Annotated in this window: 53 protein-coding genes (2 of these 53 running past the window's edge); 15 read left to right on the plus strand and 38 right to left on the minus strand. The window is 67.1% G+C overall.

Annotated elements, in window-relative coordinates; translation table 11 throughout:
* Together IB227_RS07715 and IB227_RS07720 are read right to left on the minus strand one after the other, a co-directional pair.
* A protein-coding gene (locus tag IB227_RS07715; RefSeq protein WP_225591617.1) for a DUF3772 domain-containing protein crosses the window boundary here: on the minus strand, nt 1–2216 show its 5' portion. It extends 217 nt beyond the left edge of the window; only the first 2216 of its 2433 coding nucleotides appear in the window; it begins with the start codon at nt 2214–2216; its stop codon lies off the left edge, out of view.
* A 100-nt stretch (nt 2217–2316) separates the two neighbouring features.
* Nucleotides 2317–2565, minus strand: coding sequence for a hypothetical protein (locus tag IB227_RS07720; RefSeq protein ID WP_192286864.1), 249 nt, complete (start codon nt 2563–2565; stop codon nt 2317–2319).
* Nucleotides 2566–2754: 189 nt separating this feature from the next.
* On the opposite strand from IB227_RS07720, the gene IB227_RS07725 reads away from it, so the two are divergent.
* The 3 genes from IB227_RS07725 (at nt 2755) to IB227_RS07735 (ending at nt 5025) form a co-directional block, all read left to right on the plus strand.
* Entirely contained in the window at nt 2755–3249 is a 495-nt protein-coding gene (locus tag IB227_RS07725) for a lipocalin family protein (RefSeq protein WP_192286865.1), read from the plus strand.
* Between the two features lie 16 nt (nt 3250–3265).
* Nucleotides 3266–4492: an FAD-dependent oxidoreductase gene (locus tag IB227_RS07730; protein WP_192286866.1), complete on the plus strand. Its 1227-nt coding sequence runs from the start codon at nt 3266–3268 to the stop codon at nt 4490–4492.
* Nucleotides 4493–4587: 95 nt separating this feature from the next.
* Nucleotides 4588–5025 (plus strand): hypothetical protein, encoded by a 438-nt coding sequence (locus IB227_RS07735; RefSeq protein ID WP_132863222.1) that lies wholly within the window; start codon nt 4588–4590, stop codon nt 5023–5025.
* 4 nt (nt 5026–5029) lie between these two features.
* Here IB227_RS07735 and IB227_RS07740 read toward each other — a convergent pair whose 3' ends face one another.
* Both IB227_RS07740 and IB227_RS07745 read right to left on the minus strand, forming a co-directional pair.
* Nucleotides 5030–5353, minus strand: a complete 324-nt coding sequence (locus IB227_RS07740; RefSeq protein ID WP_132863221.1) for a DUF6122 family protein — start codon at nt 5351–5353, stop codon at nt 5030–5032.
* A 16-nt stretch (nt 5354–5369) separates the two neighbouring features.
* Entirely contained in the window at nt 5370–6425 is a 1056-nt protein-coding gene (locus IB227_RS07745) for an NAD(P)-dependent alcohol dehydrogenase (protein WP_192286867.1), read from the minus strand.
* 108 nt (nt 6426–6533) lie between these two features.
* Here IB227_RS07745 and IB227_RS07750 point away from each other — a divergent pair, with 108 nt between their 5' ends.
* On the plus strand, nt 6534–7001 hold the full coding sequence (locus IB227_RS07750) for a DUF1456 family protein (RefSeq protein WP_132863219.1): 468 nt from the start codon (nt 6534–6536) through the stop codon (nt 6999–7001).
* Between the two features lie 82 nt (nt 7002–7083).
* On the opposite strand, the gene IB227_RS07755 is transcribed toward IB227_RS07750, so the two are convergent.
* The 4 genes from IB227_RS07755 to IB227_RS07770 all read right to left on the minus strand — a co-directional run bounded on the left by IB227_RS07755 (nt 7084) and on the right by IB227_RS07770 (nt 11568).
* A complete protein-coding gene (locus IB227_RS07755) occupies nt 7084–7542 on the minus strand; it encodes a hypothetical protein (protein WP_192286868.1) in 459 nt (152 codons plus the stop codon).
* Nucleotides 7543–7814: 272 nt separating this feature from the next.
* Nucleotides 7815–8396 (minus strand): Ax21 family protein, encoded by a 582-nt coding sequence (locus IB227_RS07760; protein WP_132863217.1) that lies wholly within the window; start codon nt 8394–8396, stop codon nt 7815–7817.
* Nucleotides 8397–8614: 218 nt separating this feature from the next.
* Nucleotides 8615–9067 (minus strand): Cu(I)-responsive transcriptional regulator, encoded by a 453-nt coding sequence (gene cueR, locus IB227_RS07765; RefSeq protein WP_192286869.1) that lies wholly within the window; start codon nt 9065–9067, stop codon nt 8615–8617.
* A 23-nt stretch (nt 9068–9090) separates the two neighbouring features.
* Nucleotides 9091–11568, minus strand: a complete 2478-nt coding sequence (locus IB227_RS07770) for a heavy metal translocating P-type ATPase (RefSeq protein WP_225591618.1) — start codon at nt 11566–11568, stop codon at nt 9091–9093.
* Nucleotides 11569–11731: 163 nt separating this feature from the next.
* Between IB227_RS07770 and IB227_RS07775 the strand changes: the two genes are divergently transcribed.
* The gene (locus IB227_RS07775) at nt 11732–11929 is read left to right on the plus strand and encodes a heavy-metal-associated domain-containing protein (RefSeq protein ID WP_192286870.1); all 198 of its coding nucleotides are present in this window, start codon (nt 11732–11734) and stop codon (nt 11927–11929) included.
* Between the two features lie 112 nt (nt 11930–12041).
* On the opposite strand, the gene IB227_RS07780 is transcribed toward IB227_RS07775, so the two are convergent.
* A complete protein-coding gene (locus IB227_RS07780; protein WP_132863213.1) occupies nt 12042–12458 on the minus strand; it encodes a hypothetical protein in 417 nt (138 codons plus the stop codon).
* 131 nt (nt 12459–12589) lie between these two features.
* Between IB227_RS07780 and IB227_RS07785 the strand changes: the two genes are divergently transcribed.
* Entirely contained in the window at nt 12590–12979 is a 390-nt protein-coding gene (locus IB227_RS07785) for a DUF6165 family protein (RefSeq protein ID WP_192287311.1), read from the plus strand.
* A 63-nt stretch (nt 12980–13042) separates the two neighbouring features.
* On the opposite strand, the gene IB227_RS07790 is transcribed toward IB227_RS07785, so the two are convergent.
* Entirely contained in the window at nt 13043–14053 is a 1011-nt protein-coding gene (locus IB227_RS07790) for an OprO/OprP family phosphate-selective porin (protein ID WP_225591620.1), read from the minus strand.
* A 308-nt stretch (nt 14054–14361) separates the two neighbouring features.
* Here IB227_RS07790 and IB227_RS07795 point away from each other — a divergent pair, with 308 nt between their 5' ends.
* Nucleotides 14362–14721 carry a DUF1428 domain-containing protein gene (locus IB227_RS07795; protein ID WP_132863211.1) on the plus strand — a complete coding sequence of 120 codons (360 nt, stop codon included), beginning with the start codon at nt 14362–14364 and terminating at the stop codon, nt 14719–14721.
* 68 nt (nt 14722–14789) lie between these two features.
* Here the strand turns inward: IB227_RS07795 and IB227_RS18555 are convergent, their stop codons facing one another.
* The 3 genes from IB227_RS18555 to IB227_RS07805 all read right to left on the minus strand — a co-directional run bounded on the left by IB227_RS18555 (nt 14790) and on the right by IB227_RS07805 (nt 17312).
* Complete coding sequence (locus tag IB227_RS18555) at nt 14790–14915, minus strand: hypothetical protein (RefSeq protein WP_263863694.1); 126 nt, start codon at nt 14913–14915, stop codon at nt 14790–14792.
* A gap of 115 nt (nt 14916–15030) precedes the next feature.
* Nucleotides 15031–16239, minus strand: a complete 1209-nt coding sequence (locus IB227_RS07800; protein WP_192286871.1) for a zinc ribbon domain-containing protein — start codon at nt 16237–16239, stop codon at nt 15031–15033.
* On the minus strand, nt 16239–17312 hold the full coding sequence (locus tag IB227_RS07805; protein WP_192286872.1) for an SPFH and helix-turn-helix domain-containing protein: 1074 nt from the start codon (nt 17310–17312) through the stop codon (nt 16239–16241). Before IB227_RS07805 ends, IB227_RS07800 begins: the two co-directional genes overlap by 1 nt.
* Before the next feature lie 119 nt (nt 17313–17431).
* On the opposite strand from IB227_RS07805, the gene IB227_RS07810 reads away from it, so the two are divergent.
* Nucleotides 17432–19771: a membrane-bound PQQ-dependent dehydrogenase, glucose/quinate/shikimate family gene (locus tag IB227_RS07810; protein ID WP_192286873.1), complete on the plus strand. Its 2340-nt coding sequence runs from the start codon at nt 17432–17434 to the stop codon at nt 19769–19771.
* Nucleotides 19772–19819: 48 nt separating this feature from the next.
* On the opposite strand, the gene bioD is transcribed toward IB227_RS07810, so the two are convergent.
* Genes bioD through IB227_RS07825 form a run of 3 tightly spaced genes read right to left on the minus strand, consistent with a single transcriptional unit; the run spans nt 19820 to nt 22351 of the window.
* Nucleotides 19820–20470: a dethiobiotin synthase gene (gene bioD / locus IB227_RS07815; protein WP_192286874.1), complete on the minus strand. Its 651-nt coding sequence runs from the start codon at nt 20468–20470 to the stop codon at nt 19820–19822.
* On the minus strand, nt 20467–21759 hold the full coding sequence (gene bioA / locus IB227_RS07820) for an adenosylmethionine--8-amino-7-oxononanoate transaminase (RefSeq protein ID WP_192286875.1): 1293 nt from the start codon (nt 21757–21759) through the stop codon (nt 20467–20469). The genes bioD and bioA overlap by 4 nt, the downstream gene beginning before the upstream one ends.
* Before the next feature lie 46 nt (nt 21760–21805).
* Nucleotides 21806–22351, minus strand: a complete 546-nt coding sequence (locus IB227_RS07825; protein WP_225591621.1) for a M23 family metallopeptidase — start codon at nt 22349–22351, stop codon at nt 21806–21808.
* A 199-nt stretch (nt 22352–22550) separates the two neighbouring features.
* On the opposite strand from IB227_RS07825, the gene IB227_RS07830 reads away from it, so the two are divergent.
* Nucleotides 22551–22841 carry a hypothetical protein gene (locus IB227_RS07830; RefSeq protein ID WP_192286877.1) on the plus strand — a complete coding sequence of 97 codons (291 nt, stop codon included), beginning with the start codon at nt 22551–22553 and terminating at the stop codon, nt 22839–22841.
* Between the two features lie 16 nt (nt 22842–22857).
* Here IB227_RS07830 and IB227_RS07835 read toward each other — a convergent pair whose 3' ends face one another.
* The 5 genes from IB227_RS07835 to IB227_RS07855 all read right to left on the minus strand — a co-directional run bounded on the left by IB227_RS07835 (nt 22858) and on the right by IB227_RS07855 (nt 27951).
* Complete coding sequence (locus IB227_RS07835) at nt 22858–23841, minus strand: aldo/keto reductase (RefSeq protein ID WP_192286878.1); 984 nt, start codon at nt 23839–23841, stop codon at nt 22858–22860.
* Between the two features lie 16 nt (nt 23842–23857).
* A complete protein-coding gene (locus IB227_RS07840) occupies nt 23858–24904 on the minus strand; it encodes an NAD(P)-dependent alcohol dehydrogenase (protein WP_192286879.1) in 1047 nt (348 codons plus the stop codon).
* A 238-nt stretch (nt 24905–25142) separates the two neighbouring features.
* Entirely contained in the window at nt 25143–26039 is an 897-nt protein-coding gene (locus IB227_RS07845) for a LysR family transcriptional regulator (RefSeq protein ID WP_192286880.1), read from the minus strand.
* 300 nt (nt 26040–26339) lie between these two features.
* The gene (locus IB227_RS07850; RefSeq protein ID WP_192286881.1) at nt 26340–27035 is read right to left on the minus strand and encodes a TorF family putative porin; all 696 of its coding nucleotides are present in this window, start codon (nt 27033–27035) and stop codon (nt 26340–26342) included.
* A 115-nt stretch (nt 27036–27150) separates the two neighbouring features.
* Nucleotides 27151–27951 (minus strand): hypothetical protein, encoded by an 801-nt coding sequence (locus IB227_RS07855; RefSeq protein WP_192286882.1) that lies wholly within the window; start codon nt 27949–27951, stop codon nt 27151–27153.
* A 197-nt stretch (nt 27952–28148) separates the two neighbouring features.
* Here IB227_RS07855 and IB227_RS07860 point away from each other — a divergent pair, with 197 nt between their 5' ends.
* Entirely contained in the window at nt 28149–29114 is a 966-nt protein-coding gene (locus tag IB227_RS07860) for an HPP family protein (RefSeq protein WP_313253059.1), read from the plus strand.
* 107 nt (nt 29115–29221) lie between these two features.
* On the opposite strand, the gene IB227_RS07865 is transcribed toward IB227_RS07860, so the two are convergent.
* From IB227_RS07865 to IB227_RS07875, 3 genes are all read right to left on the minus strand, one after another.
* Complete coding sequence (locus IB227_RS07865) at nt 29222–29728, minus strand: hypothetical protein (protein WP_225591622.1); 507 nt, start codon at nt 29726–29728, stop codon at nt 29222–29224.
* Between the two features lie 146 nt (nt 29729–29874).
* Nucleotides 29875–30534: a glutathione S-transferase family protein gene (locus tag IB227_RS07870; protein WP_192286884.1), complete on the minus strand. Its 660-nt coding sequence runs from the start codon at nt 30532–30534 to the stop codon at nt 29875–29877.
* Between the two features lie 106 nt (nt 30535–30640).
* Complete coding sequence (locus IB227_RS07875) at nt 30641–31876, minus strand: MFS transporter (RefSeq protein ID WP_192286885.1); 1236 nt, start codon at nt 31874–31876, stop codon at nt 30641–30643.
* Nucleotides 31877–31978: 102 nt separating this feature from the next.
* Here IB227_RS07875 and IB227_RS07880 point away from each other — a divergent pair, with 102 nt between their 5' ends.
* Nucleotides 31979–32416 carry a helix-turn-helix domain-containing protein gene (locus tag IB227_RS07880; RefSeq protein WP_192286886.1) on the plus strand — a complete coding sequence of 146 codons (438 nt, stop codon included), beginning with the start codon at nt 31979–31981 and terminating at the stop codon, nt 32414–32416.
* Nucleotides 32417–32431: 15 nt separating this feature from the next.
* Here the strand turns inward: IB227_RS07880 and IB227_RS07885 are convergent, their stop codons facing one another.
* From IB227_RS07885 to IB227_RS07890, 3 genes are all read right to left on the minus strand, one after another.
* Nucleotides 32432–33019, minus strand: coding sequence for a TetR/AcrR family transcriptional regulator (locus IB227_RS07885; protein WP_192286887.1), 588 nt, complete (start codon nt 33017–33019; stop codon nt 32432–32434).
* A 38-nt stretch (nt 33020–33057) separates the two neighbouring features.
* Entirely contained in the window at nt 33058–33183 is a 126-nt protein-coding gene (locus IB227_RS18560; protein WP_263863695.1) for a hypothetical protein, read from the minus strand.
* A 75-nt stretch (nt 33184–33258) separates the two neighbouring features.
* Nucleotides 33259–34260: a hypothetical protein gene (locus tag IB227_RS07890; protein WP_192286888.1), complete on the minus strand. Its 1002-nt coding sequence runs from the start codon at nt 34258–34260 to the stop codon at nt 33259–33261.
* 79 nt (nt 34261–34339) lie between these two features.
* Here IB227_RS07890 and IB227_RS07895 point away from each other — a divergent pair, with 79 nt between their 5' ends.
* The gene (locus IB227_RS07895) at nt 34340–34882 is read left to right on the plus strand and encodes an AAA family ATPase (RefSeq protein ID WP_192286889.1); all 543 of its coding nucleotides are present in this window, start codon (nt 34340–34342) and stop codon (nt 34880–34882) included.
* Nucleotides 34883–34963: 81 nt separating this feature from the next.
* On the opposite strand, the gene IB227_RS07900 is transcribed toward IB227_RS07895, so the two are convergent.
* Nucleotides 34964–35629 (minus strand): hypothetical protein, encoded by a 666-nt coding sequence (locus tag IB227_RS07900; RefSeq protein WP_192286890.1) that lies wholly within the window; start codon nt 35627–35629, stop codon nt 34964–34966.
* A gap of 202 nt (nt 35630–35831) precedes the next feature.
* Here IB227_RS07900 and IB227_RS07905 point away from each other — a divergent pair, with 202 nt between their 5' ends.
* Nucleotides 35832–36233, plus strand: coding sequence for a hypothetical protein (locus tag IB227_RS07905; protein ID WP_132863191.1), 402 nt, complete (start codon nt 35832–35834; stop codon nt 36231–36233).
* 43 nt (nt 36234–36276) lie between these two features.
* Here the strand turns inward: IB227_RS07905 and IB227_RS07910 are convergent, their stop codons facing one another.
* Both IB227_RS07910 and IB227_RS07915 read right to left on the minus strand, forming a co-directional pair.
* On the minus strand, nt 36277–39963 hold the full coding sequence (locus IB227_RS07910) for a hypothetical protein (RefSeq protein WP_192286891.1): 3687 nt from the start codon (nt 39961–39963) through the stop codon (nt 36277–36279).
* Nucleotides 39960–46898 carry a CshA/CshB family fibrillar adhesin-related protein gene (locus tag IB227_RS07915; protein ID WP_225591623.1) on the minus strand — a complete coding sequence of 2313 codons (6939 nt, stop codon included), beginning with the start codon at nt 46896–46898 and terminating at the stop codon, nt 39960–39962. Before IB227_RS07915 ends, IB227_RS07910 begins: the two co-directional genes overlap by 4 nt.
* Nucleotides 46899–47759: 861 nt before the next feature.
* On the opposite strand from IB227_RS07915, the gene IB227_RS18675 reads away from it, so the two are divergent.
* Together IB227_RS18675 and IB227_RS07920 are read left to right on the plus strand one after the other, a co-directional pair.
* Nucleotides 47760–47915, plus strand: coding sequence for a hypothetical protein (locus IB227_RS18675; RefSeq protein WP_343237553.1), 156 nt, complete (start codon nt 47760–47762; stop codon nt 47913–47915).
* 52 nt (nt 47916–47967) lie between these two features.
* Complete coding sequence (locus tag IB227_RS07920; RefSeq protein ID WP_192286892.1) at nt 47968–48912, plus strand: hypothetical protein; 945 nt, start codon at nt 47968–47970, stop codon at nt 48910–48912.
* A gap of 283 nt (nt 48913–49195) precedes the next feature.
* On the opposite strand, the gene IB227_RS07925 is transcribed toward IB227_RS07920, so the two are convergent.
* The 8 genes from IB227_RS07925 to IB227_RS07960 all read right to left on the minus strand — a co-directional run.
* A complete protein-coding gene (locus IB227_RS07925; protein WP_225591624.1) occupies nt 49196–50272 on the minus strand; it encodes a serine hydrolase domain-containing protein in 1077 nt (358 codons plus the stop codon).
* A gap of 1079 nt (nt 50273–51351) precedes the next feature.
* Nucleotides 51352–51903 carry a hypothetical protein gene (locus tag IB227_RS07930; RefSeq protein ID WP_192286893.1) on the minus strand — a complete coding sequence of 184 codons (552 nt, stop codon included), beginning with the start codon at nt 51901–51903 and terminating at the stop codon, nt 51352–51354.
* 138 nt (nt 51904–52041) lie between these two features.
* Complete coding sequence (locus IB227_RS07935; protein ID WP_192286894.1) at nt 52042–52413, minus strand: hypothetical protein; 372 nt, start codon at nt 52411–52413, stop codon at nt 52042–52044.
* A gap of 268 nt (nt 52414–52681) precedes the next feature.
* On the minus strand, nt 52682–53359 hold the full coding sequence (locus tag IB227_RS07940; RefSeq protein ID WP_192286895.1) for a hypothetical protein: 678 nt from the start codon (nt 53357–53359) through the stop codon (nt 52682–52684).
* Nucleotides 53360–53514: 155 nt separating this feature from the next.
* Nucleotides 53515–54315, minus strand: coding sequence for a hypothetical protein (locus tag IB227_RS07945; RefSeq protein WP_192286896.1), 801 nt, complete (start codon nt 54313–54315; stop codon nt 53515–53517).
* An 82-nt stretch (nt 54316–54397) separates the two neighbouring features.
* Nucleotides 54398–55210 (minus strand): NrdJb, encoded by an 813-nt coding sequence (locus IB227_RS07950; RefSeq protein ID WP_192286897.1) that lies wholly within the window; start codon nt 55208–55210, stop codon nt 54398–54400.
* 81 nt (nt 55211–55291) lie between these two features.
* Nucleotides 55292–56032, minus strand: coding sequence for a hypothetical protein (locus IB227_RS07955; protein ID WP_192286898.1), 741 nt, complete (start codon nt 56030–56032; stop codon nt 55292–55294).
* A gap of 144 nt (nt 56033–56176) precedes the next feature.
* Nucleotides 56177–56248 carry the end of an adenosylcobalamin-dependent ribonucleoside-diphosphate reductase gene (locus tag IB227_RS07960; protein ID WP_192286899.1) on the minus strand. It continues 2079 nt past the right edge of the window, so the window shows 72 of its 2151 coding nt (coding positions 2080–2151); its start codon lies beyond the right edge, outside the window — the gene reads right to left on this strand; its stop codon occupies nt 56177–56179.

Below are 56248 nucleotides of genomic sequence, written 5' to 3' on the forward strand. Positions count from 1 at the left end.
TTGGCCGCGTAGATGTCCAGCATCAGGCCGCGCAGCTTGCCCACGTCGGTACCCAGCGGCACCGAGAACTGGATCTGGATCCGCCCCAGCGCATTGGCCATGGTCATGTTGCGGATGGTCTTGGTGATCAGTTCGGAGTTCGGCACGATCAGCGTGGACTTGTCACCCACCTGGATCTCGGTCGAACGCACCGAGATGCGACGGATGTCGCCCTCCTGGTCGCCGATCTTCACCCAGTCGCCGATCTTGACCGGGCGCTCGGCCAACAGGATCAGGCCGGACACGAAGTTCTGGGTGATCGCCTGCAAGCCGAAGCCGATGCCCACCGACAGGGCGCTGGCCAGCAGCGCCAGCTTCTCGAAGCCGATGCCCAGCGTCGCCAGTGCCCACAAGGCCGCCAGCACGATGCCGGTGTAATGGGCCACGGTGCTGATCGAGTTGCGCGCGCCGGTGTCCAGGTCGGTCTTGGGCAGGTAGGTCTCGGTCAGCCAGCGCTGCACCACGCGCATCAGCGCCAGCCCGCACAGCAGCACCACGATCGCCCAGAACACCGACGACGGCCGCAGCACGCTGCCGCCGATCCGGACCCCACCCGCCAGCGCCTGCACCCAGTCGTACAGCACGCTGACATTGCCGAACGGCGCCACCACGGCGGTGATGCCGACGATCACCAGCACCACCCGCAGCGTCGCCGACACCAGCACCCCGCCCTGCTCCAGCCGTCCCGGCGGCAGGCCGGTGGACAGCCGCAGCGTGCGCCCGATGGCGCTCTCCGGCGCCAGCAGCCACAGCGCGAAGTCATCGGCGAACTTCATCAGCAACTGCGTGGCCAGCACCACCACGGTCACCCACACCATCTGCTGCGCGGTGAACATGGCGAAGTTCAGGTAACCCAGCAAGGTGGCGATCAACGCGCCGAACACGGCCAGGTGGCCACCCAGCCGCGCCACCACCAGCCAGCCGCTGCGCGACCCGCGCGTGGCGTGCGGCTTGCCCGCCGCCTCGGCCTCCTGCTCGGCCTGCGCGGCTTCGGCCGACCGGCGCCGGTGCAGGGCGGCAAGCGTGGCCAGCATGCTCATGATCAGGCCGACGTAGGTCAGCGCGATCAGCCCGTCCAGGGTGATCGTGCCCACATTCGAAGTCAGCGCCGCGCGGCTGACCGCGCGCATCAGCATGGTCAACCAGGTCAGCCAGGCCGCGCCCCAGGCGAAGCGGCGCAGGCGCACCGCCGCCAGGTCATCGATGTCCAGCAACCGCCACGACGGTCGGGTCGGCACCAGCAGGCACGCGGCCAGCGCGGCGATGAAGGCGGCGATGAAGGTGGCCACCACGAAGGTATCGGCCACCGACACCAGCCGTGGCGCGATCGCCGAGATCGCATCCAGACTGCCGACCAGCAGCTTGGCCGCCAGTCCCGGCAGCAGCGTGCCGACCAGCAGCAGCCACACCGCCAGACCTGTGCGACGCACCCGCCCTGCCGGCGCACGCTCGGATGCGGCGTAGCGCCGCCCCAGGTGGCGCAGCCACAAGCGCAGCGGGAACACCATCAACAGGGCCATCGCCGCACCGGCCAGCGGCACGGTCCACCCGTGTTTCGCGGTTGCCCTGGACAGGCCGTCGCGCGCCTGCTGGCCCAGCGACTGCAGCCGCGACAGGTCATCGGGCAGGTGCTGGGCGAACTCGCGCCACAGCGTCGGCGACAACGGCGATGCCACCTTGCGGCCCAACTGCTCGCCCAACAGCTGGGCGCGCATCTTCTCGATCGATTCGCTCTGCTGGCGTGCGTCCTCGGCCAGCAGCTTGCCACGCGCGATGTCGCTGTTGAGGTCGCTGCGCTGCTTGTCCAGCGCCTTGCGCTGGCGGGCGATGTCCTGGTCCTCGCCGCCTTCGGGCACCGGCCCGAGCAGCGCGATGCGCGCGTCCAGCGCCTCCAGGTCCGGCTGCAGCGCCTGCACGCTGGCCTCGGCGTCACGCTGGGCCTGGCTGGCCTGGTCGACGAGGGTCTTCAGCGTTTCCTGTGCATCGGCGTCATTGACCGCACGCTTGACCGCATCCAGTGCACGCGAGGCCTTCTCGATGCGGGCCTGCGGCGTCAGCGTGACGGCGCTGCCCGCATCGGGCGCGGCCCAGGCAATGCCGGCCGGTACGCCGGCGCCGATCAGGACAGTGGCAAGCAGGGCCGCACGCAACGGCTGCAACAGGCAGGACAGGAACAAGGGCACGCACCGGAACGCGCGGACCACCGCGCATGGCGCGACTATAGAACAGGCCACGTCCAGATCATGCGAACCATCCGCTGCTTCGCGCCGGCACGCCTCAGTACATCGCGCGCAGCTCGGCGATATGCGGCGCGTTGAGCGCGTAGATCTCCTGGAATTCCTCCTCGGTCAACTCGTCCGGCGCGTACACCGCCACCGGGTCGAACTCCGGTCCATCGGACGGGGGTTGGTGTGGCCCGGCGCGCAGCGAGAAGCCGTGCCCTTCGTACTCCACCCGCGCCGGCAGCGATTCCCAGCGCTCGCGCGCGAAACGGTTCTGGCCCTTGAGCAGTATCACTGCGTACATGGATTTCTCCCGCTGACGGATGGCACCAGCCTAAGCCCGCCAGGTTCAAGCCCGGGTTAACGGCGCCACGCACCGGCATGGCCGCTGCGCACGACACGCCAAGCTTGCCGAAAAGGGGTATGCCGGCCACAACCCCTTCACCGCTGCTGGCCTATAGCTGGACTCCCGACGCCCGACCGCCGTTGCACCATGCGCAAGCTTCCGCCCCTGCCCACCGTGTCGTCGCTGGAGCTCCAGCGCTACCTGGGCACGTGGTACGAAATCGACCGGTTGCCGCTGCAGCACGAACCCCGGGATGCCACCGACGTCAGCGCCTTCTACTCGCTCAACGACGACGGCAGCCTGCGCGTGCAGAACCGCTGCCTGCACCATGGCGAGCTGGAGGAAGCGATCGGCCAGGCGTGGCCGGTGAATGGCAACAACAGCAGGCTGGAAGTGAGCTTCCCCACCCACGACGCACGCGCGGCACCCTGGGGCGTGGGCGACTACTGGGTGATCCAGCTGGACCGCAGCTATTCCACCGCGCTGGTCGGCAGCCCCGACCGGCACTCGCTGTGGCTGCTGGCGCGCCAGCCGGAGATGGACGAGACCACCCGCCGCCACTACATCGCCTACGCCCGCCAGAACGGCTTCGACGTGGACGAACTGATCCACACCCCGCACACCGGGCACCGCACGGCATGAACCGGCACCGGCGGCCATGGACCTGAAAAGCGGCTATCCGTTCTGGGCGATCCGCAATGGCCTGATGCAGGCGTTCCCGCGGCTGGAGCGCGACCTGCACTGCGAGGTGGTGGTCATCGGCGGCGGCATCACCGGCGCGTTGATCGGCGAGCGGCTGGGCCGCCACGGCCATGAGGTCGTGGTGGTGGAACAACGCGACATCGGCTGGGGCTCCACCGCGGCCAGCACCGCCCTGCTGCAGTACGAGATCGACACGCCGATGTCCGAACTGGCCCGCCGCTTCGGGCTGGAGGCCGCGCTGCAGGCGTACCGGGCCTGCGCCGAGGCCGTCGGCGAGCTGGGCGAACTCGCCGGGCAGGTCCGCAACGTGGATTTCCAGCGCGCCGGCAGCCTGTACTACGCCAGCCGGCGCAGGGACCTGGGCCCCCTGATCGACGAGTTCGAACTGCGCCAACGACACGGCCTGGCCGTGCACTGGCTGGATGCGGCGGGCGTGCGGGAGCGCTTCGGCTTCACGGCCCCCGGGGCCATCCTCAGCGACGTGGCCGCGCGCATCGACCCCTACCGCATGACCTATCGGCTGCTGCGGCGGCTGCAACGCGCCGGCGGGCGGGTGCATGACCGCACCCGCATCGACAGCATCCAGGTACACCCGCGCAGCGTCCTGCTCCGTACCAGCGACGGCGTCAGCGTACGTTGCCGGCAGGTGGTCGTTGCCGCCGGCTACGCCAGCCAGCACTGGCTGACGCAGAAGGTGGCCAGCAACCGCAGCAGCTATGCCTACGTCACCGACCCGTTGCCACGGGACATGCTTGGCCCGCTCGCCTCCACCCTGGTGTGGGAAACCGCGCGCCCGTACCTGTACCTGCGCAGCACCGCGGACCAGCGCCTGCTGGTCGGCGGCGACGACGACGCGGTCGACATCCCGGCCCGGCGCGATGCCCGCGTCGATCGCAAGGCACGCGGCCTGGCCGGCAAGGTCGCCGCGTTGTTCCCGCACCTGCAGGCGCCCCCTGCCTTCGCTTGGGCCGGCACCTTCGCCGAAACCGACGACGGCCTGCCCTTCTTCGGACCGCACCCGCAATGGGGCCCGCGGGTCCATTTCGCGATGGCCTACGGCGGCAACGGCATCACCTACTCGATGACCGGCGCGGCCATCGTGCAGGCCGCCATCGAGCGCCGGAAGCATCCACTGGCGGCGCTGTACGCGTTCCAGCGGCGCGAACGTGGCCGGGGTGGCTGAACCTGGCAGGGGATGACAGGCATCATTCAAGCCGATTCTGGTAGCGTTCGGATGGCCCGTCATCCGCGGCGCGGCCTGCACCTGGAGTGATTCCCGTGATCCGATCCCCGCTGCTCCTCGCCCTGCTGCTGGCCCCGGTCGTGGCCCTGGCCAACGACCCGACCCCCGAATCACTGGACCTGAGCGTGCCGCAGGCGCCGATGCGCTACCTGGGCGACCCGTCCTACCAGCGCGATGCCCCTGGTACCTACTACGGCGACCACAGCGGGCGCGGCCTGCCGCGCAAGGCGGACCCGGATGCCCCCACCGTGGTGGACGACACGCTGCAGGTGCACGGCGCGGTAAGTACCGGCATCGGCTATTCCAAGGCCTACGGCAACAGCCACTGGAGCGCGGTGGACCTGAACCTGGGCAAGAACTACACCAACGACGACGGCAAGACCCGGCGCATGGACGTGAACATCCACCTCAGCAAGGGCGAGGGCGGCGGTCCGTTCGGTTACTACGGCCCCGGCCCCTGGGGCGGCTGGTAAGCACTCAGCTGCTGCAGCGCATCCACACGCAGTCGATGGCATCCAGCGCGATGTGCACCAGCAACCCGATGCCGAACAGCCGGGTGCGCCGCGGCACCGTCAGGCCCGCGTAGACGGCCACCGCCGGCGCGGTATGCAGCGGGTGGAAGCCCACGCTGCAGCGGTCCGGCGCGTAGATCGGGTCGGCCAGCAGGTGGTCCAGGTCGATCACCCAGCCCAGCAACAGCAACAGCCACGCCTTGCCGAACTGCGGGCGCCAGAACAGCCACGCCAGCAGGGCCGGCACCGCCACGTGCAGGCACAGGTGGATGATCGCGCGCAGGCTCATCGCAAGCGGACCGGCCTCAGCCGGCCGTCTCCTGCAGGCTGCGCATGTCGATGACGAAGCGGTACTTCACGTCGGCGCGCTCCATGCGTTCGAAGGCCGCATCGATGTCCTGCATCCGGATCTGCTCGCAGTCGGGGTAGATGCCGTTCTCGGCGCAGAAGGCGAGCAGCTCGGCGGTCTCGGCGATGCCACCGATCAGCGAACCACCCACCTGCTTGCGTCCGCGCACCAGCAAGCCGGCATCCAGGGGCGGCATCTCTTCCAGCGCACCGACGATCACCAGCCGTCCGCCCACGTCCAGCAACTTCACGTAGGGCTTGAGGTCATGCGACACCGGCACCGTGTCCAGGATCAGGTCCATCGACGCGGTGGCGGCCTTCATCGCCTCGGCATCGCGCGATACCAGCACCTGGTGGGCGCCAAGCGCGCGCGCATCCTCGGCCTTGCCGGCGCTGCCGGTGACCAGGGTGACCTCGCAGCCCAGCGCCACGCCCAGCTTGACCGCCATGTGGCCCAACCCGCCCAGGCCGATCACGCCCAGCCGGGTGCCCGGGCCGGCGCCATGGCGACGCAGCGGCGACCAGCTGGTGATGCCGGCACACAGCAGCGGCGCGGCGCGGGCCAGGTCCAGCGCCGGCGGCAACGCGATGGCGAAGGCCTCGCGCACCACCATCGCCCGCGAATAGCCGCCCTGGGTGATCTCCCCGCTGACGCGGTCGCGGCCGTTGTAGGTCATGGTCACGCCGTGCCGGCAGAACTGTTCCTCGCCGTGGTGGCACTGGTCGCAGTCCTGGCAACTGTCGACCATGCAGCCCACGCCGACCGCATCGCCGACCTTGAGTCCCTTCACCGCCGGGCCGACCGCGCTGACGCGGCCGATGATCTCGTGCCCGGGCACCATCGGGTAGCGCGCCGAGCCCCAGTCATTGCGGGCCTGGTGCAGGTCGGAGTGGCACACCCCGCAGTACAGGATGTCGATGGCCACGTCGTCGGCGCGCAACGCGCGGCGGTCGATCGCCAGCGGTTGCAGGGGCGTGCCGGCGGAAAGGGCGGCGTAGGCAAGCGTGCGCATGGGGCGGTATTCCAGCTGAATCGCCGGCAATTGTAGACGGCCCGGCCGGGGCCCGGCGTTACACTATGCAGCCGCCGGACGGTCCCGCGCGGCCGTTCCGGAGTGGCAATGATCAACAACGACGTACTGCGCAGCATCCGCTACATGCTCGACCTGAGCGATGCCATGGTGGTGGACACCATCCTGCTGGCCGACCCCGGTTTCGCGGTGGACCAGGCCCAGGTGCATGACTTCCTGCGCAAGGATGACGAGCCCCTGTTCGAGACCTGCCCGGACGCGGTGCTGGCGCGCTTCCTCGATGGCCTGATCTACCACTACCGTGGCCGCGACGAATCGCAGCCGCAACGTCCGCCGGAAAAGCGCGTCACCAACAACATCGTGCTGAAGAAGCTGCGCGTGGCCTTCGAGCTGAAGGACGTGGACATGCATGCGATCTTCGAAGCCGCCGGCTTCCCGATGTCCAAGCCGGAACTGTCGGCGCTGTTCCGCCAGCCGGACCACAAGAACTACCGCGAATGCGGCGACCAGGCCCTGCGCAACTTCCTCAAGGGCCTGACCCAGCGGGTACGCCCGTAGGAGCGGCCTTGGCCGCGAAGCACGTGATGCCCCAACGATGCCGGCCTGGCCACTGGAGTCGCGCCTGCCGGCGGTGCCGGGTTCAACGGATGCGGTAGACGCGCGCCTTGGGCAGGTCCTCGTCGACCTGCAGGAACCAGCGGCCGGCGATGCCCGGCACCACCTGGATCTCCGGCGACTGCAGGGTCTGGCGCAGGCGCATCTGGCCCTTGAGCACCCGCCACTGCTGGCCGTTGTCCAGCGTGAACACCGTGCCCGGCTCCCAGCCTTCCACCGCGCCCTGCACCCTGGCCTGCACCGGGCCTTCTTCCAGGCCGATCTGCATCGGTGCCGGCACCGGCAGCGCCGTCGTTGCCGCCGGCGCCGCGGCGTCGGCCTCGCCCAGCATGCGGTTGAGCAACAACAGTTGCTGCTCGCTCAGCCCGACCTCACGCAGCTGCTCGGCACTGAGCCGCTGTTCCAGCGGGACGTAGTCGCGCTGGGCCCAGGCCAGCGGCGTGGTCAGCAACAGCAAGGCGGCAAGCAGCAGGCGGGTCTTCATGGCAGCGATTGTTTGGGATCGCCGTGCACGATGCTGCAGTTTGGTTACCGTTGGATTACAGGGGCGGATTACCCTCACCCCAACCCCTCTCCCGCCGGCGGGAGAGGGGCTTCAAACCCCGCAATCGCCCAGCCACGCCTCAACGTGCGCTGTGCTGAGCCCCTCTCCCGCCAGCGGGAGAGGGGTTGGGGTGAGGGCCGCCCTTCAATCAAGCAAGAAAAAGAAAGGCCCGGCAATGCCGGGCCTTTCTCTGTGCAACAGGTACGAACGTCTTACCAGCTGAAGCGCGGGCCGACGGTCCATTCCTTGTCGCCGTGGCGGTTCATCTTGATGTCGCCGTTGATGCCCCAGTTCTGGTTCAACTTCACCTGGCCACCCAGGCGGCCGTAGAACTGGCCACCGTCCAGCGGCTCCACGCCGTGCTTCTTGTCGAAGTCTTCGTAGCCAGCCAGTGCATAGACTTCGGCGTGCTGGCCGAACGCGGTGCGGATGCCGGCTTCAGCGCTGTAGCCGTTGAAGTCCAGGTCGGCGTAACGCAGGTCCAGCTTCTGGTAAGCCGCGCGCGCAACGAAGTCGGTGCTGTTGGCGATTTCCTTGTTGAAGCCAACGCCGACGCGCCACTGGTTGAAGCGGGCGTTGGTGTGGTCGATTTCCTGACGGTCGAAATCACCGAACACGTGGAAGTTCTGGTGGAACGCCCAGGAGCCCTTCACGCCCCAACCATCGGCCTTGCCGCCATCGATGTCGGTCTTGGCGTAGTCCGCTTCAGCGTAGTTGTAGGACAGGCCTTCGGCGGCCGAAGCAGCGAACGGGAGAGCGGCTGCCAGGGCCAGAGCGATCAACGAAGTCTTCATGGGTACACCTTATTCGTAGGGGGATTACAGACTTGATGGCACGCAGCGATGAGGGCTGCTGCGTACGTCCGGATGTAATTTTTCCGTTAGTCACCCCAACCCATCCTGAAACCATGGGCCACGAAGAACACGTTTTTTAGGCTTCCATTCAGGCGTTTTCTGCCACGCGCGCAGCGCGCGCCGCATTTCATTCAGCCATGCATCCGCTGCATGAAGAATCAATGCCCGTGCGCGCCACCGACTTTGCCGAATGTGGTGGGAAGCGGTGTTTCCAGCAATGGCACGCCGGTCTCGATGTCACGCAGGATCGGGCAGTCGGGGCGCTCGTCGCCTGCGCAGCAGTCGGCCAGCGCCTGCACGGTGCGCACCATCTCCTGCAATTCGGTGATGCGCTGCTGCAGTACCTGCACGTGCTCCAGCGCCATGCGCTTGACGTCGGCGCTGTGGCGCGAGCGGTCCTGCCACAGCTGCAGCAGCTCGGCGATGCGTTCGACGCTGAAGCCCATGTCACGCGAACGCTTGATGAAGCCCAGCGTGTGGATGTCGCGCGGGCTATACATGCGGTAGCCCGACTCGGTGCGGGCCACCGGCCCGATCAGGCCGGTGTCCTCGTAGTAGCGGATCATCTTGGCGGAGATGCCGCTGGCCTTGGCCGCCTGGCCGATGTTCATGCTTGCTTCCATCCTCGTCTCCCTCAACCCTTGGCCGGCTGGAAGCGCTTGAGCCGCAGCGCATTGCCCAGCACGAACACCGAGGACAACGCCATCGCGCCGGCGGCGAACACCGGCGAGAGCAGGACGCCCCAGTGCGGATACAACGCGCCCGCGGCCACCGGGATCAGCGCGGTGTTGTAGGCGAACGCCCAGAACAGGTTCTGGCCGATGTTGCCCATTGTCGCCTTGCTCAGCGCGATGGCGTTGGGCACGCCCTGCAGGCTGCCGGACATCAGCACCACGTCGGCGGCCTCGATGGCCACGTCGGTACCGGTGCCGATCGCCATGCCGACATCGGCCTCGGCCAGCGCCGGCGCGTCGTTGATGCCATCGCCCACGTAGGCCAGGCGGCCATGCGCGGCCTTGAGCCGGCGCACCGCCTCGACCTTGCCGTCCGGCAGCACCTCGGCCACCACTTCGTCGATGCCCAGCTGGCGTGCGATGGCTTCGGCGGTGCGGCGGTTGTCGCCGGTGATCATCGCCACCTTCAGGCCCAGCGCATGCAGGCTGGCGATGGCGGTGCGGGTGTCGTGCTTGATCGGGTCGGAGACGGCGATGATCGCCGCCAGGCGGCCATCGATGGCGGCGTACAGCGGGCTCTTGCCCTCCTCGCCCAGGCGCTTGGCGTCCTGGCCGAACACCGCCACGTCCAGCCCCAGGGTCTGCATGAAGCGGTCCGCGCCCACTTCCACGCGCATGCCGCCGGCCTGGGCGCGCACGCCGTAGCCGGTGACCGATTCGAACGCCTCCACCGCCGGCAACTGCAGCCCTTCCTGCTGGGCCGCACTGACGATGGCACGGGCGATGGGGTGTTCAGAGCGCTCTTCCACCGCGGCGACGCGGGCCAGCACGTCGGCGCGTGCAAAGCCGTCGGCCAGCTGCAGGTCGGTCAGCACCGGACGGCCTTCGGTCAGCGTGCCGGTCTTGTCCACCGCCACCACCTGCGCTTCCTTCAACAGCTGCAGCGCTTCACCCTTGCGGAACAGCACGCCCAGCTCCGCGCCACGGCCGGTGCCGACCATGATCGAGGTCGGCGTGGCCAGGCCCATCGCACACGGGCAGGCGATGATCAGCACCGCCACCGCGTTGACCAGGCCGAAGGTCAGCGCCGGCTGCGGGCCGAACAGCAACCACACCACGAAGGTGAGCAGCGCCAGGCCCATCACCGCCGGCACGAACCACAGCGTGATGCGGTCCACCAGCGTCTGGATCGGCAACTTGGCGGTCTGCGCCTGCTCGACCATGCGGATGATCTGCGCCAGCACCGTGGCACCGCCCACGGCAGTAGCACGCACGCCGAGCGTGCCGGTCTGGTTGACGGTGCCGCCGATGACGGTGCCGCCCGGTGCTTTCTGCACCGGCACCGGCTCGCCGCTGATCATCGATTCGTCGATGTAGCTCTCGCCGTCGATCACCTCGCCATCCACCGCGATGCGTTCGCCCGGGCGCACATCGATGACGTCACCGCTGGCGATCTGTTCCAGCGGCAGCTCGACCACGCTGCCGTCGCGGCGTACGCGGGCGGTCTTGGCCTGCAGCGTCAGCAGACGCTTGATGGCCTCGGAGGTACGTCCCTTGGCCTTGGCCTCGAGCATGCGGCCGAGCAGGATCAGGGTGACGATCACCGCCGCTGCTTCGTAGTAGACGTTGACCGTGCCGGCCGGCAACAGGCGCGGCGCGAACGTGGCCACCAGCGAGAACCCATAGGCTGCCAGCGTGCCCACCGCGACCAGCGAGTTCATGTCCGGGGCGGCGCGCAGCAGCGCCGGGATGCCCTTCTGGTAGAAGCGACGGCCCGGCAGCACCAGCACCAGCGTGGTCAGCACGAACTGCAGCAACCAGCTGTTCTGCGTGCCCAGCGTGCCGGCGATGAAGTGGTGGAAGGCCGGCACCAGGTGCCCGCCCATTTCCAACGCGAACACCGGCAGGGTCAGCACCGCGGCCAGCAGCAGGTCGCGCTTGAGCACGCGCAGTTCATCGGCATGCCGCTGTGCCTGGGCATCCTCGCTGGCACCGGCCGGGTCGACGCGGCTGGCGGTGTAGCCGGCCCTGGCGACGGCGGCGATCAGCGCACCGGCGTCCAGCGCCGCATCACCCTGCACGCTGGCGCGTTCGGTGGCCAGGTTGACGCTGGCCGACTGCACGCCCGGCACCGCCTTCAGCGCGCGCTCCACGCGGCCCACGCACGAGGCGCAGGTCATGCCTTCGATCACCAGTTCCACCGGCGCCGGCGCGCTGACCTCGTAGCCCACCTTGCGCACCGCCTGCACCAGCACCTGGCGGTCGACGTTGCCGTCGGTCTGCACGCTGGCGCGTTCGGTTGCCAGGTTGACGCTGGCCTGCCGCACGCCGGGCACCGCCTTGAGCGCGCGCTCTACCCGGCCCACGCAGGAAGCGCAGGTCATGCCTTCGATCATCAGGTCCTGGTGGCCGGGCTGGCCGGCATTTGCCGTGGTCATCGGCGTGTCTCCATGGGTGGTCGGCTGCACCTTAAAGGTTCCCATGATGGGAAGGTCAAGCAGCCTGAAGGCCGGGCCAACCGCCGCCATTCATGGGCCGATGGCGCTTGACCTTGCCACCGTGGCAAGGCGCATCCTTGCCGCCCATCCACAGGAGCTCCCCATGAAACTGCATATCGAAAGCATGACCTGCGGCGGCTGCGCGCGCAGCGTGACCGCCACGGTGAAGGACATCGATCCGGCCGCGACGGTGGACATCGACCTGCCCAGCAAGACCGTGCAGATCCAGTCGGCGCAGCCGCTGGCGCGTTTCACCCAGGCCCTGGATGAAGCAGGTTTCCCGCCGCAGGTAGAGGGCTGACCCCCGAACGCACCGCCCTGCCCCCTTCCTTTGCGCAGCAAGGGGAGGGTTGGGGAGGGGTGCTGTTTTGCGTTTGCTTCGAGCGCTGCCGGTTTCCCCGCCGAGGCCGCGCCTACGGCTGTGCGGGGGCGCGCTTCCAGACTTCGCGCTCGACCCGGCGCTGCCCTTCCCAGCGTTCCAGCGTCCACACGTCGCCTTCCAGCGTGTAGCGGAAGGTGTAGGTACCTCCATTCTCCAGCGGGTAGGACGCCATCAGCGGGGTTTCCACGTACTGGCCCGCCTCGGCCTGCCAACGGCCCGAGCCGCCCGCCCAGAACGTGCCGGCGCGGGTCGTGGTGAAGGCGAAGCGGCCATCGGCCAGCAGCTTGGTGCCGGCCAGCTTCAGGCTGGCGTAGTCGACCACCGCGCCTTCGGCATTGATGGACTCACCGGACTGCAACTCCCACGCGCCATCCAGGCGGGCGTCGTTGGCCGAAGCCGCCCACGCCACCAGCAGCAGTGGCACTGCAAGACAGGAACGCAACGGCATCGGTCACTCCGGTGGATGAACAGGCCCGCATTGTGCGCAACCCGATGCGCTCCAGGCCAACACCGGTGCATCGGTAACCGTTGTCCCCGGGCGGTATCATGGGCGCATCCCTGAAAATGGCGAATGTCCACGTGCAGACCCTGCTGACCCCGGTATCGATCGGCGAACTGATCGACAAGATCACCATCCTGGAGATCAAGGCCGAGCGCATCACCGAGGCCGGCAAGCTGGCCAACGTGCGCACCGAACTGGATGGCCTGTGGCCGCTGTGGCTGGAACAGCAGGCCGCGCGCCCGGCGCTGGCGGCATTGAAGGACCAGCTCAAGGCCATCAACGAGCGCATGTGGGATATCCAGGACGCCCTGCGCGCCAAGGAATCGCAGCAGGATTTCGGCGCCGAGTTCATCACCCTGGCGCGTGGCGTCTACGGCACCAACGGCGAGCGCATCGTGGTCAAGAACGAGATCAACCGCGTCGCCGGCTCGGCGCTGGTGGAAGAAAAGCAGTACCAGGGCGATTAAGCCCCCGCCACGCGGGCATGCCCTTCCCCGCCCCTGCGCCGACGGCACAGGGGCGCGGTTCGGCTAGAACGCCAGCTGTGCCCACAGGCCGGCTTCGTGGCTTTCCTGCGTGCGGCCGGTGGTGCGCTGCTCCACGCGCTTGCCGACCATCGCCAGGCGCAGGTGGCCGTTGGGCTTCCACTCCACGCCCAACTGGTCATAGCGCTCGCGCGTGCGCGGGTCGATGTCCAGGCTCATGCGGGTTTGCTCGTGGCGGGCGAACAGCGCGTAGGCGGGCGTCAACCGGTAGCTCGCCCAGGCCGACCAGCCACGCTGGTCGTCGCTGCCGGGCCGGGTGATCCGGTTCCAGTCCTGTGCATGGAAATACTGCGCGCCAACGCGGCCGCACTCGCCCACCCAACTGGCCATCGCGTTCCAGCGCTGCGCGGTATGTTCGCGCGGCCGGTTGCCGGCATCCTGCGCACGGGTGCCACGGTACCCGCCTGCCGCCAGCTCGACGCCCTTGGCCGGCATCCATCCGACCCGTGCCTCGACATCCGCGCGCCGGCCCAGGCGCGGCTTCTGGTAACCGCCGCCGGTCACCACCGAGGCGGCGTACACCAGGTCACCGCGGCTGTACTGGCCGTGCACGCCGTAATCGGCCGTGCTCCCCATCCGGGTCCGCGCGATCAGGCCGGCGTCGACGTAGCGAAACCCCTCGCGCGCGGACTCCTGCTGGATCCACGGCAACGGCGCATTGCCCAGCCGCAGCCAGCTGCCCTTGCCGAAACTGCGCTGCAGGTAGGCGTGGCGCAGCCACAGGTCGCTGGCCTGGCTGTTGCGCAGCCACTGCAGGTCGGTGGTGACCTGCATGGACCAACGCTCGTTGAAACGGTGGTCCACGTTGATGAAGGTGCGCTTGAGGTCGACGGCCAGGCCTTCGTCCTCGCGGGTGACGCCATCACGGTCGAGCTGGCTGGCGTTGACGAAGATCTGGGTGGAAACGCGGGTGGCCGGGGCGGTGTCCTGTGCCTGTGCGGCCAATGGCATGCACAGGGCGGCCAGGGCCAGCGCGGCGCGTTGGGGGAGGTGCATCGTCGTTCCTTGCGGGAGCGCGCGCCATGCGGGCCGGGCGCCGGGTCGGGTTGGGGGCATCCGGCGGCGGTGGGCGACCGGGCCGGACAGGGCATCCCCCCCATAGCGGCAGGCGTGGACGTTCATTGAGCGGACCCGCCCGCCCCCGGGGGGACGGGTGAATTGTCCGCAGCCGCTGCGCCGGCCAGGCTGACAAAGATCAACCCCGTGCCGATCCGGCCGCGGCAGGCCCGCCCCGTTTGCGCGGGCGCAACATCCGCCGGCGCATACTCGGGCCACCGTCCGATGTCCCCCGCAGGAGGTGCCCCATGTCCTACGTCGATGGTTTCCTGGCCGCCGTGCCGCAGGCCAACAAGGACCGCTTCATCGCCCATGCCAAGCTCGCCGATGCGTTGTTCATCGAGTACGGCGCGCTGCGCGTGACCGAGTGCTGGGCCGACGACGTGCCGCATGGCCAGCTCACCGATTTCCACCGCGCCGTGCAGGCCGGCGCGGATGAGGCCGTGGTGTTCTCGTGGATCGAATGGCCGGACAAGGAGACCCGTGATGCCGGCATGCGCAGGATGATGGAGGACCCGCGCATGGATCCGGCCAACAACCCGATGCCGTTCGATGGCAAGCGCGTGGTGTACGGCGGGTTCCTGCCGGTGCTGCACATGGGCCAGTGACGGCCACCGGGCAGCGCCCATGAAAAAGGCCAGGCGTCAGCCTGGCCTTGGACCTCGTGGCGGGCGGGTCAGGCCCCGGCGTTGGCGCGGGACTGCTGGCTGGCCTGCAGTGCTACGGTCTTGATCGAAAGGCACTCCGGGCAGACCCGTTCCAGCACCTTGATCACCGGCGCGTACACCGCCTTGCACTTCATGCACTGGACCCTTCCAGTCGTGTTGGCTTCCATGAGCCTCCCTCTTTCTCGTTTCAACTGACCCGATATGGGGGATGCGGCGCGGGATTTCAAGCCCCCGCGCCATCGCTGGCCGTCATTGCTGCATGCCGAGCACGTAGACCACCACCAGCAACACCGCCAGCGCCGCCACCACCGCGAAGAAGATCTTCCATGCGCTGTAGGGGCGTTCACCGGCGATCTGCCCGGTATAGCCATTGCCCAGCACCTGGAAGCTGCGCGAGCCGTAGGTGTAGCTGACCAGCCACACCGGCACCAGGATGTGCTTGAAGGTGCGGTTGCTGTAGTCGGCGCGCACCTGCAGGTTGCGGTGGGTATCGCCGGGCACCTGTTCGGCGCACAACGCGCGGGTCTGCTCCTGCATCTGTGCCTGCCCGCGCTGCGCGGCCTGGCGCAGGTCCACCTGGTAACGCTCCACCGTCCAGCCGCGCACGAACTCCGGCGTGTACGGCTTCAGGTCGGTGGTGGTCGGGAACTGGCCGATCTTCTGCAGCAACGCCGGGTGCACGCCCACGGTGCCGGGCACCAGTTCGTCGTCGAAGAAATGCTGCAGCGAACCGGCGGCCGGCTCCCAGCGGGTGCGTTGCTCCTGGCGGGTCTGGGTGTTGCCCTGCGAGTCGCGGTAGCTGACGGTCACGTAGTAGTGGTAGCCGGCCTCGGCCGTCCACTGCGCGGCCACGTGTGCATCGAAGGTCCAGTACGGCAGGTACATGCCCTTGAGCGTATCGGTCAGCGCGGCGGTCTTGAGCCGGTTGGGCGCGAACCAGCGCGTGCCGTACCACGCGCGGATCGCATCACGCACCTGGCCGTCGCTGATGCGGAACGGCAGCACGCTCTGCGGGGTGATCGCATCGCCGAGCGTTTCGTGGGCGATGATCTGCGGCGAGCCGCAGAACTCGCAGCGGTCGGCGACCTTGCCATCAACGAACACCGAGATCGCATGGCAACTCTGGCATTGCACCTCGCGCGGCTGCGTACCGTAACCACGCTGCGCCGGTGGCGTGGCGGCCATGCTCTGCAGCATGCCGAGCACGCCCCCCGGGCCCTTGCCGTCCTGCGGCAGCGGTGGCGGCTGCGTGGCGGCATCGGCCTGCATCCGCGCCAGGGCCTGGAGCAGGTCCAGCTCGACCACGCCGGCGCTGCCATCGCCATCACCCTGCGCGGCCTCGGACAGCGGCACGACGGTGCCACAGTACGGGCAGACCAGCGCCTGCTTGGCGGCATTCCATTGCAGATCCCCGCCGCATTCCGGGCAGGGATGTTTGCCCACCGTTGCGTTGTTCATCAGCCGCGCAGGAACTCTTCCAGTGCCGAACGGGCGATGCGGGTGGCGTTGCCGATCCTGCGCGCCTTCAGGTCACCGGCGGCGATGGCGGCCATCACGTCCTCCACCGATACCGACAACGCCTGTGCGGCCTGTTCCGGGGTCAGCACGTCCAGCGCCGGGGCACCGGCATCGGCAGCCGGCAACGGCGGCGGTACCGCGGCGCCCGCCGCGGGCGCGGCCGGCGACTGCATGCCGCGCATCATTTCCTGCGCGATGCCGAAGCCCACCGCCATCTGCGCCGGCACCGCGGCCGAGGCGTCGCCGCCGGACCCCATCGCGCTGCCCATCTGGAACTTGACGTAATCGTTGAGGTTGCCGACCACGCCCATGCTCGAGCGCGCATCGATGGCCTTCTCCACTTCCGGCGGCACCGACACGTTCTCCAGCACGAAGCTGGTGATCTCGATGCCGTACTTGCCGGTCATGGCCGGGTTGATGATCGGCAGCAGCGCGTCGCCCAGCTCGCTGTAGCGCGAGGCCACGTCCAGCGCCGGCACCTTGGCCGTGGCCAGTGCCTCGGTGAACACGCTGACGATGCGCGAACGCATGGTGTCAGCGAACTCGTCCAGGCGGAAATTCTGGTCGGTGCCGGCCACTTCCTTGAGGAACTTTGGCGGGTCGACGATGCGGAAGTCGTAGGTGCCGAACGCGCGCAGGCGCACCACGCCGAAGTCGGCGTCGCGCATCATCACCGGGTTGGCGGTGCCCCACTTGTTGCCGGTGAACAGGCGCGTGTTGAGGTAGTAGACATCGCACTTGAACGGCGACTCGAAGCCGTACTTCCAGCCCAGGATGGTGGACAGCACCGGGATGTTCTGGGTGCTCAGGGTGTGCTTGCCGGGGCCGAACAGGTCGGCGTACTGGCCGGCGGCCACGAACTGCACCATCTGCGATTCGCGCACGATCAGCTGCGCGCCGTTCTTGATCTGGCGGTCGTCATCGGGCCAGCGGTAGGACAGCGTGTCACGCGAGTCATCGGTCCATTCGATGATCTCGATCAGTTCCTTCTTGATGAAGTCCAGAATGCTCATGGCGGTTCCCCGGTCGACGAAGGCTCGATTCTACGGCCAGCACGGACAAACCAACATGACGCCATGCAGACATCCCGCGGCGCACCATGGCACCACTCTCCCGGCCGCCGGAACCTGCCATGCGGATCCTCACGCTGTTGCTGACCACCCTGTTCGGACTGGCACTGGCCATCGGCGGTGCCTGGCTGCTGTCCCTGCGCGGCAGCCCGTTCTACCTGTTCAGTGGCTTGGTGCTGCTGGGCGTGGCCTGGGGCCTGTGGCGGCACCGCCGCTGGGCGAGCTGGCTGTACGCCGGTTGGCTGCTGATGCTGCTGGCCTGGTCGCTGTGGGAGGCCGGGCTGTACTGGTGGCCGTTGGCCACCCGGCTCGGCGTGCCGGCCCTGCTCGGGCTGCTGATCGCGCTGCCGGCGACCCGCCGGTCCAGCCCGCACGGCTATACCGGGCCGTCCGGCGCGCCGGTGCTGCTGGCGGCGTTGCTGGTGGCCGCGGTCGCCTTCGCCGGCATCCCCCGTCACCTGCACGAGACACGCGGCACGCTGCCGATGGCCATCGTCAACGCGGACGCCGCGCTCGGCGATGCCCCGCAACCGGACGGTGAGTGGCAGGCCTACGGGCGCAGCGGCTACGGCCAGCGGTTCTCGCCGCTGACGCAGATCACCCCGGCAAACGTCGGCCAGCTGCAACTGGCCTGGCAGATGCGCACCGGCGACCTCCGCGGCCCCGACGACGTGGGTGAAACCACGTATGAAGTCACGCCGCTGAAGATCGGTGACACGCTGTACCTGTGCACGCCGCACAGCCTGGCCATCGCACTGGACGCCGATACCGGCAAGGAACGCTGGCGCTTCGATCCGGGGGCAGGCATGGAACCACAGCGCCAGCACCAGACCTGCCGCGGCCTGTCCTACTTCGTCGACCCGCCCGCGCCCGGCGCCACCGCGGCCACCGCCTGCGCCGCGCGCGTGTTCCTGCCCAGCGCCGATGCCAAGCTGCATGCCCTCGATGCCCGCACCGGCCAGCACTGCAGCGACTTCGCCGACAACGGCGTGCTCGACCTTACCCACAACATGCCGTTCAAGCAGGCCGGCTATTACTACTCGACCTCGCCACCGTTGATTGCCGGCGGCAAGGTGATCGTCGCCGGCGCGGTCAACGACGACTACGCGGTGAACTCGCCTTCCGGCGTGATCCGCGCCTACGACGTGCACAGCGGCCAGCTGCAATGGAACTGGGACTCCGGCAACCCGGAGCAGACCGCCCCGCTCGACCCCAACGATCCCGCACAGGTCTACCGTCCCAGCTCGCCGAACAGCTGGGCGGTGGCCAGCGCCGACGAGGCACTGGGGCTGGCCTATTTCCCGATGGGCAACCGCACGCCCGACCAGTTGGGCATGTACCGCACCCCGGCCGAGGAGAAGTACGCCTCCTCGGTGGTGGCGCTGGACATCGCCACCGGCCAGGCGCGCTGGGTGCACCAGTTCGTGCACCACGACCTGTGGGACATGGATACCCCGGCACAACCGGTGCTGCTGGACCTGGACCTGCCACAGGGGCGCACGCCGGCGCTGGTGCAGCCGACCAAGCAGGGTGACGTATACGTGCTGGACCGCCGCGACGGCAGCGCGCTGCTGCCGGTCGGACAGCGCCCGGCATCGCGCCACGTGGACATCCCCGGGCAGACCACCGCGCCGACCCAGCCCTACTCCAGCCTGAGCTTCGAGCCGCCGGCGCTGCGCGAAGCGGACATGTGGGGCGCCAGCCTGATCGACCAGATGCTGTGCCGCATCCAGTTCCGCTCGTTGCGCTACGACGGCCGCTACACCCCGCCGACGCTGCAGGGCAGCCTGATCTACCCGGGCAACTTCGGCACCTTCAACTGGGGCAGCGTGGCGGTGGACCCGCGCCGCCAGGTGATGTTCGGCATGCCGACCTACCTGGCCTTCGTCTCGCGGCTGGTGCCCAAGCATGAAACCAGCGGCCGCCAGATGAACAAGGGCGAGCACGGGCTCAACGAGAACAAGGGTGCCGACTACGCGGTGGAGATGACGCCCTTCATGTCGCCGATCGGCGTGCCCTGCCAGGTGCCGCCGTGGGGCACGGTGGCCGCGGCCGACCTGCGCACCGGCACGATCGCCTACCAGTACCGCAACGGCACCATCCAGGACCTGTCACCGGTCCCGCTGCCGGTCCGTATCGGCGTGCCCGGCATCGGCGGACCGATGCTGACCGCCACCGGCGTGGCCTTCCTCAGCGCGGCCACGGACGACAACTTCCGTGCCTATGACCTGGCCACCGGCAAGGTGCTGTGGAACGTGCGCATCCCCGCCGGCGGGCAGGCGACCCCGATGACCTACCTGGACAGCCAGGGCGAACAGGTGGTGCTGCTGGTGGCCGGCGGACACGGTTCCACCGGCACCAAGGCCGGTGACTACGTGCTGGCCTACAAGCTGAAGAAATAGCCCCGGGCGCATGTCCTCTCCCGACTGCGGGAGAGGGACCGGGCAGCGTCAGCCCAGGTCGATCCGCGGCACGTCATACCAGGCCGCGTCCGGGAAGCGCGCCTGCACCCACTGACGGATGAAGTTGCGACTGTCGGCCGCGATCACCTCGTCGGTGCTGTCATCACGACTGTTCCAGGCCACGCCGTGCAGCGCGATGCCGCGTGCGGCCAGCGCTTCCAGCGACAGCAGCGTGTGGTTGATGCTGCCCAGCCGGCCCGAGGTCACCAGCAACACCGGCCAGCCCTTCTCCGCCACGTAGTCGATGGTCAGCAACTGCTCGGTGAGCGGCACCATCAGCCCCCCGGCACCCTCCAGCAGCACCGTGCCGTAGCGCGTGGCCAACGTCGCGGTGGCGCGCTCGATGGCGTCCAGGTCCAGCGTCCGCTGCTCCAGCCGCGCGGCCAGGTGCGGCGAGGCCGGGTAGGCGAACAGCACCGGCATGGTGGTGCCGTCGCGGTCCTCCTCGAACAACCCGGTGCCCATGATGCGCCGGTGCAGCAGGATGTCATCGGAGGCCCCCACGCAGCCGGTCTGCACCAGCTTCTGGGTGATCACGTCCTCGCCCTGCTCGGCCCATTGCCGGGCCAGCCAGCCGGTGACCACGGTCTTGCCGATCTCGGTGTCGATGCCGCTGACGAATACCACCTTGCCGCTCATGCGCGCAGGTCCTCCGCGTCCAGTCCCGCCACCAGCGCGACCATGCCGTCGCACAGCTGTTGCAGCTGGGCGTCGCTGATCACGTACGGCGGCATCACGTACACCAGCCGCCCGAACGGACGGATCCAGATGCCCTGCTCCAGCATGCGCTGCTGGATGCGCTCCAGCCGCACCGCGGCCTTCAGTTCGATCACGCCGATCGCGCCCAGCACGCGCACGTCGGCCACCTGCGGCAGCGCGCGCGCCGGTGCCAGCCGATCGCGCAGGGTGGCCTCGATCGCGCCCACCCGGCCCTGCCAGTCCTGCGACAGCAGCAACTGCGTGGAGGCCAGCGCCACCGCGCAGGCCAGCGGGTTGGCCATGAACGTCGGGCCGTGCATGAACACGCCCGGATCACCGGCGGCGATCACGTCGGCGATCTCGCGCCGGGTCAGCGTGGCGGCCATCGTCATGTAACCGCCGGTCAGCGCCTTGCCGATGCACAGGATGTCCGGGGTGATGCCGGCATGCTCGCAGCCGAACAGGCGGCCGCTACGTCCGAAGCCGGTGGCGATCTCGTCGCAGATCAACAGTACGTCGTATTCACGGCACAGCCGCGCCAGCTCGCGCAGGTACTGCGGGTGATAGAAGCGCATGCCGCCAGCGCCCTGCACCACCGGCTCGATGATGAAGGCGGCCAACTCGTCGGCACGTTCGGCGAACAGCGCGGCAACCGGCGCGATGTCGGCCGGGTCCCAGGTGCCATCGAATGGTGTCTGCGGCGCCGGCACGAAGCAGCGCGACGGCAACGAACTGCCAAACAACCCGTGCATGCCGGTGACCGGGTCGCACACCGACATCGCGTTCCAGGTGTCGCCGTGGTAACCCGAGCGCGTGGTGGCGATGTTGCTCTTGCCCGGACGCCCGCGCGCGGCCTGGTACTGGATGGCCATCTTCAACGCCACTTCCACCGACACCGAGCCGGAGTCGGCGTAGAAGATCGCATCCAGCTGCTGCGGCACAATCTGCAGCAGCAGCTTGCCCAGCGCGATCGCCGGCGCGTGGGTGAGCCCGCCGAACATCACGTGCGACATCCGCCCCAGCTGCTCGACCGCGGCCGCGTTCAGCACCGGATGGTTGTAGCCGTGGATGGCGCACCACCATGAGGCCATGCCGTCGATCAGCTGCGGGCCGTCTTCCAGCTGCAGCAGCACGCCATCGGCGCGCGCCACCTTGAGCACCGGCACCGGGCTGCCTAGCGAACTGTAGGGGTGCCACAGGTGGTCCCGGTCGAATTGGTCAATCACCATCGTTGCGACTCATGCCGCGCGGGGGGCGGCTTGCAGGGGGCGTACCTTACCGCTTGGCGGGGTTGGCTGCATGCATCAACGGCAGCGGATCCAGCGCGCCGTCCGGCCCGTAGATGCCGTAGTGCAGGTGCGGCGGCGTGCCCTTGGCGTTGCCGGTGTCGCCGACGATGCCCAGCACCTGGCCGGTCCCGATCACGTCACCGGCCACCAACCCCAGTGCCCAGCCGTCCAGGTGTGCGTAGTAATGGCGCTGCCCGGCCGGGCCCAGCAACCAGACCTGTTTGCCGCCCAGGCCGCGGTCGCGCACGCTGAGCACCACGCCTTCGGTGGCGGCCCGCACCGGGGTTCCCCGTGCGGCGAAGATGTCCACGCCCTGGTGCGTGCGGTCACGCCCGCGCGGCGCGCCAAACGTGGCAGCGATCTGCCGCGCACCGATGCCCTGCACCGGGACGGCGATGGCGTGCGGTGCCGGCAGCCGTGACAACCGCCAGCCTTCGCGCGCGATGATCGCGAACGGCTGCTTCCACAGCCACGCGCCGCCGCCGAGCAGCAGCGCGCACGCCAGCAATCCCCACCCCCATGAACGCTTCATGCCCATCCCTGCGATTGATCGAAGGGCCACAACGCTAGCAGCATGCAGGCAGCCACGGCCAACGTTTCGCGCAGGGTTTGAAGTGGTTTCGTGACGCAGTGGCGCCACTTCTCTTCCACTTCACCTTCGCCCCATGCAGCGCTCACGCAACGACCGGATTCTGGGTGCGCGGCATCACGCCGCGTCACTGCCGTCGGCCATGCCCGCACCGTACGAACTGCTGTCCAGCACATGGGTGTTGTCGAGCGCCGGCTACTTCGTGGTACTGGTGGTGGCCGGCGCGGTGTCCCGGCTGGCGTTCGATTTCATCGCCGTGATGTGCTTCATGGCGTTGCTGGGGGCATGGCTGGCCAGCAGCGGGCTGGATGCCGTCAAGGTGCTGGTGATGCTGGCCGCGCATGGCATGGCAACGGCGGGCGCGGACCGCCAGGTCAAACGCCTGGCGCGTGCCCGCCGCCCCCGGCCCGGCGTGGAGGGAGGCGTTCAATGACGCCCCCGCTGCGATCTCAGCGTCCGGTCACGCGCTGCAACTGCTGCGGATAGCGCTCGCCGACCACGGTGATCGCGTCCAGCGCGCGGGTGATGTCCGCCATCTCGGCCGCGTCCAGCGCCACCGTCGTGGCGGCGATGTTCTCTTCCAGGCGGTGCCGCTTGGTCGTACCCGGGATCGGCACGATCCACGGCCTGCGCGCCAGCAGCCAGGCCAACGCGATCTGCGCCGGGGTGATGCCCTTTGCCGCGGCCAGGCGGACGATCACCTCCAGCAGGCCGGCGTTGGCGCGCCGGCTCTCCTCCGAGAAGCGTGGCAGGCGGCTGCGGAAGTCGCTCGCCTCGAAGGAGGTGCTCGCATCCATCGCGCCCGTCAAGAAGCCCCGGCCCAACGGACTGAACGGCACGAAGCCGATGCCCAGTTCCTCCAGCAGCGGCAGGATCTCCTGCTCCGGCTCGCGCCACCACAACGAGTACTCGCTCTGCAGCGCGGCCACCGGTTGCACCGCATGCGCGCGGCGGATCGAATCCGCGCCGGCTTCGGACAGCCCGAAGTGCTTCACCTTGCCCTCGGCGATCAACTCGCGCACGGTGCCGGCCACGTCCTCCATCGGCACCGCCGGGTCGACGCGGTGCTGGTAGAACAGGTCGATGCGGTCGGTGCGCAGGCGCTTGAGCGAGGCCTCGGCGACGGCACGGATGGTCTGCGGTCGGCTGTCCACGCCCTTGTTGCCGTCGGCATCGCGGAAGCCGAACTTGGTGGCGATCACCACCTGTTCGCGGATCGGCGCCAGGGCCTGCCCGAGCAGGTCCTCGTTGGTAAACGGGCCGTAGACCTCGGCGGTATCGAAGAAGGTCACGCCACGCTCGAAGGCCGCGCGGATCAAGGCGATGCCGTCGGCGGTGCGCACCGGCTGGCCGTAGGCATGGGTCAGCCCCATGCAGCCCAGGCCCAGCGCGGAGACTTCCAGCCCGCTGTTTCCAAGTACACGCGTGCGCATGCGGTTCTCCCTGCGATCAGGCGGCCAGCGAGGCCATGTCGATCACGAAGCGGTAGCGGACATCGGACTTCTCCATGCGCTCGAAGGCATGGTTGATCTCGTCCATGCGGATCATCTCGCAGTCCGGCAGGATGTTCTTCTTCGCGCAGAAATCCAGCAGTTCCTGGGTCTCGCGGATGCCACCGATCGGCGAGCCGGCGATGCGACGGCGGCCCAGCAGCAGCGGCACCGTGCTGGTTTCATCCATCGGCCCGATCTGGCCGACGATCACCAGCGTGCCGTCCACGTCCAGCAGCGGCAGGTACGGGTCCAGCGCATGCTTGACCGGCACGGTATCGATGATCAGGTCGAACGCGGACGCCGCCTGCGCCATGGCCTCGGCGTCCTCGGACACCAGCAGGCGGTCGGCGCCCAGCGCCAGCGCGTCGGCACGCTTGCCTGGGCTGCGGCTGAGCACGGTGACGTCCGCACCCAGGCCGACGGCCAGCTTCACCGCCATGTGGCCCAGGCCACCCAGGCCGATCACGCCGACGCGGCTGCCGGGACCGATGTTCCAGTGGCGCAGCGGCGACCAGGTGGTGATGCCGGCGCACAGCAGCGGCGCGGCGCGCGACAGGTCCAGCCCGTCGGGCATGCGCAGACAGAACTCCTCGCGCACCACCAGATGCTTGGCGTAGCCGCCCTGGGTCGGTTCCCCACTGATGCGGTCGGCCCCGGCATAGGTGCCCACCATGCCCTGGCGGCACAGCTGCTCCTCGCCACGGCGGCACTGGTCGCATTCCATGCAGCTGTCGACCATGCAGCCCACCGCCACGTGGTCGCCGACCTTGTAGCGGCTGACATCGGGGCCGACCTCGATCACCCGGCCGACGATCTCGTGGCCCGGCACGATCGGGTAGTAGCTCCAGCCCCAGTCGTTGCGCGCGGTGTGCAGGTCCGAGTGGCAGACGCCGCAGTAGATGATTTCCATCGCCACGTCATTGCCGCGCAGCGTGCGGCGCTCGAAGGCGTAGGGGGCCAACGGCGAGGTGGTGTCGTAGGCGGCGTAGCCGAAGGTCTTCATGCGGGCATCCTGTAGCGGGGAACGAAGCAAGGCCGACAGTCTAGGCAGCCGACCGTGACGGATTAAGTCACGACGGCGGGATGCGGTAATGAGCACCGCTCATCAATCCCGGCAGGAGCGGCCTTGGCCGCGAAGCCGGGGTACGACCCGTGGCGGGGTTCATGCGATCACGGATGGGATGAGGGGCTGCGCGCGCGTGTTGATTGGCGATGCAGCGTGCTGCGCGGCCACGGCGCGCCTACCCGGCGGGGTGGCGCAGGGCCTCGATCACGACCTGCAGGGCCCGCGAGGCCTGGCGACGGCTGGGGTAGTACGCGTAGTAGCCGTCGTAGGGCTCGCACCAATCCTCCAGCACCCGTTGCAGGCGACCGGTGGCCAGGTGCTCGTGCATCAGGTCTTCGGGCAGGTAGGCCAGGCCCACGCCGGCCAGCGCCGCGCGCAGTGCCGGGGCACTGCCGTTGAAGATCCACTGCCCTTCCACGCGTGACTTGTACTGCACGCCATCGCGGTCGAACTCCCAGGGCAGCAGGCCGCCATGGGTGGGCAGGCGCATGCCGATGCAGTTGTGCGTGACCAGCTCCTGCGGTGTACGCGGGATGCCGTGCGTGGCGAAGTACGCCGGCGTGGCCACCACCGCGATGCGCTGTGGCGGGCTGACCGGCACCGCGATCATGTCGCGCGCCAGGTGTTCACCGAGGCGGATGCCGATGTCGAAGCGCTGCGCGACGATGTCGGTGAGGCCATAGTCCACCGCCACTTCCACCTTCAGCTGCGGGTACTGCGGCAGCATCGACGACAACCGCGGCCAGACGTACAGGTCGGCGGCATGGCCCGTGGTATTGATGCGCACCGTGCCGACCGGCGTATCGCGGAACTGGCCCATCATCGCCAGCTCGGCCTGGATGTCCTCCAGCCGCGGTGCCACCGATTCGTACAGATGCTCGCCGGCCTCGGTCATCGACACGCTGCGGGTGGTGCGGGTCAGCAGGCGGATGCCCAGCCGTGCCTCCAGCTCGCGCATGGTGTGGCTGAGCGCCGACTGCGACACGCCGAGCTGTGCCGCCGCACGGGTGAAGCTGCCTTCCCGGGCAATGGTGACGAAGGCCAGCAGGTCGTTGAGGTTGTCGCGGGACATGGGGGCACCGGAAACGTGGTGCCCCATCTTGGGCGCGGTACGCGGCGCCTGCAATGCGGAGCACGGGCAGGGAGCAGAAGCGAAGCAACAGCAAAGCACCCCTCCCCAGCCCTCCCCTTGCTGTCGCAAAGGGAGGGGGTGGTTGTGCATGGTCTGAGAGCATGCAGCGCAGCCCCGCTGTTGCCCCCTCCCTTGCACCGGAGGTGCAGGGGAGGGTTGGGGAGGGGTGCTTCGCTGTTGCCCCCTCCCTTTGCGACAGCAAGGGGAGGGTTGGGGAGGGGTCGCTCCACCGCGCCTCGATCAGAACGCTCCCTGCAACGCCATTTCCCAACGCGTGCCGGCGAGATCATCCCCGAACAGCGCACGTGCATGGCGATCGGTGCCATGCACGCTCAGCCGCACCTCCAGCGGCGTCACCACGCTCCAGATCGCGTTGAGCTGCCCATGCGCATAACCACCGCCGCGTGCGTCCTGCAAGATGTAGTAGCCGGCCATGGCTTCAAGCCGCAGCCGCTCGTTCACCGGCCAGCGCGCGCCCAGCTGGCTGTACAGGCCATCCTGCCGGGTCCCCAACGCCTGCGGTGACCAGCCCAGTGAGAGCCAGTAGTCGCGCCGCCAGGTCACCGTCGTGTTGAGCTCGGTCCAGTTCAGGTCCACGGTCGTGGCCGGATAGCGGTAATGCAGCAGGTTGGCATCGATGCTCCACTCCGGGGACAGTGCGCCCGCCCAGCCCACGCTGAAATCCAGCTCGCTGCTGGCGTGCACCTGCGGGGCAAACTCGACGTTGGAGCCGGACACCGCGGCGTACAGCCCCTCCGCTGCGGCAACACGGAAGCCCGCCTGTACGGCCGCATCGCCCTGGGTCTGGGAGGAACCGCGCCACACGTAATCGCTGGTCAGCGTCGCATTGCCGCTGATGGTGGCGCCGAAGGCCTCCGGGTTGCAGCCGAAGGTGGCTGCCACGAGGATCGGCAGCGGGAGGGTCGAAGGTTTCATGGGGTTTTCCGGGAAGGACCGCGCACCCTGCGCGGCGACCCGGAAAGTGTGGTTTTCCCTCGCGTAAACCCGCGATGGCGATGACCGTCCGCCGCCATCAAATCCGCATAAAACCTCAGCGCGCCGCACCCGCTTCAAGGAACACCGGGTCCTGCGCGCCCCTCGGCCCCGGTGCCTGGAAGGCAGGCAGCATCCGGATCGGATCCTCCGGCGGCCCACAGCGCAGCAACTGCCACTGGCTGGGCTTGAAACGCGCCTGTGCGCCGTCCGGCTCGCCGACGGCGAACTCGGCCACGATGTCATAGTCGATCAAGGGCACGTTGAACCACGCATCGTCACCGGCCTTGCAGTCCAGGTGCGGTACATCGGGGTCAAGCACGTAATCACCGCTGTCGCCGTCGAAGCGGTACACCGGGCCGATGCGCTGGTCACCGGCCAGGGTCACGCGGGTGGCCGAGGTTTCCAGTTGGGTGGCCCACGCGCCTGCCACCTGCACGGGCTGCGGAAAGCGCAGCCGGTCCAGCCCGCGCAGCTCCACCGGCCGTTGCGGCTCACCGTTGTCGAACGGGTCATAGCGATTGACCAGGGTGCCGCGTGGCACCTGCAACTCGCCGTACTGGAAGTCCCGGTCAAGCAGGAAGCTGCGGCGGCGCTGCTTGTACCAGTCCTGGAGCGCGATCTGCCGGTCGATCTGGTGCAGCTTCACCACCACGACGACCGCCCAGCCGCACAGAACCACCGCCAGCACGCTCCACAGCCGCACCTTCCAACTGAAGAACGCCGCGATGCTGCCCCTCCTGGCCAGGAAGTACCACCCCGCATAACCCGCCAAGGCCACCGCCAACCCGAGCCCCAGCGTCGGCAGCACGAACATCAACAGCAGCATCTGCCACGAAATCAGGGGTCCGGGAATCATCGCCCACCACGATCCAGCATCATTTCCATGCCCCATCGTAGCCGCTACGCGCCGGCTTATCCGCTGGACGCATATCGCTACAACCAATCCACATCAGCGCGATGTCGATCCGGCCCGGTTCGGCATCACCCTGCGGGGCGGCTTCGGTGCAGAATTGCGCGCCCGCCCCCTGCCCCGCCGTGATGAAATCCTTCCCCGTGCCCCTGCATTCCCTGCGCAGCTGGTTGAGCATCGAGCGCAACCAGACCGGGCATGGCGAGAAGTGGATCTCCGCGCTGGGCGCACTGCTCGGCATCCTGGTGGTCTACCAGCTCACCCATTGGTGTTTCCCGCACGGTTTCCGCGGCAATGCCGGCGGTGCCATCCTGCTCGCCTCGATGGGTGCCTCGGCGGTGCTGGTGTTCGCGGTCCCGCACGGTGCCCTGTCGCAACCGTGGCCGGTATTGGCCGGACATCTGTTCTCGGCCTTCATCGGCGTCACCTGCCAGATGCTGGCACCGGACCATGCCTGGACCGGTGCGGTGGCCGTGGGCCTGGCGGTCGGCGCGATGCATTACCTGCGCTGCATCCATCCCCCCGGGGGTGCCACCGCGTTGGCCGCGGTGATCGGTGGCAGCGATGTGCACGCGCTGGGCTACCAGTACCTGCTCACGCCCGTGGCGATCAACGTGGCGGCCATCCTGCTCGCCGCGGTGGCGTTCAATGCCTGCTTCGCCTGGCGGCGCTACCCGGTGCACCTGCATCGCCGGCAACCGCGCGCGGCGGCGGTCGTCCCGCTGCAGCGCCGGGTGGACCTGACCCAGGAGGATTTCCACGCAGCGATCGGCCAACTCAACTCCTTCGTCGACATCACCGACGAGAACCTCACCGAGCTGCTGGAGCTGGCCAAGCAGCACGCCGAGCGCGACACCCTGCATCCGGCCGCGATCACGCCGGGCCGCTACTACAGCAATGGCCGGCTGGGCCGCGCCTGGAGCGTGCGCCGCATCGCGGTGACGCCGGCGCTGGACGGCCCGTCCTCCGACCGGCTGGTGTACGCGGTGGTGGCCGGTGACGGCATCGGCAGCATCGGCCACGCCAGTGCCGCGGAACTGCGCCAATGGGCGCGCTTCGAGGTGGCGCCCGACGATGGCGGGCGCTGGAGCAAGGCGCGGGAAGACTGAGCGCCCGCGCGTAACCGGTCAACCGGCGCCGTAGCGACGCCACGCCGGTCGTGCCGTCCCTGTTTCAACACCGCAGGTGACCACGGCGTGGTCCCTGCCGGCAGGCGTCAACCGCCGGACCACCGGCCGCCGCCCTGGGCGCAGCTGTCCGGCAGCACCGCCAGGTCTTCGGCGGAGCGCTCGTAGTAGTAGCCATCGAATGGGTGGCCGAACAGCTGCTTGCAGCTGCCCTGCGATGGCGACGGGCAGGCGTCCATGTAGGTGATCTGGCCGGCCTTGCCTCCCATCTGCGCCGAGGTCTGCGCCAATCCCTCGCACATGCGCTTGAGTTCGGCTTCGCTGGACGCACCGGTGGTCTGCACGCAGTCGCGCGAGCGGATGGTCTTCCCCAGCACGTTGAACTCGCCGGCGATCATGCAGGCGTGGCCCTGCGGCGCCTGGCCCGGCGCCTCATGGACCACCGTTGCATTGGGCGCGGGCTCGGTGCCGGCTTCCGGTGCCGGCGCAGGTGCTTCAGGCGTGGCCGGCGCGGCAGGTGCTGCCGGTTGCGTGCATGCGGCCAGGCCGATCACGCAGACCAGCCCAAGTGCATATCGGTGGATCGTCATTGCCATGCGGTGCTCCTTGCGATTGATTGCAGGGACCGATCCTGCCGCATGCGTGGCCGATACACCACCCGTCCGGTCGGCCGGTGTCGCCTCCAGCGTGTCGCCGGCGTGGGTGACACCGCGCATCGTCGGCAGCCACCGCCGTCGCCGGATCAGTCGCGGTCCGGCGCACCCAACGGGAACAGATGCCGGTACATCCGTGCTTCCTCCACCGCACGCGCGAACGAGGGGCGCGCCAGCAGGCCGGCGCGGTAGGCCTGCAACGCGGGATAGCGGTCAGCGATGCGCGTGGTCCAGTCGGCGTAGAACAGCGCGGGCGCAGCGGCGCAGTCGGCCAGGCTGAACGCGCTGCCGCAGGCCCATGCGCCGTCCTGCAGCCGGCCCTCGACCCAGCCGTAGGCCCGTTCCAGCTTCTGCGCGGCATCGGCATGCGCCTGCGCGCGCCGCGCCGGGTCACCGCTCAGTGCACCGGCCACCGCCTGCTGTACCGGGCTCATCACGTGCAGGTCGAAGAAGCGGTCCATGAACCGCACCGCCAGCGCCTGCATCGGGTCGTCCGGGATCAGCCGTACCGCGCCGGCATGCCGCAGCTGCAGGTACTCGATGATGATGCTGGTTTCCACCACGTCACGATCGCCATCGAGCAGCAACGGGAACTTGGCCAGCGGCCAGTGCTGCAACCACTGGCTGACGTGCTCCGGCGTCTCCGGCCCCAGGCTGCGGAAGGTGAACGGCGTGGCGTTCTCGTACAGCGCGATCAACACCTTCTGCGTGTACGAGGAGAACGGATGACCATAGAGCACCAGCGACATCGGCCCATCTCCCGGCATCCAGTGATTGCGCGTTGTAAGCCCGCACGCACCGCCGCACAAGTGCCGGCCAGGCGCCTATCCGCGCGCGGGGGCGCATGCGCATCCATCAGGATGCCTCGGTCGTGGATGCGGGGAGTGTGTCGCGGGTAAGCCACCAGAACAGCCACGCGGCGCAGCTGATGGCCGCGCCCAGCGCGCAGACGCCGTTCCAGCCAAAGCGTGCGTAGGTGGCGGTGGTGGCGATGGCGCCCAGGCCGCTCCCCACCGCGTAGAACAGCATGTACAGGCTCACCAGGCGCCCGGCGGCCTGTGCCTGCCCGCGCAGGATCAGGCTCTGGTTGGTCACGTGCAGTGCCTGCCCGCCCATGTCCAGCAACACGATGCCGGCCACCAGCGCCCACAGCGAGGCCGGCATCCACGACAACGGCCACCACGCCAGCACGAGCAGCAGCAACGCCAGCGCCGTGGTGGCCTGTGCCCGGCCGCGGTCGGCCCAACGGCCCGCGCGCGCGGCGGCCAGCGCGCCCACCGCGCCCACCAGCCCGAACGCACCGATCTGCGTATGCGAGTACCCGTAAGGGGCTGCACTCAAGGGCAGCACCAGCGCCGTCCAGAACACGTTGAACGCGGCAAACATCAGCAACGCCAGCACACCGCGCACCTGCAGGGTGCGGTCACGCCACAGCAGCTGCCCCATCGAGCCCAGCAGGCGCGCGTACGCCATTCCCTGCGCGGCGGGCGCTTGTCCTGGCAACCGCCGGTACAGCAGCAATGCCATCACCAGCATCAACGCCGCCGCGCTGGCATAGACCCCGCGCCAGCCCCAGGCATCGCTGACCGCCCCGGCGAACACCCGTGCCAGCAGCAGGCCCACGAACACACCGCCCTGCGCCGCCCCGACCACCCGCCCCTGCTCGCCGGGCGTCGCCGCACTGGCGGCATAGGCGATCAGCCCCTGCGTCATCGCCGTGCCCAGCATGCCCACCACCAGCATGCCCGCCAGCAGGGCGGCCGGGCCGCGGGCCAACGCCACCCAGCCCAGCGCCATCACCAGCAGTGCGGCCTGCACCAGCATCAGGCGGCGCCGCTCCATGCGGTCACCCAGCGGCACCAGTACCACCAGCGCCAGCGCGCAGCCCAGCTGCGTCGCGGTGACCACCCCGCCCACGGCCGCATGGGAGATCGAGAACGTGGCCGCCAGTGCATCCAGCAACGGCTGCGCGTAATAGACGTTGGCCACGCTCATGCCACTGGCGACCGCCAGCAGCCCAACCAGGGCCGGCGACGTCACAGCGGCGGGCGAACGGCACCCGTCCGGGCAGGGGGTTGGCAGGGCAGGCATGCACCGCATCCATCTAGTTGCATATTGCAACCAGATGGATGCTAGCCACCATGGTTTCGAAATGCAACTACAATGCCGTGCAGTCCCCCGTGGAATCCATCGATGAGCACCCCCACGCCCCAGCCCTGTCCGGTCGCACGCAGCGTCGACCTCATCGGCGACCGCTGGTCGCTGCTGATCGTGCGCGATGCCTTCGACGGCATGCACCGCTTCGGCGACTTCCAGCGCAGCCTCGGCGTGGCCCGCAACATCCTCAGCGACCGGCTGCGCAAGCTGGTTGACGCCGGCATCCTGGCCACCCGCGCCGCCTCCGATGGCAGCGCGTACCAGGAATACGTCCTTACCGCGAAGGGCGAGCAGCTGTTCCCGGTGGTGGTCGCCCTGCGCCAATGGGGCGAGCGCCACCTGTTCAAGCGGGGCGAGCGTCATTCACAGCTGCTCGACAACCGCACCGGCAAGCAGGTGCCCTACATGGCACCGCGGGCTGCTGACGGCAACCCACTGCCGGCGTCCGGCACGCGGGTGAAGAAGATCGGCTGAAAGCCGGGTGCCGGCTCAGCGGGCCAGGTACTGGTCCAGCACGGGCCCGGCCGTCTCGGCGATCGTGCGGATGCTGGCCTGCGACAACGCCGGCAACTGCGTGAAGTAGCGGCTCAGGCCGATCCCCCACAGGTGCGACATCAACAACTCCATCTGCAGCGGCGAGCGCGCATGGCCGGCCTTGAGGATGCCGGTGGTCAGGGTCTGGCGGAACACCGCCATCCCCGTCGGTGACGCCAGCGCGGTACGCATCACCGCGCGCAGCGCATCGGCGCCCTCCGGGTTCTCCCACATCTGCAGGTAATGCGTGACCAGGCTGCGCCCGTCGGCGCCGGACGCCAATGCCGCGACGAAGTCCGCGGTCAGCGGCGCGATGCCCGCCACCACTTCGGCGTACAGGCCTTCCTTGGAGCCGAAGTAATGGATCAGCGTGGAGGCATTGACCTCACCGGCCGCGGCGATCGCGCGCAGGCTGGTGGCCTCGTAGCCCCGGCTGGCGAAAGCGTCGCGCGCCAGTTCGAGCAGCCGCTCGCGGGAGTTGTCGGTGCCGGGCGGACGCCCGGCGGCCCGGCGGCGGGCGGTGCGTTTGGTCGGAGTATTCAACGGCAGCTCGCGGTGCGGTGATCGGCGCGCGCCACTGCTCAGCCGTTGAGCACCGACTGCACCAGCAGGCCGCCGGCCACGCAGAACGCCATGATCCAGGCCGCCGCCTTGAGCGTGCCGCTGATCATGTTGCCGCCGAACAACAGCTGCAGGAAGGAAGACATGGCGCCGGCTCCGGAAGGGGTGCCGGCAATATACAACACATGTTGCATTCAACGCATGCCCGGCAGGAGCGGGGCTCAGAACTGACCGCGCTCGGTGCCTTCCCGCCAGGCGTCCGGCCGTGGCTCCCAGTCGCCCTCCCCCAGCACCGCCTGGACCAGGTTGCCGACCGGATAGCCCAGGCGGGCCTCGGCCGCCAGACCGGCATCGTCCCGCTGCGCCGCCGCCACGAACGCGCGGAATGCCGGCTCGTCGTTGGCTGCCAGCGCGGTGATCTTGCGTGCCAGGTCGTAGGACAGCCGGTTGCCCTCGTCGACGGCGAGGAACGACTTGCCGGACCAGAACGTCTGGATGCTCACCGCGTCCCAGTACGCCGCGTGCTGGGCGGCAATCTCGTGCGGGAAGTACATCTGCGCACCCGGCGCGGCCAGGTGCGGGAACAGGGTGTACTCGGTGTTCACCGCCAGCCCTTCGTTCAACCAGGCGGGAATCGGCAGGTGCTGCAGCAGGCAATGGGTCAGCTCGTGCGCGATCACCGGCTCCATCGCATCGATGTTCTCCAGCGGCATCACGAAGTGGCCGTAGCCGGCCTGGATGAACATGCCCGAGGACATCGCGTACTCGCCCTCGTCGGGGTAGTAGTGGCCGATGTAGGTGTAATAGTCGTCCGGGTCATCGAACACCATCACCACGTACTTGCCGTGGCCGCCCTCCACCGCAAGCGCGCCCAGGCTGCGGTTGATCCGTGCCAGCATGCGTTGGCAGGTCGCCAGGAACACCTGGGCCGGCCGCTCCTGCAGGTTCGACAGCAGCAGGAAGTCCTGCGACTCATGGATGCCGTAGTGCTCGCCAAGCGCTGCGTTGAGCGCCTGCAGCCAGGCATGCGCGGCGGACGTCCAGAACACATGGGCATCGGCATCGTCGATGTCCTGCGCCACTTCCTGCTGCACGCGCTGCCAGTCCGGGATTGGCAGCACGGTCCCGTCGAACCAGTGCATGTGTACCGGCACGCGCGCCATCCGTGCAGCGGGCCGCGCGGCCTCGGGCCTGGCGAACAAGCGCTTCAGTCGTCCAATCACAGCCATCCTCCCTGTCCACGCCCGATGATAAGCGGCGGCCGTCGCCCGCGTGTCCGGGCACTGCCGGCATAATCGGCCCATGACCACGCTCGCCGACCTCGGCCCGCGCATCTGCGTCCTGGGCCCTTCCAACAGCGGCAAATCCACGCTGGCCGTGGCCATCGCGCGCCACCGGCAGCTGCAGGCGGTCCACCTGGACCAGCTCTTCCACCTGCCACACACCGACTGGCAGCCGCGGCCGGAGGCCGACTTCCTGCAGCTGCATGCCGACGCCATCGCGCAGGAGCGCTGGGTCATGGACGGCAACTACAGCCGTTGCCTGCCGGCGCGGCTGGCGCGCGCCACCGGGTTCATCCTGCTCGACCTGCCCACCCGCACCAGCCTGCTGCGCTACTTCCGCCGCAGCTGGTTCGAACGCAATCGCCATGGTGCGCTGGCCGGCAACCAGGACACGGTGAAGTGGGCGATGCTGCACCACATCGCCATCGTCACCCCGCCCCACCGGCGCCGCTACGACCAGTTGTTCGAAGGCATCGCCCTGCCCAAGCTGAAACTGGCCAACACGCGGCAACTGCAGCGCTTCTATGAAACCGAGGGGCTGGCCCGCGAACCGGCACCCTGACGGCCGTGCCTTGCGCGGAAGACACAAAGGCCGGGCATCTGCCCGGCCGCTGCGTTGTGCCTGCTACGCCGGTGCGCGCGGCTACTCGCAGGGCTCGCCGTCCACCTGCAACGACGCCTCGTCCAGCGGACGGTTGCCTTCGATCGACGCCCGCTGCTCGGCGCTCGGTGCGCCCAGCCACCACACCTTGCACCTGGCGACCAGGCGCCCGACCATCTTCGCCTGCGTCGGTGCGTACAGCATGTCCAACGCGGTGGTGCTGCACTGGTGCGCCTGGCAGGCCGAGTAGTACCACCAGACATCGCCGTCCAGCATCAGCGGCTGGCCCGGTGCGCTGGGGCCACTGAGCAGGCGCTCGCGCAGCGGCAGGATCTGCGGGTCGGTCGATTCGGCCGGCGTGGCTTCCTTCATCAGCGCATCAAACGCGGCGAGCACCTTGGCATCCTTGCGTCCGCAGTTGTCCACCGAATTGCCACCCACCAGGGTGAAGAAATAGGTCGCCAGCGGCTGCTGCTCGCAGGTGATCTCCGCCCCGGGGGTTTCCCCTTCCGGTTCGCCTTCGTTGTCCCAGACCGACGGGTCCACGCCATCCTCGACGGACGGTTCGGCGCTCGCGGCGGCAGGGGGCGTGTCCGCAACAGGCGTCGTCGCCGGCGCGGCGGCCGCCTTGCCGCCGTCATCCGGCGCCTTTCCACAGCCTGCCAACATGGCCAGCAACAGCGCCGCCAACACAGTTCGACGTTTCATTCCTTGTCCTGTCAGCAAGTGGTGTTCCCGCCCGGCACCATGGGTAGCACCGGCCAGCCGTGCGATTGTACGGGGCCGTATCCGCGGGCAGCGCGGCCGCTACCGCACCCATGATCTTCACCCCGGCCTGCATCCGCTTTGCTAGCGTGCCCCTACCGCCATGGCACCGTGGCACCGGCACCCCATACCAAGGAAGGCCCCGATGATGAACCGCACCGCATTGCTCGTCCTGGCAGGCAGCCTGCTCGCTGCCCCCTTCGCCGCGCAGGCCGCACCGCCTGCCGCGACCGCCGCGCCTGCGGGCACCGTGCAGCAGGGCACCTTCGCCAGCGAGCAGTTGCAGAAGGACGTGCTGCAACACATGTACGTACTGCTGCGCAACGACGGCTGCCAGGAACTGCTGAACGTCGTGCCCTTCCTGCGCGCGCAGCCGGAAGGCGAGATGGGGTCACGCAACTGGTCGGAGACCTGGGTCTTTGAATGCAGCAACGGCCGCGACGAGATCGACGCCCGTTTCCAGGAAACCCCGCACGACGGCGGTGCCGACTATTCGGTCAGCAGCGCCACGCGGCATACCTTCGGCACACCCGCTGCGACGAAGTAGCGAGGAACGCTCCCGCCCGCCGCGCACCACTGGCGCGGCGGGGTCAGTACTTGCCGACCATGCTCAGGTACCAGCCGCGATGGTCGTAGTCGAAGCGGGTCAGGTCATCGCTGAAGTCGGTGAAGTTGTAGCCCACGCCCACGCGCAGGTTGCGCCCGATGTCGCGGTCCAGGCCCACCAGCCAGCCCTGCCGGCGGCCGCCATCGCGGACGTCGAGCAAGCGGTATTCGAGCAGGCCATGCCACTGGTAGTACAGGTCGTAGCGCAGCTGCGCGGCGCCGAAGCTGGTGGCCGAATCGAACCATGGGCCGGTGCCTCGCCCATACCGTACCTCGCCCTCGCGCCGTGCCAGTTTCGCGGCCACTTCCCAGCGCGGGTCGATCCGGTACACACCCTCCAGCGACAGCACCTGGGTGCGCTGGTCGTAGTCCACGCCATCCACCTGTCCCATCGTGGACAGGTCGTACAGGTAGGTGTAACGCCCGAACACGCCCCAGCGGTCGTTGTCCCAGGGGCGGTAGGCGAAGCCCATGTTGCCCTCGATGAAGCGCGCCCCGGCCACCGGGTTCAGCGCATCGTCGGTGTCGGCGTAGTTCAAGCGCGCCGCGATCCGCCAGCTGTCGTTGAGGCGATGGCTGAGCCGGTTGGTGCTGAGCCACTGCGTGCGCCGCTCGGCACCGGTATCACGCCGCCACTCCAGCTTGCTCTGCCAGTCGGTGTCCGGTGAGGTACGTCCACCGGACAGGCTGACCGCCTTGCGGTCCACTTCCCCGCTGCTGGCGTCGAGCTTGCCGTCGCTGAGGGTGAAGCCCGCGTTCCAGCCCACGGCGGGATAGAAGTCCATGCCGAAGGTATGCGCGAGCCCGGACTCCTGGCCGGACTTCAGGAACTGGCTTTCGTTGAAGACGTTTACCTGGTCGGACAGGCGCCAACGCTGGCCCAGCGTCCACCCATCCTGCGCGTTCGGGCTGAACAACGGGTCGTACTCGCTGCGGTCGGTGGAAAGGGTGTAGCTGCCGTAGAAGCTGTGCTGCGGGCTCAGCTTGTACTCGGCGTTGACCTGCGCGGCGCTGCCGCGATCACCGTCGCTGAACTCGGCGCCCACGCTGGACTGGTTGGCGAAGGTATATGCGCCACCGGCGAGCACCGCGTCGTTGTCGCGGTAGCGGCCATGGTCGTCGTCCACGGTCAGCTGGCCGCCGCCGTACAGGTCCAGCGCGGTGCCGATGCGATGGGTGTAACGCGCTGCGGCCAGCACGCCCGCGGCATCGCCGGCCTGGCGTGTTTCCTGGACGCGCCGCACCTCGGCCGACAGGCGGTCGTTCTCGCCGATGCGCCATTCGACGGTGGCCTGCGCCTGGGTCAGGGATTCGCTGCCACGTCGCGCTTCGCTGTAGCGGGCGTACAGGTTGAAGTCGTCGGTGACGTAGCCGAGCAGCTCCACGCCCTGCTCGCGCACGCGCTGGCCGGTATCGAAACGCCCCACCGAGTACCCGCCATCCACCTGCCGCCACCAGGCGCCAGCGCTCCAGTCGCGCCGGGTCCAGCCCAGCTCGCGCAGGTTGATGCGCCCTTCCACCGCGCTCGCCTCGCCTTCGCGCGGCCCGCCGGGATTGAGCTGGCGGAAGCTCAGGCCGCCATTGTCGGAGAAGAAGACCGGTGTGCTGGTGGCCTCGCTGCGGCTGTGCTCGATCTTCAGGTAGGTACCGCGCCCGGCCTGCAACGTCAGGTCGGCACCGCGCAGGGTGTAATCCTGGCCCGAACGTTGCTCGTCGACATAAGTGGCCCCCAGTGCGACGTGGTCGCCGAACCAATGCTTGCCACGCACGCCGGCGGTGACGTCATCGGCATCGAAACCGGAAGGCACCCATTCGTAGTCGACGATCAGGCGTTGTTCGTAGCCATCCAGCGGCACGTCGCGACTGAGGCGGCGCAGGTTCTCGCGCGTCACCTGGGCCAGTGGCCGGGTCAGCAGGATGCGTCCCTGCAGGGCGTCGATCTCGTAGTCTGCACCACGCACCAGCGACACGCGCTGCTCCACGCGCCCGGTGGTCGGGTCGCGGATCTCCAGCACCACCTGGTCGGAGCCGGCCAGGATGCTGGCATGGCGCAGGTAGTAGAGGCTGCCACCGGTACCGATGAACTCGCTATGGCCCGGGGCCGTTTCCGCCTGCGCACCGAACAGGCGCAGTTCGCTGCGCGCATCGCCCCAGGCATTGGCGCGGCGTGAGCGCCACGACAACGCCGCGCCATACAGCGAGCGCACGTACTGCGCGTACTCGGTGCCGCTCAGTCCGGTGTTGTAGTTGCCCCACAACGCCTGGTTCTTGTCCCAGTCCAGGCGCAGGTAGAAGCGACCCATCGTGTCCACGTCACGCTGGGTCAGCGAGTCGTCGCCGTAGGTGGGGTAGTACAGATCCGGGTCCAGGCTGCGGAACAGGTCCCGCGGGTCGGCATTGGTGAAGCCGGTGAACAGGTCCTTCAGTGGCCTGTTCTGGGTGTCCGCCTGGGCGGTCAGCAGGTAGCGGCCCCGGGTCTTGGACTTCAGGTAGAACGCCAGCCGCCCGTCACTGAGCACGCTGTCGTCGCGGTCACCGCGGGCCAGGTCGCGGCCGGCACCGGATGCCTTGTTCTGGTAGACGGTGATGTCGGCCAGGCCGACCCCGAACAGGTAGCTGCCGCTGACGTCCACCTCCAGCGTGCGCGCGATGGCCGGCGCGTCCTGCCGCTCCACGCGTACGTCGAAGGCATGGTGGCCGATCGGCATCAGGTATTCGGCGGCGAACTTGCGGTCCTGGTCCAGCGGGTAGCTCTCGCCGTTGATCTTCAGCGACGCACCCAGCGGGAGGTCGCGCCCGCGCAGGCGCACGCGCGCGCCGTACACGGGGATGTTCTGCTGGCGAAGCCCGTTGCCGTCGAACACCTGCTCCAGCAGGGACAGCGAGGCAGCCTGGTCCGCATCCACCGCGCTGCCACGGCGGTCCTCCAGTGCGTCCCGCAGTTGCTGGTTGCCACGCTCCACTTCGGCCGGCGTCACCAGCTGGATGGACTGCGCCGAGGTTTCATCCACGTTTCCTTCGGCGTCATACGCGCGCAGCACGTACACCAGCCGGTCACCACGACGCAGCGGCACGTCCTCCGGCAAGGCGCCGTCCCAGCTGTGTTGCCCCACCGCGGCCACCGGCAGGTCGAACTGCGCCAGCGGCGCCACGCGGTCGCTGTCACTGCCGCGGTAGAGGCTGACTTCGAAGCGGGTGATGAAGGCGGTGTAGTTGCCACGGACGAAGAAGTCCACCGGGCGCGTGATGCGCCCGTTGTCGAAGGCCACCATCGAAGGGGCCGAGACCGAGAGCTCCGGCAGGCCCTTCGCCGGGTCTTCGGTGGCCCAGATCGCCCCGCCCTCGGGCAGGCGGATCAGGAAGTTGCCGGTGACCGTGGCCTTGCCCGGCGCATCCAGCGCGAGGCTGACGCGGCGGTCCGGCTGCAGCACCTGCGACGAGGACCGGGCCGAGGTGCCCTCGGTGACCGGCTCGTCATAGCTGCGCGAGCGCAGGGTGAACAGCAGCGCGCCGTCGGCGCTGCATTGGCTGGCATCGCAATCCATGCGCGTGGCTGCGTCGGAGGCCTCCGTCGGCGGTGCGGCCTGGGCGGTGCCGGCAAGGCACAGCAGCAGCGCCTGGCACAGAACGATGCGGCGGGGGCGACGGGAGGCAACGTGACGTGTGCTCATTGGCGTGCCTCCTGTTGGCGCGCCGCTTCCCGGATGGCGGCGCTCTCCTCGTTGCGGACACGGATGCGCTGCTGCACCGCCGGGCTGAGCAGGCCGCGCAGGGCCTCGAACACCGCCGCGGCGCGGCGCAATCCCAGTGCCTGGTTGTAGGCATGGCTGCCGCGCACATCGGTATGGCCAACCAGGCTCACCTGGCCGCCCCCCATCGCTTCCAGCCGTGCCGCGATGCTCGCCAGCAGCGGCTTGAACTCGTCACGGATGCGCGACTTGTCGGTATCGAACAGCACGTTGCCAAGCAGCGCGCCCTGGGCATCGACGCCGGCAACCAGCGAATGCGGATCGCTGACATCGGTGCGCAGCTGCACCGTCAGGCCCGCGCGCGCGGCCTCGGCCACCTCGGCCTGCAGGGCATCGCGCACCACCGTGGCGCGACGGAAGGCCAGGTCCTGGTTCTCGCCATTGGCCAGGATCACCACGTCGCCGCCCAGGTAGCGATCCACGGTCGCGGCGATCTTCGCCAGCACCGGCCGGTAGGCGTCATGCAGTTCGCTGCTGCCCGGTGCGAACAACACCTCGCCCAGCACCAGCTCGGCCCGCTCGTCCGGTGCCTGCGGCGACGGCGGCAGGCGCACGCCGAAGCTGAAGCGCGTCGGCACGCCCTGCGTCACCCGGCGCAGCAACGGGTTCTCGGTGGTCAGCACCGCCCCGCTGGGCACCGTGGCCGGGTCCAGCTTGATGATGAAGTTGCGGCCAAGGCGCGCGTCGCCACCGTGCACGTCGGCCAGGTGATAGCGACCGAAGGGGTCGGTCTCGACCAGCAGGCCCTCGACCGTGGCCAGCCGCACACCCGGGATGCCCTGCTCCTGGATGCCGGTGTTGCCGATCACGTAGGCCACCTCATAGCCCTCGGCGACGGCGGACACTTCGCGCCGCACCGCCGGCTCGGCGGCGGTCAATCCCTTGGCGGCGTCGCCGCTGCGCAGCAGGGTCGGCTTGCCCGCCGCATCAAGCTGCAGGCGCTGGCCCTGCCTGCTGTCGAGCACGAAGTCATCGGTGAAGGCGAGTTCGCGCAGGCGCTGCCGCACGACCACCTGATTGGCCTCGGCCGGCTCGGCGGTGGAACCGCGTCCGTGGACCGTGCCGATCTCCAACCCATGCAGCAGCGGCGCACTGGCATCGGCCACCGCCTGCGGGCCCTGCCCGCGATCGATGGTGGTCGAGCCCGGCACGTAGGCCGAGGCGGCGAAACCGCCCTGCACCGTCACCCCGGTCAGTTCGGCACTGTCCTGCCAGCCATCACCGTCGCGGTCGTCGAACACGGTGCCGAACACGAGGCTGTCCTCCAGCAGCGGATCGGTATCCAGCTGCACTTCGGCCGTGGCGATGTTGGATACCGCAGTGCCGTCGGGGGTGGTCGCCACCGCATGGTTGACGTGGCTGCCGGGGCGCACGCCCGCGCCCACCCGCAGCAGGTAGGTGATGGTCGCGTTGCGTCCCACCGCGATGTCCACCGCGGCGATGCGCAGCGGGTTCTGGCTGCTGGCCAGCGCGAAGGCGCCATCATCGTCGGCCACGCGCATCGAGCCATCGACATAGCTGAAACCGGTCGGCGGGGTGTCCACCACCACGCCGTCGCGCCAGTCGCTACCCCCCACGTTCTCCACCACCAGCTGGTAGCGCACCAGGTCACCGACCTTCACCCGGCGCGGGTTGGCGCTCTTGGTGATGCGCAAGGCGAAGTCGGACACCACCTTGTGTTCGGTTTCGCAGCTGCCGCATTCCGGCGGCTGGCCACCGTCGGGGTACTCGCCCCGCAGGCGGTTGCGCACCGTGGCGAATGCCTTCTCGTTGACCGTGGCGGTGTAGGTGAACACATGCTGCCCGGGCGTGGTGCCCGCCGGCAGCGTGCAGACCACGTCCGCGCCCTGCTGCACGCAACCGCTGGGCAATGCGTCCAGGGTCAGGCCCGGGTCGGGCGTGTCCAGCAGCTGCAGTGGCTGCCGCAGCGCGGCGTTCTCGATCGTCGCCGACAGGGTGTAGCGCAGGCGGTCACCGGGGCGTACCTCGCTGCCGCTGGCCGGGTCCGCCTGCTTGGCCAACACCACGCGCGGCTCGGCCAGCGGATGCTCGGTGCTGCAGGTGGTGCAGGTCGGCGGGGTGCCACCACCGCCCTGCCCGACCACCACGTTGCCGATGGTGCCACGCGCATCGGCGGCGACATGCGCCTGGTAGGTGATGCTGTAGCTACCCGGGGCGGTGCCGGCGGGCAGCGTGCAGACCAGGCTGGCACTGCAGCTGAACGCGCCGGCGGCAGTGACCGCGTCGAACACCAACCCGGCGCCAAGCGTGTCGTCCAGGCGCACCGGCTGGCTGGTCGAGGCGTTGAGCACGTCCACCGTCAGGGTGTAGCTGATGCTGTCACCGGCCTTCACTTCGGTACCCGCGGCCGGCACCGAACGCTTGCCCACCTGCACCTCGGTGGCGCGCAGGGTGTGACCGGTGCTGCAGTCGGCGCTGCAGCTCGGGTTGTCGTTGCCGGTCGCCAGCACCGTGTTGCGTACGCTGCCACTGGCCTGGGCATTGACCCTGGCCTGGTAGGCGACCGGATAGGTCCCCGGCACGGTCCCGGCCGGCAGGGTGCAGACCAGCGGGTTGGCCGCGTTGCAGGTGAACGCGCCGGGCTGGGTCACCGCGACCAGGTCCAGGCCGACGCCCAGGGTGTCGGTCAGGGTGACCACGTCACTCGTCCGCGAATCGCTGACGACCACCTCGACGCGGTAGTCGACCGTGTCCCCCACGCGCACCGGCGAGGCCGTGCCCGTGGTCTTGTGGTAGCTCACCGATGCCGCACGCACCGGCGTGGTGGTGCTGCAGTTTGCGGTGCACGGCAAGGTGCCCGTGCCGGTGCCGGTCACCGCGTTGGTGACCGCTCCCTGCGCCTGCGCGTTGACCAGGGTGGTGTACTCCAGCGCGTAGGTTCCCGGCACGGTGCCGGCGGGCAAGGTGCACACCAGCGGATTGGCGGCATTGCAACTGAAGCTGCCTGCGGAGCTGACCGCTTCGAAATCCAGCCCCGTGCCCAGGGTGTCGGTCAGGGTGAACACCGCCGTGGTGCGCGAGTTGCGGATGATCGCCGTCAGCGTATAGGTGATGCGGTCACCCACCGACACCGGACCGGCCGGCGTGGATGCCTTGTGGTACTCGATCTCGGCAGCGTTCACCGGCGTGGTGGTATCGCAGTTCGCGGTGCAGGACGGGTTGTCGCCACCGCTGCCGAGCACCGCGTTGGTCACCTGCCCGCTCGCCTGCCCATTGACGGTGGCGGTGTAGCTCAGGCTGTAGCTTCCCGGCGCGGTGCCGGCCGGCAGGGTACACACCAGCGGGTTGCCGGGCGTGCAGGCGTAAGCACCGGCACTGGTGACGCTGCCGAAGTCCAGCCCGGCCCCGAGCGTATCGGTCAGGGTTACCACGTCGCTCGTCTGCGAGTTGGTCACCACGGTGGTCAGGGTGTAGGTCAGCACGTCCCCCACCGATACCGGGCCGGCGGTGTTGACCGACTTGGCGTAGCTCACGCCCGGCGTCGCCACCGGCGTGGTGGTGTCGCAGCTGCCCGCGCAGGAGGGCGTGTCCGGCCCGGTGCCGGTCACCGCATTGCGTACCTGACCGCTGGCCTGGGCATTGACGACGGTGGTGTAGGTCAGGCTGTAGGTGCCCGGTACGGTGCCCGCAGGCAATGTGCATATCAGCGGGTTGCCCGTATTGCAGGTGAAGATGCCCGGGCTGGTGACCGCCACGAAGTCCAGGCCGGTGCCCAGCGTGTCGGTCAGGATCTCCAGGCCGGTGGTGCGCGCATTGAGCACCGTGACCTGCAGCGTGTAGGCGATGCTGTCGCCCACCACCACCGGCCCGCCGGTGGATGCCTGCTTGTTGTAGCGCACCAGCGGATTGGCCACCGGCGTGACCACCTCGCAGTTGCCACAGGCAGGATTGTCCGGGCCCGTGGGCACCACGCCGTTCTTCACCGAACCACTGGCCTGGTCGTTGACGACCGCGGTGTAGGTGAGCGGGTAGCTGCCGGCCGGGCTGCCGGCGGGCAGCGTGCACACCAACGGGTTGGAAGCACCGCAACTGAAGGCGCCCGCGCTGGTGACGCTGCCGAAGTCCAGGCCGGTGCCCAGCGTGTCGGTCAGGGTGACCACGCCGGTGGTACTGGCATCGGCGACCACCAGCGCCACGGTGTAGGTGATGGTGTCACCCACCACCACAGGCCCGCCGGTAGCGCTGGACTTGGACACGGTGATGCGCGGCGCGCCCACCGGCGTGGTGGTGTCGCAATTGCCGGGGCAGGTGGGGGTGTCGGGCCCCGTGGGCACCACGGCGTTGCGCACCTGGCCGCTGGCCTGGGCATTGACGGTGGCGGTGTAGGACACGCTGTAGCTGCCCGGCACGGTGCCCGACGGCAGCGTGCATGCCAGCGGGTTGCCGGCCGTGCAGTTGAACGCACCGGCGTTGGTGATGCTGCCGAAATCCAGGCCGGTGCCGAGGGTGTCGGTCAACGTGACGATGCCGGTGGTACGGGCGTTGGCCACCACGACGGTCAGCGTGTAACCAACGCTGTCCCCCACCACCACCGGCCCGGCAGTGGTGCTGGCCTTGGATACGGTGACCCGCGGCGGTGACACCGGCGTGGTGGTCGTGCAGGTGCCGGAACAGGTAGGCGTCTCGTTGCCACTGCCGACAACGGTGTTGACCACCTGGCCGCTGGCCTGTGCGTTGACCACCGCGCTGTAGATCAGGTTGTAGGTGCCGATTGCCGTGCCGGCCGGCAGCTCGCACGCCAACGGATTACCCGCGGTGCAGTTGAACACGCCAGGGCTGGTGACGCTGCCGAAATCCAGGCCGGTGCCCAGGGTATCGGTAAAGGTCACGGTGTCGCGGGTGGCACTGTCCTCGACGGTCACCGTCAGCGTGTAGCTGATGGTGTCGCCGACGTTCACCGGCCCGGCTGTGTTGGCCTGTTTGCCGTACCGCACGCGCGCGGCCGGCACGGTCACCGGGTTCTGGGTGCAGTGGTCGGCATCGGTACAGCTCGTGCCGGGTTCCGGGGTCACGCCCGTATTGAAGGGATCGTGCCCGCCCCCCACGCTGGCATGGTTGACCAGCGTGCCGACGGCGGTGGACAGCACCGTGACCGGCAGTTCGATGGAACTGCTTGAACCCGGGCTTCCCGCGGCGGCCAGCACCTGGTTCGAAGTACAGGTCACGCGCTGCCCGCTGGCCGTGCAGCTCCAGCCGTTGTTTGTATGCGCACCGCTCCATCCGGGAGCGATGCCCGCCGGCAGCTCGTCCAGCACGGTGATGGTGCCGGGCTGCACGGTCGGCGGATTGCCGGTGGCCACATCGGACGTATTGCTGACCGTCAGCGTGTACGTGGTGCCGGGCTCTCCGTAGTTCCAGCTGCCGTCGCCGCTGTTGTTGCTCTTGGTGATGCGCAACGCCGGTGCGGTGATGGTGATCCGGTGATCCTCCACTTCGCCATCATCGGCCACCCCGATCGGTTGCTGGATCTCCGCGGGGTCGGTGGCATAGCGCAGGCGAACGTAGCTGGTCCCGGCCACCACCGTCGCCGGCACGGTCCAGCTCAGCGCGGCGCTGCCGCCGCTGCAGGCTGCGGTATTGCTGCGCTCGCCGTCGTCGAACTGGCCATTGCGGTTGAAGTCGATCCACCCGGCCACGCGGCCGTTGCCCACGCACGCGACCGGCTGGCTCACCACCGTGCCGGCCTGCATGACGGTCAGCCGGTAGTTGGCCGGCCAGGCATTCTCCTCGTTCGGGTTGCCGGCCGGGAAGTCATCATCGCCACGTGCATCGTCGCTGTAGCTGCTGCGCTGCTCGGTATCCGGGCCCATGCTGCCGAGGTAGTCCACGACCGGTGGCGCCAGGCCACCGGGCGTATAGCCGTCCGTATTGATGTCCAGGTTGGCGGCATTGGCGGGGATGTTGTCGTTGCGGAACTGCAGGTCATCCACCACATGCATCGCATCGCCGTAGCTTTCCGGTGCATCGCCAAAATCCGCGTAAGGCACCAGCAGGCCGATGGCGATGGCGGTGGTACCGCCGCCGCGGAACTCGAAGTCCATGCCCACCGCAAGGTTGCCGGGCGCGTAGGCGGCATTGTCGAAGCTGAGGAACGTCACCGCCGCAGTGTTGTTATCGTTGCCCGGCCCGAAGCGGATCACCTCCTCGGCACCGTTGAGCGACTTGGTGACGCGATACGCGCCCGCGCCGACGTTCTTGCGCATCTCCACCACGTTCCAGGTGCCGTTGGCCGTGGCCTGGACGTACTCGACGCCGGTATTGATCGATTCCGCATCCGCCATCACCACGCCACGCAGGCGATAGGGCGCGCCGCCCAAGGTCGACTCGCAGTTGATGCGGAAATTGGCCACGCCGGCACTGCCGGAAATGCCCGCGATCAGCTGGTTGGCGTTGCCGGCTCCCCCGATGTTGTACAGGTCATCCAGGCTGTCACCGGAGAACGCACCGGGGCGATAGCTGCTGAGTGGGACGCCCGAGGCGTTGGCCAATGTACAGGTCACCTCCAGATTGAAGCCGGACGCTACCGCCATCGAGATCGACGAGGCACTGCCATTGCCCAGCGGTACGCCCGGCGTGCCGCGATCGGTATCGCCCCAGGTCAACCACAGCACCGTATTGCGATAGGGACTTGAGCCCCCGGTGGCGTACGCCGCGGCCCAGGCGGTGGACGGCATCGCGAAACAGAGCGCCAGCACCAGCAGCCCCGCTACACGCCAGGCCAACGCCAGGCACGGACTCACACGGGTGGATCGAACGTTGAAGCCGCGCGACCGGGCGCGCGGTGCCATCGACTGCCACATGCTGTCATCCCCTTCTTCACCCCTCTCGAGGCGCATTCGCCAACTCGATTGAGACAGACCCCGTTTGAGACAGACTGCTTTGACGCATCAATGCTGGCGCGTGTGGCACTCCCCTTGAGCCCACGCTTGAATGAACAACTCCGTTCCGTCCGATGCCGAACCCGCACGACACCCGGCGCCCTGAAGCGCCACGCCCGTGCATGGCCTTGCAGAACTCCCCGATCACCCGCAGCGGTGATTTCAGTCGGCCACGGCGGCGATTTATCCATACCGCCGTGGCACATGGATACACACTTTCGGCAAGGGCGTCGTGAAGAACCAACTTCACCGCCGATACGGGATACATGCCGCAAAACCGGCTGAAACAGGCATCGCCGGCGTTGATGCGAATTCATGAATTGCAGAACGCCGACTCTCCTCCGGCCGGCATCACGCCGCCATCACATCGCCCAACGCGACAGCCACGTTGGTCGACGGCTCGCCGCTGTTTCATTCGCAGAGGCAGCGCCCCATCGAGCAGTGCAATCCGAAAAGCCGAAGTGGAGTCCTGCTCCAAATGGGACGCGGACTATGTCCCAGCGCTGTTCGGGACTGCCTTGCTTTCGAAGGCACGCGCTACAACGAATAGAAGAAGCACGACAGTTTGGAAGCACCCGAGATGCTCCGGCTGCGGGAGCATGCGCAAGGGGACCGTAAGCAATCTATCGGCTGCAGAGTTGCGCCGGGACAAAGTGATGCTGCAGAACGTCCTCCAGAATGGCTTGGACACCGGAGCCTCGTGGCCCGGATCAATGTCGATGCAACCTGCAGGAGACGCACATGGAAACCCGGCAGTGCCGCGTCATCTGAGGCCATACCAGCGAGTACCCCAATCCGATCTCTTTCACCAAGGGCGCACTGCTCGTAGTAGGCGAAAGGCATGAAGGTCCTGAAGGCTGGGACAACTGGCTGCTCTGCGACACGCAGGGGCAGGAAGGGGTTGGGTTCCGCTCGCGAACCTCAGTGAAGGAAGCCAGTAAGCCTCCCCTGCCCAGCATCCGCTGCTTTCCCTAAACTCGGGTCAGCATGCAGCATTTCTGTTGCTTGCCAATGCTGGAGGCATTGAATGGGGCGGCACACATACAAGATCCTGGCAGCGCTGCTGCTTCTGGCCGGCGGCAGTACATACCTGTGGGTTCGGCAAGGGGACGGATCGAATCGGCCCGCGCCATCGCAGGCTGTGTCGGTCGAGTCGGAGCAATCGAGCGACGCCAGCGGCATCGCTGAGCAACCCGGCGGACTGGCGCATCATTGGGAGGCAACGCGCGCCAGCGGCGATGTGGACGCCATCGTTCTTGCGTTCAAACAAGCCAATGACTGCCTTCTCTACCATGCCGCAGTGAATGGCATGCGCTCCATGCTGGAGGATGAAAGGCGGGGAGACCTGTCGAACGAAACCGTGGAAACCCTGCGCATGATGGACGCGGAGAGCGCCAGATATGCCTTCGTGGTCGAGCGGCTGGAAGGGTTCTGCAAGGGTTCCGACAAGAGGCAGTTGGCCCGGGTGCTATCCAATGCCCTCTTCGAAGCGGCCGTCAGGGGTAACCCGGACGCACAGACCTGCTTCCTCCTGATAGGACCTACGCCCTGGCTGGGGAGCAGGCTGATCACGGAAGAAGCCGCAGAGATCGAACGTCATATCCAGCACACTTCCGGATTTACACAACAGGCCTTGCAGCGGGCGGACCCGCGCGTATCCGTGCAAGCCCTCCACAGATACATGAATACACCCAACGGGCATGCCTCATGGACGGACACGGTGCCAATGCCAGACCCGGTACTGACGTGGCGCGGCGCCCGTCTGGCAGCGCTGCGGGCCCTGCCCGACCAACGCGCCGACGTGGAATCCCTGCTTGCATTGTTCGTCAAGGCAGGCGCGCTCTCACCTGCCGACATTCAAAGCGCCGACCGCTGGGCGCAGGACACGTTCGAAAGGCAGTTTCGTGGGGAGGGTGCCATCAACGTGTACTCCGCTGTGCCGTGCTACTCGTCGCCGGAGCTGGCGCCCTAGCTTTCACTGCGAAAGAGCAAACCGCCAGTTAGGGCGCTGCAGTACGGGCCAAGATTGCCTCCCCTCCTCCTCTCCTGGCCAGACCAGGCCGTCGAAGTGTCCGCAAAAGAACGTTCGACCAAGAAGAGGATTTCGGTCAGGATTCGAATCGCTGAATGGCGCCAGCGCAGTCCAACAAGAAAGGCGCATTGCCGAAAGCCGGCCGTGACCCCAGTTTCTCCGACGTCCCTTTCGATGATGGAACGTCACCGCTGCGTCGCGCCGAGCCGCCCTGCGCAGGGTGCTACTTCAGCGCCGGCGCCTGGAACGTGCCGCCGTAAACGATCCCGACGATAGTTTCGAGGAAGGCATTGGTCGGAATCCGCTCCCCATTCGTGGAGTAGGCAATGGCGGTACCGTCCTGCGGGTTGTAAATGACCCGGGAATGCGCACCGATGACATCACCGCCGTGCCCGAGGAACATATTCTCCCCGTACGCGAACTCTGCCAGCCCCATCCCCCAGCCCTTGCCCGGCGCCGGCGCCATCAACGCCAACGTCTCCTTCCGCACGAGCTCGCCGTTGAACAGGGCGACGATCAGCCGGTTGAGGTCGCTGGGGGTGCTGGCGATGTCGCCAACCCCGACGACATTGTTGAAGTCCACTTCCTTGATCTCGCCCCACGCGCCATCGGCGAACGCATAGGACCTGAAGGTATCGGTGTGGTTGGCCTTCACCGAGGCGAAATGCGCAAGGTGCAACGGCCGTGCGATCTCCTGCTCGACGATCTCGTGGTACGGCCGCCCGTAGGTGTCCTCCACGATCATCCGCAACAGGTAGTAGGCGGAGTTGGAGTAGGCCACGCGCGTGCCAGGGGCGAAGGCCACGCCCTGCCGCCTGATCTCCGCCAGGATCGCCGGCGGCTCCAGCGCATCCACGATCCAGACCGTACCGTCCTTGATCGCGAAATTACCCAGGCCGCTGGAATGCGCCAGCATCTGCCGGACGCTGATCTGCGCCGCTGCGGGCATCTCCGGATGAAAATCGGACAGCGTGTCATCCAGTCCCAGCCGCCCCTGTTCAATCAGCTTGAATGCAAGAATGGCCGTGACCATCTTGGTGACCGAGGCGATCTGGTAACGGGTGTCCACATCCGCCTGCACGCCGGGCAGATATTTCTGGCCGAAGCGCCGCTGATAGACCTCGCGCCCGCCACGGAAGATGGAAACGCTGCCCAGCCCACCATTGCCGTTCTCCACCTGGTCGAGGTAATCGTCCAGCACGGCCGCGTGTATCCCCTGCGGCGACGCCTCCGCCGAGCGTCCCACCGAGGGGAGCATCAAGACAGGAAGGAGCAACAACCCAACCACCCACTTCTTCATGGCGCTCGCCGCGATCTTCGGGAGGCGAAAGTCTAGATCAAGTTGACGAGGAGTCGGTGTCACCATCAGGCTGCGATTCGTGCTACTGATCTACTGCTCCCTGATCTTTCACAACGGGAAAGGATCAGAGCAGAAACCCGCCTCTTACCCACGTTTTGGCCTGAGCTTGAGCCACCGAGTACCAACAACCCGAAGAATGACGACAGAAAATCGCCATGAATCACACACGCCTTCTGGGACGGAAACTCGACTCTGACCCCTGTTATCCCATATTGACGCAGCAAATTCGCGATAAAATTTCGCGAAATAGAGATATTGTATTGCTTGCGGAAAGCCCTGGGGCCGTCATTTTTCCATTCTGGTGATCTGATATGCGATTATTTGCAATACTAATTTTGATGGTTATGGGGAGTTCGCTCGCGCAAGCTAGTGATGAGGCGAGTTCTACACCCATGAGAGACAGACCATCTGTCCGGATGGTTGGCAATTCTGCAAAGCTTAATGTCGTAGTTAACATTGTAACCGAGCTGGTCAGTGGCCGCGATCCACGTCTGCCAATGTGTGCTGGCACTACGCATCCGTGTCGTGGAGTTGAACACCTTCAGATAACAGTAAATGACCGCAATCTGCTTGTTCCGGTTTCTGCATTTCTTGATATTAGCGATTTGAGGGAAGGGATAATTACCTTCTCGGGAAATGAGGCGACTCTATCTCTAAAAGGGGGCGATGCCTCGGAGAGTTACCTCGTCAACATACGATTCAACGAGAACCGGGTACTTACAAGGGCGTTGTTCAGCATGCTTACTCCTGATGAGCCTCTACAAGAAACTACGTATCATGAGGTCGTTATTGATTGAAATGTCACTTGCCCGCAAACTCGACCGAAGTGCTCTTAGAGGTCTCGGAAAAACTGGGATCAGAGCCGGGTTCCCGAAAGGGCGGAGCAGAGGGCCAATCCAGAGCACTGCTTCCAGCAGGTTGTGGAGGGAAACTAGACTCTGCCCCTGTTTTTGGACCCCTGTTTTCTGAAGAAAGCGGTAATGTGACCACCTCCCAGCTTTCCCCAGCTCTCATGCTACCTACCTCGATGCATTACGCGCCGCAACTTTCACTTCGGCATCGGCCAATGACGGCACGCCCAGCGCAGCTCTATCAGCATCCGTGACTGCCCCTGACTCTACCTGATAGATCTCCCAACGACCCGATCTACCAAGCACGGATTGAGTGCCATACCACTGAGGCCTTCCCAAACGCATCATCAGCCTGTCCCAAGAAGCTGCCCTGAGCCATTTCGCACCACTATGGCTGGGATCAATGGTCGACGAGACGATAGCCAGCGCGTGAGCAAGGCGAACATCTTCTATCTCGCGCCCATGTTGAAGGACCAGTGCCGCATTGAAGTAGTCCCAAGCGGTGGATAGGCCACCCGCTTCTACGATCTCCAAGACCCTATCCCGCCTTACCTTGTCGCGTTTCATTCGATCGAGAACCGCGTCGCGTGATTCAAGATTCTCGACACCCTGCCTATCTGCTTGATCGGCACTTTTGAGGGCGCGAAGTTCAGGGTTGTCACCTCCAATGGCAATGAATGGCGCGCCACACAGAAGCAAGAACAAAAGGAATCTCTTCAATGACGACCACCGGATTTGAATCCCAAGCCTCATCCTAGAGCCTGCCTGACCGCCGTTGGGCAACGGGGGCAAAATAATGTTTCACGAGAGACCGAAGATTCGGCGCTGCCCCCTGTCTTGGCGCCGTGGCACTTCAGCTCACAGCCCCAGCCAATCGAGCACCGTCCCAAACAGCGACATCGGCATTTTGCAGAGGATGTAGTCGTTCCCGCCGAACCAGTTACAAGCGAACCATCCGAACGGTGTCATCAACAAGGCGATCAGTAGAACATCGATCAGCCAGTTGAACGCCCGTCGGCGCCGGAGCTGCACCACGAAATCAACGGTGAAACCCAGCAACATCACCAGCGTCATTGCACCCAGCAGCACAGCAATTCCAAGCGCACTATCCCCGCGATGTGCCTGACCGGCCATTTGCACCGCCGACCAACGCGAAAACAGATACAACGCCAGCAACGGCAGAAAGAACACGAGAACCCTCACGATCACCGACCAGGGATAGCGGCTCATGGCGGGGTTCCGTTGGCATCCATCATGTTTCAGTTCTCCCAAGTGAGGCTGGAAAAAGCAGCGTTGTCCCGATCATCGCAGACATTCGGCGTCCTGCTGAACTCAGAGCTGATCGTGTTCTGCCCCCTGCATCCAGGAATCCGGTCACGGCATCCACTCACCTTCCCCGAGCACTGCTTCAAGCAGGTTTTTGAGGCGGAAAATCGACTCTGAGCCCCATTTTCCTCTTACTCGAATCTGCCCCTGCTTTCGACACCCTTCTTCGACGTCAGACCGTCGCTTTCCGTTTCTCCGCCTCGAGCAGCAGCGCTTGGTAGAGCTGCAGGCGGATACGCATCAAGGTGGCAACGGCCACGATGACGTACAGCACAATCAGGAACACGCCAAGAATGACCTGCCACGTAGGCATGGCCAGCAGGTTTTTCCATTGGCGAATAAAAAGGAACAGGGACGCAAGGACCGGTAGCATGCCGAGTCTTTCAATACCACCGGCAAGAAAGCCAACCTTCGCAGTCAGTTGACCCAGATGCAGACGGACGACGCATTCAGCCCTGATCAGCTCTGAGGCCGAAAACCCTGCCAGCCAATCCAGCGTGTGATCAAAGTACGTGCGATCGTGATCAAGTTGCTGCGCTTGCTCCCTCCGCCAGTGCCAGAACTGCAAACCCATTACGCCGCAGTTCCTGATAATGCTGGGAAGCCCGGCGATGTAAAGAATGATCAGCCCGCTCTTCGCGACGTAGACCATCCACTGCGCCGGCCCCATCCACTTCGCCAGGAAGTACGGCGCCAATCCGAGCACTGCCCCGACAAACGCAACGATGTGCAATGCCTTCAACCATCGCGGCGCATTCAATGCACCCACAGGCCCATCCGGCACATCGCGCAAGCGCTGGTCCAACGCGGCGAACGACAGTCCCTGTCTACGATCAGCGTTCATCTTCATCCCCTTTCCTGATGCGCTCCATCTTATCGACATCAGGTCGGATTCGTGTTCTCCAGCCGCTGCTTTCTGCTCTTTCGCAATAGAAAAGGGCCAGAGCAAAAACTCGACTCTGACCCCTGCCTTTCCCCTGCTTTTCGTGCTTTTGACGCCGGTCGCTAGTCATCGTCTCTGAGCAGCCCCCATGCAAATGTGAACGTTGGAGGAAAGAATCTTCCTTGAATTGCTCCTCGGATACCTCCGGCTCCTTCAGCCAGCCCCTGACTGAGCTCATCAGCCTTTGCCGAAAAATCTTGTAGCTCAGCACCGGCATCTTCCACAAGTCGCTCCAAAAGTGCACTTGGGCGATCCAGCTCGTGATTTAGGACGGGGATGTGCATCAGCCCTGATATCGCAATCAAATTCCTCTTTGCCCTCAGAAAGCTCCGATACGTCATCGGATGATTTGTCAATGCATGAACATGCTTTGCATCAAGCGAATAGACATCAATTCCTTTCTGCCGAAGAAAAAGTTGATCGGATCGCATCTCCGCAAAAACCCCAGCTAGAAAAATTGTGCGCCCATCTAGGGCCGCCTTTCCATCATGCGCATCAAGTTGTAGTTGCTCCAAGATCCCAAGTCGCGCCGTCAACCTGTTCATCGCATTGAGCGCGTCCGAGAAGAACTGATCGACCTCAGATAGTGAACTAAGGAGCAGCTCATCCCTCTTTTGCGCCCTCCAGATCGTGAGAGCCCCCATTGAGGCAACAAGTATTCCGATTAACGTAAAGCTTGCGTCTATCGGGATTCTCGATAAGTAGACACCGATAACAGGGAATTTCTCCCCATAGATCACTTGAGCGGCCGCAACGATTGCAACGAGCAAAGAAGCAAAAAAAACAATGCTGACAAATATTTTCCAAACAGTTCTGCACAATGCGAACACTATGATTGGCGTAGCAACAATCCACTTGTTCATCCTGCCCCCGATATAGAAAAAGGCCGGGCCAACCAAAGCACCCGACCTTTTCATTAGCATCTAGTTCTTCACCAACTCAAAATCAACCGCACTTGCTATACCCACAATTCAAGCAGGTCTGGCAGCCATCCATGATCACCAGCGCCTTGGTGCTGCACTTGTGGCACATGCTGGCGCTGGGCGGGAAACTGCCGTTGTCGGCGCTTTCGGCGCTGTCGAGGATTACCAGCTCCTCGCCTTCGCTTTGCGGAAGGGAGGGGGCAAGCGCGGCGCCCTGCGCCGGCGCTGCGGTTACGTCACTGTTTTTTTTTGAGCGCTCTTCGAACTGCTTGCGCTTCTCGGCGATAAGGGCGCGCTGGTGGGCGCTCATTTCCGGGTCGTGCAGCAGGCCGATGGCCTTCATGTGGTCTTCGACGATCGAGCCCAGCTCGGCCACCAGCGACGGCATGTACACGCCGCCGGCCTTGAAGTAGCCGCCCTTCGGGTCGAACACGGCCTTCATCTCGTCAACGATGAAGGTCACGTCGCCGCCCTTGCGGAACACGGCCGACATGATGCGGGTCAGCGCCACGATCCACTGGAAATGCTCCATCGACTTGGAGTTGATGAAGATCTCGAACGGACGGCGCAGTTCGTGCTCGGTGCCCTGGTTGAGCACGATGTCGTTGATGGTCACGTAGAAGGCGTGCTCCACCAGCGGCGACTTGATCTTGTAGGTGCTGCCGATCAGCACTTCCGGGCGCTCGATGCGCTCGTGCATGTGCACGATGTTGTCGGCCGGGGACTCGTCCTGGGGCGTCGCCACCGGTGCGGCCTTGGCGGCGGCTTCGCGCGCTTTGTCGTCCGGAGTGATGACGGAATAGCCCTTGATTTTCTTGTCGATCTTGACGGCCATGGTGCGAGTCCTGGTTATGCGTTGCGTACGGATTACAGCGCCTTCCCCGTCCCGCTCGGGACGGGGGGCGCGGTGCGGCGATTACTTGCGGGTGGCCTTTTTGACGGCCTTCTTCACGGCGGTGGCTTTCTTGGCGACGGTCTTCTTGGCCGAAGCAGCCTTCTTGGCCACAGCCTTCTTGGCAGCGGCGGCCTTCTTGACGACCTTCTTCTCGGTGGCCTTGACCGACTTCTTGACCGCGGCGACCTTCTTGGCGGCCTTCTTCTCGACCTTCTTCACTGCCTTCTTGGCAGCAGCGGTCTTGCCGGTGACGGCCTTGGCAACCTTCTTCTCGGTGGCCTTGACCGACTTCTTCACCGCAGCAGCCTTCTTGCCCACGGCCTTGGCGACCTTCTTCTCGGCAGCCTTGACCGACTTCTTGGCCGAGGCCACCTTGGTGGCGGCCTTCTTCTCGACCTTGGCGATGGCCTTCTTGGTCGCGGCGCGCTTGCCGGCGCCCTTCTTCTTCAGCTCGGCGGCTTCGGCCTGGGCATTGGCCTTGGCGGTCTCCAGCTTCTTGCGCACCGAGCCAACGGTCTTCTTCACTTCCTTCCTGGCGGCGGCGGCCTTCTTGGCGACGACCTTCTCGGCCTTCTTCACGGCCTTCTTGACCTTGGCCACCTGCTTCTTGGCACCGGCCTCGGCCTTCTGCGCGCCGGCCTTGACCGCGGCGACGGCGTCGCTGGCGGTGGCGGCGATCGAGTCGCCCACGTGGACGGCGGTTTCCTTCACGTTCTCGGCCACCTGCGAAACGGTCGCCGTCACACCATTACCATTGCTCATAGAGCCCTCCTCAGGGCATCGGGTCTGTCATGCGGGCGATGCTATATCCAAGCGAATGCAACGGGGAACAAACGCGCAACAACCCGGTGGCGGCGACCACCGTCTGCCGCCCCGCGCCGGAACACGGGGCGACGGCGAAGGCTCTTAGAACTTGCCGTAATAGCCTTCCTTGAGGGCATCGAACAGGTTGGCGGCGGTGTGCATCTCGCCGTCGTA

It is taken from the genome of Stenotrophomonas sp. STM01 (assembly GCF_014852135.1).
Lineage (GTDB): Bacteria > Pseudomonadota > Gammaproteobacteria > Xanthomonadales > Xanthomonadaceae > Stenotrophomonas > Stenotrophomonas capsici.

Excerpts from the sequence above, each read along its gene's own strand:
- IB227_RS07720 (WP_192286864.1), bottom strand. The coding sequence starts at position 2,565 with ATGTACGCAGTGATACTGCTCAAGGGCCAGAACCGTTTCGCGCGCGAG.
- IB227_RS07725 (WP_192286865.1), top strand. The coding sequence starts at position 2,755 with ATGCGCAAGCTTCCGCCCCTGCCCACCGTGTCGTCGCTGGAGCTCCAG.
- IB227_RS07730 (WP_192286866.1), top strand. The coding sequence starts at position 3,266 with ATGGACCTGAAAAGCGGCTATCCGTTCTGGGCGATCCGCAATGGCCTG.
- IB227_RS07740 (WP_132863221.1), bottom strand. The coding sequence starts at position 5,353 with ATGAGCCTGCGCGCGATCATCCACCTGTGCCTGCACGTGGCGGTGCCG.
- IB227_RS07745 (WP_192286867.1), bottom strand. The coding sequence starts at position 6,425 with ATGCGCACGCTTGCCTACGCCGCCCTTTCCGCCGGCACGCCCCTGCAA.
- IB227_RS07750 (WP_132863219.1), top strand. The coding sequence starts at position 6,534 with ATGATCAACAACGACGTACTGCGCAGCATCCGCTACATGCTCGACCTG.
- IB227_RS07755 (WP_192286868.1), bottom strand. The coding sequence starts at position 7,542 with ATGAAGACCCGCCTGCTGCTTGCCGCCTTGCTGTTGCTGACCACGCCG.
- IB227_RS07760 (WP_132863217.1), bottom strand. The coding sequence starts at position 8,396 with ATGAAGACTTCGTTGATCGCTCTGGCCCTGGCAGCCGCTCTCCCGTTC.
- cueR (WP_192286869.1), bottom strand. The coding sequence starts at position 9,067 with ATGAACATCGGCCAGGCGGCCAAGGCCAGCGGCATCTCCGCCAAGATG.
- IB227_RS07770 (WP_225591618.1), bottom strand. The coding sequence starts at position 11,568 with ATGACCACGGCAAATGCCGGCCAGCCCGGCCACCAGGACCTGATGATC.
- IB227_RS07775 (WP_192286870.1), top strand. The coding sequence starts at position 11,732 with ATGAAACTGCATATCGAAAGCATGACCTGCGGCGGCTGCGCGCGCAGC.
- IB227_RS07780 (WP_132863213.1), bottom strand. The coding sequence starts at position 12,458 with ATGCCGTTGCGTTCCTGTCTTGCAGTGCCACTGCTGCTGGTGGCGTGG.
- IB227_RS07790 (WP_225591620.1), bottom strand. The coding sequence starts at position 14,053 with ATGCACCTCCCCCAACGCGCCGCGCTGGCCCTGGCCGCCCTGTGCATG.
- IB227_RS07795 (WP_132863211.1), top strand. The coding sequence starts at position 14,362 with ATGTCCTACGTCGATGGTTTCCTGGCCGCCGTGCCGCAGGCCAACAAG.
- IB227_RS18555 (WP_263863694.1), bottom strand. The coding sequence starts at position 14,915 with ATGAAGTGCAAGGCGGTGTACGCGCCGGTGATCAAGGTGCTGGAACGG.
- IB227_RS07800 (WP_192286871.1), bottom strand. The coding sequence starts at position 16,239 with ATGAACAACGCAACGGTGGGCAAACATCCCTGCCCGGAATGCGGCGGG.
- IB227_RS07805 (WP_192286872.1), bottom strand. The coding sequence starts at position 17,312 with ATGAGCATTCTGGACTTCATCAAGAAGGAACTGATCGAGATCATCGAA.
- IB227_RS07810 (WP_192286873.1), top strand. The coding sequence starts at position 17,432 with ATGCGGATCCTCACGCTGTTGCTGACCACCCTGTTCGGACTGGCACTG.
- bioD (WP_192286874.1), bottom strand. The coding sequence starts at position 20,470 with ATGAGCGGCAAGGTGGTATTCGTCAGCGGCATCGACACCGAGATCGGC.
- bioA (WP_192286875.1), bottom strand. The coding sequence starts at position 21,759 with ATGGTGATTGACCAATTCGACCGGGACCACCTGTGGCACCCCTACAGT.
- IB227_RS07825 (WP_225591621.1), bottom strand. The coding sequence starts at position 22,351 with ATGAAGCGTTCATGGGGGTGGGGATTGCTGGCGTGCGCGCTGCTGCTC.
- IB227_RS07830 (WP_192286877.1), top strand. The coding sequence starts at position 22,551 with ATGCCCGCACCGTACGAACTGCTGTCCAGCACATGGGTGTTGTCGAGC.
- IB227_RS07835 (WP_192286878.1), bottom strand. The coding sequence starts at position 23,841 with ATGCGCACGCGTGTACTTGGAAACAGCGGGCTGGAAGTCTCCGCGCTG.
- IB227_RS07840 (WP_192286879.1), bottom strand. The coding sequence starts at position 24,904 with ATGAAGACCTTCGGCTACGCCGCCTACGACACCACCTCGCCGTTGGCC.
- IB227_RS07845 (WP_192286880.1), bottom strand. The coding sequence starts at position 26,039 with ATGTCCCGCGACAACCTCAACGACCTGCTGGCCTTCGTCACCATTGCC.
- IB227_RS07850 (WP_192286881.1), bottom strand. The coding sequence starts at position 27,035 with ATGAAACCTTCGACCCTCCCGCTGCCGATCCTCGTGGCAGCCACCTTC.
- IB227_RS07855 (WP_192286882.1), bottom strand. The coding sequence starts at position 27,951 with ATGATTCCCGGACCCCTGATTTCGTGGCAGATGCTGCTGTTGATGTTC.
- IB227_RS07865 (WP_225591622.1), bottom strand. The coding sequence starts at position 29,728 with ATGGCAATGACGATCCACCGATATGCACTTGGGCTGGTCTGCGTGATC.
- IB227_RS07870 (WP_192286884.1), bottom strand. The coding sequence starts at position 30,534 with ATGTCGCTGGTGCTCTATGGTCATCCGTTCTCCTCGTACACGCAGAAG.
- IB227_RS07875 (WP_192286885.1), bottom strand. The coding sequence starts at position 31,876 with ATGCCTGCCCTGCCAACCCCCTGCCCGGACGGGTGCCGTTCGCCCGCC.
- IB227_RS07880 (WP_192286886.1), top strand. The coding sequence starts at position 31,979 with ATGAGCACCCCCACGCCCCAGCCCTGTCCGGTCGCACGCAGCGTCGAC.
- IB227_RS18560 (WP_263863695.1), bottom strand. The coding sequence starts at position 33,183 with ATGTCTTCCTTCCTGCAGCTGTTGTTCGGCGGCAACATGATCAGCGGC.
- IB227_RS07895 (WP_192286889.1), top strand. The coding sequence starts at position 34,340 with ATGACCACGCTCGCCGACCTCGGCCCGCGCATCTGCGTCCTGGGCCCT.
- IB227_RS07900 (WP_192286890.1), bottom strand. The coding sequence starts at position 35,629 with ATGAAACGTCGAACTGTGTTGGCGGCGCTGTTGCTGGCCATGTTGGCA.
- IB227_RS07905 (WP_132863191.1), top strand. The coding sequence starts at position 35,832 with ATGATGAACCGCACCGCATTGCTCGTCCTGGCAGGCAGCCTGCTCGCT.
- IB227_RS07910 (WP_192286891.1), bottom strand. The coding sequence starts at position 39,963 with ATGAGCACACGTCACGTTGCCTCCCGTCGCCCCCGCCGCATCGTTCTG.
- IB227_RS07915 (WP_225591623.1), bottom strand. The coding sequence starts at position 46,898 with ATGCGCCTCGAGAGGGGTGAAGAAGGGGATGACAGCATGTGGCAGTCG.
- IB227_RS07920 (WP_192286892.1), top strand. The coding sequence starts at position 47,968 with ATGGGGCGGCACACATACAAGATCCTGGCAGCGCTGCTGCTTCTGGCC.
- IB227_RS07925 (WP_225591624.1), bottom strand. The coding sequence starts at position 50,272 with ATGAAGAAGTGGGTGGTTGGGTTGTTGCTCCTTCCTGTCTTGATGCTC.
- IB227_RS07935 (WP_192286894.1), bottom strand. The coding sequence starts at position 52,413 with ATGAGCCGCTATCCCTGGTCGGTGATCGTGAGGGTTCTCGTGTTCTTT.
- IB227_RS07940 (WP_192286895.1), bottom strand. The coding sequence starts at position 53,359 with ATGAAGATGAACGCTGATCGTAGACAGGGACTGTCGTTCGCCGCGTTG.
- IB227_RS07945 (WP_192286896.1), bottom strand. The coding sequence starts at position 54,315 with ATGAACAAGTGGATTGTTGCTACGCCAATCATAGTGTTCGCATTGTGC.
- IB227_RS07950 (WP_192286897.1), bottom strand. The coding sequence starts at position 55,210 with ATGGCCGTCAAGATCGACAAGAAAATCAAGGGCTATTCCGTCATCACT.
- IB227_RS07955 (WP_192286898.1), bottom strand. The coding sequence starts at position 56,032 with ATGAGCAATGGTAATGGTGTGACGGCGACCGTTTCGCAGGTGGCCGAG.